The 57,001-nt window shown below is 45.6% G+C and carries 53 protein-coding genes (1 of these 53 running past the window's edge); 34 read left to right on the forward strand and 19 right to left on the reverse strand.

All coding sequences use genetic code 11. From position 1 onward, the window contains the following. Positions 1-80 precede the first annotated feature (80 nt). Positions 81-299, reverse strand: coding sequence for a translation initiation factor IF-1 (gene infA, locus SPIGRAPES_RS13595; protein WP_013607767.1), 219 nt, complete (start codon positions 297-299; stop codon positions 81-83). 70 nt (positions 300-369) lie between these two features. Continuing rightward, positions 370-1,746: a sodium-dependent transporter gene (locus tag SPIGRAPES_RS13600; RefSeq protein ID WP_014271324.1), complete on the reverse strand. Its 1,377-nt coding sequence runs from the start codon at positions 1,744-1,746 to the stop codon at positions 370-372. 167 nt (positions 1,747-1,913) lie between these two features. Between SPIGRAPES_RS13600 and SPIGRAPES_RS13605 the strand changes: the two genes are divergently transcribed. The 9 genes from SPIGRAPES_RS13605 (at position 1,914) to SPIGRAPES_RS13645 (ending at position 11,851) form a co-directional block, all read left to right on the forward strand. Continuing rightward, positions 1,914-3,437 (forward strand): glycine hydroxymethyltransferase, encoded by a 1,524-nt coding sequence (locus tag SPIGRAPES_RS13605; protein WP_014271325.1) that lies wholly within the window; start codon positions 1,914-1,916, stop codon positions 3,435-3,437. 37 nt (positions 3,438-3,474) lie between these two features. Next, the gene (gcvH, locus tag SPIGRAPES_RS13610; protein WP_014271326.1) at positions 3,475-3,858 is read left to right on the forward strand and encodes a glycine cleavage system protein GcvH; all 384 of its coding nucleotides are present in this window, start codon (positions 3,475-3,477) and stop codon (positions 3,856-3,858) included. A 65-nt stretch (positions 3,859-3,923) separates the two neighbouring features. Further along, positions 3,924-5,279: an aminomethyl-transferring glycine dehydrogenase subunit GcvPA gene (gcvPA, locus tag SPIGRAPES_RS13615; protein ID WP_014271327.1), complete on the forward strand. Its 1,356-nt coding sequence runs from the start codon at positions 3,924-3,926 to the stop codon at positions 5,277-5,279. After that, positions 5,276-6,727, forward strand: coding sequence for an aminomethyl-transferring glycine dehydrogenase subunit GcvPB (gcvPB, locus tag SPIGRAPES_RS13620; RefSeq protein WP_014271328.1), 1,452 nt, complete (start codon positions 5,276-5,278; stop codon positions 6,725-6,727). Before gcvPA ends, gcvPB begins: the two co-directional genes overlap by 4 nt. A gap of 53 nt (positions 6,728-6,780) precedes the next feature. After that, positions 6,781-8,181, forward strand: a complete 1,401-nt coding sequence (hydA, locus tag SPIGRAPES_RS13625) for a dihydropyrimidinase (RefSeq protein ID WP_014271329.1) — start codon at positions 6,781-6,783, stop codon at positions 8,179-8,181. Positions 8,182-8,322: 141 nt separating this feature from the next. Next, complete coding sequence (gene cdd / locus SPIGRAPES_RS16880) at positions 8,323-9,495, forward strand: cytidine deaminase (RefSeq protein ID WP_014271330.1); 1,173 nt, start codon at positions 8,323-8,325, stop codon at positions 9,493-9,495. Further along, entirely contained in the window at positions 9,495-10,772 is a 1,278-nt protein-coding gene (locus tag SPIGRAPES_RS13635; RefSeq protein ID WP_014271331.1) for a phospholipase D-like domain-containing protein, read from the forward strand. The genes cdd and SPIGRAPES_RS13635 overlap by 1 nt, the downstream gene beginning before the upstream one ends. Before the next feature lie 2 nt (positions 10,773-10,774). Beyond that, entirely contained in the window at positions 10,775-11,296 is a 522-nt protein-coding gene (locus SPIGRAPES_RS13640; RefSeq protein ID WP_014271332.1) for a hypothetical protein, read from the forward strand. 6 nt (positions 11,297-11,302) lie between these two features. Next, a complete protein-coding gene (locus tag SPIGRAPES_RS13645) occupies positions 11,303-11,851 on the forward strand; it encodes a hypothetical protein (protein ID WP_014271333.1) in 549 nt (182 codons plus the stop codon). Here SPIGRAPES_RS13645 and SPIGRAPES_RS13650 read toward each other — a convergent pair. Beyond that, entirely contained in the window at positions 11,848-12,294 is a 447-nt protein-coding gene (locus tag SPIGRAPES_RS13650; RefSeq protein WP_014271334.1) for an RpiB/LacA/LacB family sugar-phosphate isomerase, read from the reverse strand. The two genes, SPIGRAPES_RS13645 and SPIGRAPES_RS13650, sit on opposite strands and share 4 nt — an antisense overlap. Positions 12,295-12,407: 113 nt before the next feature. Here SPIGRAPES_RS13650 and SPIGRAPES_RS13655 point away from each other — a divergent pair, with 113 nt between their 5' ends. Then, entirely contained in the window at positions 12,408-14,042 is a 1,635-nt protein-coding gene (locus tag SPIGRAPES_RS13655; protein WP_014271335.1) for a putative manganese-dependent inorganic diphosphatase, read from the forward strand. Between the two features lie 3 nt (positions 14,043-14,045). Here SPIGRAPES_RS13655 and SPIGRAPES_RS13660 read toward each other — a convergent pair whose 3' ends face one another. The 5 genes from SPIGRAPES_RS13660 to SPIGRAPES_RS13680 form a co-directional block, all read right to left on the reverse strand. Beyond that, complete coding sequence (locus tag SPIGRAPES_RS13660; RefSeq protein ID WP_014271336.1) at positions 14,046-16,076, reverse strand: RelA/SpoT family protein; 2,031 nt, start codon at positions 16,074-16,076, stop codon at positions 14,046-14,048. Next, entirely contained in the window at positions 16,076-16,924 is an 849-nt protein-coding gene (prmC, locus tag SPIGRAPES_RS13665; RefSeq protein WP_014271337.1) for a peptide chain release factor N(5)-glutamine methyltransferase, read from the reverse strand. Before prmC ends, SPIGRAPES_RS13660 begins: the two co-directional genes overlap by 1 nt. Position 16,925: 1 nt before the next feature. After that, positions 16,926-17,990 (reverse strand): peptide chain release factor 1, encoded by a 1,065-nt coding sequence (gene prfA / locus SPIGRAPES_RS13670; protein ID WP_014271338.1) that lies wholly within the window; start codon positions 17,988-17,990, stop codon positions 16,926-16,928. 62 nt (positions 17,991-18,052) lie between these two features. Next, positions 18,053-19,423, reverse strand: a complete 1,371-nt coding sequence (locus SPIGRAPES_RS13675) for an MFS transporter (RefSeq protein ID WP_014271339.1) — start codon at positions 19,421-19,423, stop codon at positions 18,053-18,055. A 155-nt stretch (positions 19,424-19,578) separates the two neighbouring features. Then, positions 19,579-20,151 (reverse strand): helix-turn-helix domain-containing protein, encoded by a 573-nt coding sequence (locus SPIGRAPES_RS13680; protein ID WP_014271340.1) that lies wholly within the window; start codon positions 20,149-20,151, stop codon positions 19,579-19,581. Positions 20,152-20,265: 114 nt separating this feature from the next. Between SPIGRAPES_RS13680 and SPIGRAPES_RS13685 the strand changes: the two genes are divergently transcribed. The 3 genes from SPIGRAPES_RS13685 (at position 20,266) to SPIGRAPES_RS13695 (ending at position 23,182) form a co-directional block, all read left to right on the forward strand. Further along, positions 20,266-21,216: an NAD-dependent epimerase/dehydratase family protein gene (locus SPIGRAPES_RS13685; RefSeq protein WP_014271341.1), complete on the forward strand. Its 951-nt coding sequence runs from the start codon at positions 20,266-20,268 to the stop codon at positions 21,214-21,216. Then, positions 21,213-22,397, forward strand: a complete 1,185-nt coding sequence (locus tag SPIGRAPES_RS13690) for a glycine C-acetyltransferase (protein WP_014271342.1) — start codon at positions 21,213-21,215, stop codon at positions 22,395-22,397. The genes SPIGRAPES_RS13685 and SPIGRAPES_RS13690 overlap by 4 nt, the downstream gene beginning before the upstream one ends. Positions 22,398-22,636: 239 nt before the next feature. Further along, complete coding sequence (locus SPIGRAPES_RS13695) at positions 22,637-23,182, forward strand: GNAT family N-acetyltransferase (RefSeq protein ID WP_014271343.1); 546 nt, start codon at positions 22,637-22,639, stop codon at positions 23,180-23,182. Between the two features lie 101 nt (positions 23,183-23,283). Here SPIGRAPES_RS13695 and sbcB read toward each other — a convergent pair whose 3' ends face one another. Then, positions 23,284-24,699 carry an exodeoxyribonuclease I gene (gene sbcB / locus SPIGRAPES_RS13700; protein ID WP_014271344.1) on the reverse strand — a complete coding sequence of 472 codons (1,416 nt, stop codon included), beginning with the start codon at positions 24,697-24,699 and terminating at the stop codon, positions 23,284-23,286. A 95-nt stretch (positions 24,700-24,794) separates the two neighbouring features. Here sbcB and SPIGRAPES_RS13705 point away from each other — a divergent pair, with 95 nt between their 5' ends. The 10 genes from SPIGRAPES_RS13705 to SPIGRAPES_RS13750 all read left to right on the forward strand — a co-directional run bounded on the left by SPIGRAPES_RS13705 (position 24,795) and on the right by SPIGRAPES_RS13750 (position 35,480). After that, positions 24,795-25,409 carry a hypothetical protein gene (locus tag SPIGRAPES_RS13705; protein ID WP_014271345.1) on the forward strand — a complete coding sequence of 205 codons (615 nt, stop codon included), beginning with the start codon at positions 24,795-24,797 and terminating at the stop codon, positions 25,407-25,409. Positions 25,410-25,470: 61 nt separating this feature from the next. Then, positions 25,471-26,781, forward strand: coding sequence for a hexokinase family protein (locus SPIGRAPES_RS13710; RefSeq protein WP_014271346.1), 1,311 nt, complete (start codon positions 25,471-25,473; stop codon positions 26,779-26,781). A gap of 196 nt (positions 26,782-26,977) precedes the next feature. Further along, a complete protein-coding gene (locus tag SPIGRAPES_RS13715) occupies positions 26,978-27,967 on the forward strand; it encodes a LacI family DNA-binding transcriptional regulator (protein WP_014271347.1) in 990 nt (329 codons plus the stop codon). A gap of 325 nt (positions 27,968-28,292) precedes the next feature. Continuing rightward, complete coding sequence (locus tag SPIGRAPES_RS13720; RefSeq protein WP_281047891.1) at positions 28,293-28,922, forward strand: ABC transporter permease subunit; 630 nt, start codon at positions 28,293-28,295, stop codon at positions 28,920-28,922. A 401-nt stretch (positions 28,923-29,323) separates the two neighbouring features. After that, entirely contained in the window at positions 29,324-29,803 is a 480-nt protein-coding gene (locus SPIGRAPES_RS17380; protein ID WP_245535440.1) for an ABC transporter permease subunit, read from the forward strand. A gap of 37 nt (positions 29,804-29,840) precedes the next feature. Next, positions 29,841-31,553 (forward strand): ABC transporter substrate-binding protein, encoded by a 1,713-nt coding sequence (locus SPIGRAPES_RS13730; RefSeq protein ID WP_014271350.1) that lies wholly within the window; start codon positions 29,841-29,843, stop codon positions 31,551-31,553. A gap of 68 nt (positions 31,554-31,621) precedes the next feature. After that, a complete protein-coding gene (locus SPIGRAPES_RS13735) occupies positions 31,622-33,613 on the forward strand; it encodes an alpha-amylase family protein (protein ID WP_014271351.1) in 1,992 nt (663 codons plus the stop codon). 18 nt (positions 33,614-33,631) lie between these two features. After that, positions 33,632-34,372 (forward strand): copper homeostasis protein CutC, encoded by a 741-nt coding sequence (locus tag SPIGRAPES_RS13740; RefSeq protein WP_014271352.1) that lies wholly within the window; start codon positions 33,632-33,634, stop codon positions 34,370-34,372. Between the two features lie 18 nt (positions 34,373-34,390). Continuing rightward, the gene (locus tag SPIGRAPES_RS13745) at positions 34,391-34,951 is read left to right on the forward strand and encodes a thioredoxin family protein (protein ID WP_014271353.1); all 561 of its coding nucleotides are present in this window, start codon (positions 34,391-34,393) and stop codon (positions 34,949-34,951) included. Between the two features lie 103 nt (positions 34,952-35,054). Then, entirely contained in the window at positions 35,055-35,480 is a 426-nt protein-coding gene (locus SPIGRAPES_RS13750) for a very short patch repair endonuclease (protein WP_014271354.1), read from the forward strand. Here the strand turns inward: SPIGRAPES_RS13750 and SPIGRAPES_RS13755 are convergent. Continuing rightward, positions 35,477-37,399, reverse strand: coding sequence for a phosphoglucomutase (locus SPIGRAPES_RS13755; protein ID WP_014271355.1), 1,923 nt, complete (start codon positions 37,397-37,399; stop codon positions 35,477-35,479). The genes SPIGRAPES_RS13750 and SPIGRAPES_RS13755 overlap by 4 nt on opposite strands. Before the next feature lie 66 nt (positions 37,400-37,465). On the opposite strand from SPIGRAPES_RS13755, the gene SPIGRAPES_RS13760 reads away from it, so the two are divergent. Together SPIGRAPES_RS13760 and SPIGRAPES_RS13765 are read left to right on the forward strand one after the other, a co-directional pair. Further along, positions 37,466-38,308, forward strand: coding sequence for a pyridoxamine kinase (locus SPIGRAPES_RS13760; RefSeq protein ID WP_014271356.1), 843 nt, complete (start codon positions 37,466-37,468; stop codon positions 38,306-38,308). Next, positions 38,298-38,945, forward strand: coding sequence for a 5'-methylthioadenosine/S-adenosylhomocysteine nucleosidase family protein (locus SPIGRAPES_RS13765; RefSeq protein ID WP_014271357.1), 648 nt, complete (start codon positions 38,298-38,300; stop codon positions 38,943-38,945). The genes SPIGRAPES_RS13760 and SPIGRAPES_RS13765 overlap by 11 nt, the downstream gene beginning before the upstream one ends. On the opposite strand, the gene SPIGRAPES_RS13770 is transcribed toward SPIGRAPES_RS13765, so the two are convergent. Then, positions 38,928-39,329, reverse strand: a complete 402-nt coding sequence (locus SPIGRAPES_RS13770) for a hypothetical protein (RefSeq protein WP_014271358.1) — start codon at positions 39,327-39,329, stop codon at positions 38,928-38,930. The two genes, SPIGRAPES_RS13765 and SPIGRAPES_RS13770, sit on opposite strands and share 18 nt — an antisense overlap. After that, positions 39,326-40,618 (reverse strand): patatin-like phospholipase family protein, encoded by a 1,293-nt coding sequence (locus tag SPIGRAPES_RS13775; RefSeq protein ID WP_014271359.1) that lies wholly within the window; start codon positions 40,616-40,618, stop codon positions 39,326-39,328. Before SPIGRAPES_RS13775 ends, SPIGRAPES_RS13770 begins: the two co-directional genes overlap by 4 nt. 244 nt (positions 40,619-40,862) lie before the next feature. Here SPIGRAPES_RS13775 and SPIGRAPES_RS13780 point away from each other — a divergent pair, with 244 nt between their 5' ends. Both SPIGRAPES_RS13780 and SPIGRAPES_RS16670 read left to right on the forward strand, forming a co-directional pair. Further along, entirely contained in the window at positions 40,863-41,855 is a 993-nt protein-coding gene (locus SPIGRAPES_RS13780) for a radical SAM protein (protein WP_050805779.1), read from the forward strand. Between the two features lie 149 nt (positions 41,856-42,004). Beyond that, the gene (locus SPIGRAPES_RS16670) at positions 42,005-42,442 is read left to right on the forward strand and encodes an NADPH-dependent FMN reductase family protein (protein WP_014271361.1); all 438 of its coding nucleotides are present in this window, start codon (positions 42,005-42,007) and stop codon (positions 42,440-42,442) included. 48 nt (positions 42,443-42,490) lie between these two features. Here SPIGRAPES_RS16670 and pyrH read toward each other — a convergent pair whose 3' ends face one another. After that, positions 42,491-43,180, reverse strand: coding sequence for a UMP kinase (gene pyrH, locus SPIGRAPES_RS13790; RefSeq protein ID WP_014271362.1), 690 nt, complete (start codon positions 43,178-43,180; stop codon positions 42,491-42,493). Between the two features lie 442 nt (positions 43,181-43,622). Between pyrH and SPIGRAPES_RS13795 the strand changes: the two genes are divergently transcribed. Together SPIGRAPES_RS13795 and SPIGRAPES_RS13800 are read left to right on the forward strand one after the other, a co-directional pair. Then, positions 43,623-43,937, forward strand: a complete 315-nt coding sequence (locus SPIGRAPES_RS13795) for a PadR family transcriptional regulator (protein WP_014271363.1) — start codon at positions 43,623-43,625, stop codon at positions 43,935-43,937. Further along, positions 43,937-44,482 carry a DUF2812 domain-containing protein gene (locus SPIGRAPES_RS13800; protein ID WP_014271364.1) on the forward strand — a complete coding sequence of 182 codons (546 nt, stop codon included), beginning with the start codon at positions 43,937-43,939 and terminating at the stop codon, positions 44,480-44,482. The genes SPIGRAPES_RS13795 and SPIGRAPES_RS13800 overlap by 1 nt, the downstream gene beginning before the upstream one ends. Positions 44,483-45,563: 1,081 nt before the next feature. Here the strand turns inward: SPIGRAPES_RS13800 and SPIGRAPES_RS13815 are convergent. From SPIGRAPES_RS13815 to tyrS, 5 genes are all read right to left on the reverse strand, one after another. Beyond that, a complete protein-coding gene (locus SPIGRAPES_RS13815; protein ID WP_014271366.1) occupies positions 45,564-46,325 on the reverse strand; it encodes an MBL fold metallo-hydrolase in 762 nt (253 codons plus the stop codon). A gap of 121 nt (positions 46,326-46,446) precedes the next feature. Then, positions 46,447-47,070 (reverse strand): DUF6064 family protein, encoded by a 624-nt coding sequence (locus SPIGRAPES_RS13820; protein WP_014271367.1) that lies wholly within the window; start codon positions 47,068-47,070, stop codon positions 46,447-46,449. A gap of 331 nt (positions 47,071-47,401) precedes the next feature. After that, positions 47,402-48,805, reverse strand: coding sequence for an MATE family efflux transporter (locus SPIGRAPES_RS13825; protein WP_014271368.1), 1,404 nt, complete (start codon positions 48,803-48,805; stop codon positions 47,402-47,404). 6 nt (positions 48,806-48,811) lie between these two features. Continuing rightward, on the reverse strand, positions 48,812-49,609 hold the full coding sequence (locus SPIGRAPES_RS13830; protein ID WP_172635102.1) for a helix-turn-helix transcriptional regulator: 798 nt from the start codon (positions 49,607-49,609) through the stop codon (positions 48,812-48,814). 648 nt (positions 49,610-50,257) lie between these two features. Beyond that, on the reverse strand, positions 50,258-51,487 hold the full coding sequence (gene tyrS / locus SPIGRAPES_RS13835; RefSeq protein ID WP_014271370.1) for a tyrosine--tRNA ligase: 1,230 nt from the start codon (positions 51,485-51,487) through the stop codon (positions 50,258-50,260). 598 nt (positions 51,488-52,085) lie between these two features. Here tyrS and SPIGRAPES_RS13840 point away from each other — a divergent pair. Then, positions 52,086-52,358, forward strand: a complete 273-nt coding sequence (locus SPIGRAPES_RS13840) for a CD3324 family protein (RefSeq protein ID WP_014271371.1) — start codon at positions 52,086-52,088, stop codon at positions 52,356-52,358. A gap of 121 nt (positions 52,359-52,479) precedes the next feature. Next, complete coding sequence (locus tag SPIGRAPES_RS13845) at positions 52,480-53,190, forward strand: SAM-dependent methyltransferase (protein ID WP_014271372.1); 711 nt, start codon at positions 52,480-52,482, stop codon at positions 53,188-53,190. Positions 53,191-53,366: 176 nt separating this feature from the next. On the opposite strand, the gene SPIGRAPES_RS13850 is transcribed toward SPIGRAPES_RS13845, so the two are convergent. Next, positions 53,367-53,885: a YcxB family protein gene (locus SPIGRAPES_RS13850; protein ID WP_014271373.1), complete on the reverse strand. Its 519-nt coding sequence runs from the start codon at positions 53,883-53,885 to the stop codon at positions 53,367-53,369. Between the two features lie 77 nt (positions 53,886-53,962). Here SPIGRAPES_RS13850 and SPIGRAPES_RS13855 point away from each other — a divergent pair, with 77 nt between their 5' ends. The 3 genes in view from SPIGRAPES_RS13855 to SPIGRAPES_RS13865 are tightly spaced (each overlapping or abutting the next) and all read left to right on the forward strand, a layout consistent with a single transcriptional unit that may run on beyond the window. Beyond that, positions 53,963-55,495, forward strand: coding sequence for a sensor histidine kinase (locus SPIGRAPES_RS13855; protein ID WP_014271374.1), 1,533 nt, complete (start codon positions 53,963-53,965; stop codon positions 55,493-55,495). After that, complete coding sequence (locus SPIGRAPES_RS13860; RefSeq protein WP_014271375.1) at positions 55,473-56,243, forward strand: response regulator transcription factor; 771 nt, start codon at positions 55,473-55,475, stop codon at positions 56,241-56,243. Before SPIGRAPES_RS13855 ends, SPIGRAPES_RS13860 begins: the two co-directional genes overlap by 23 nt. Beyond that, on the forward strand, positions 56,240-57,001 hold the 5' portion of the coding sequence (locus SPIGRAPES_RS13865; RefSeq protein ID WP_014271376.1) for a TRAP transporter substrate-binding protein. The gene runs 228 nt beyond the window's last position; 762 of the gene's 990 nt are visible here — the first part of the coding sequence; the start codon lies at positions 56,240-56,242; its stop codon lies off the right edge, out of view. The genes SPIGRAPES_RS13860 and SPIGRAPES_RS13865 overlap by 4 nt, the downstream gene beginning before the upstream one ends.

The raw sequence follows: 57,001 nt of genomic DNA on the forward strand, positions 1-57,001 counted from the left end.
ACCCAGCGTGAATTCAATTGGAGAAATCCAGATAACATAAGAAAGGCCAACCCGGAAGGTTGGCCTTGTCTTCGTGGTGCTTACCGTTCCCTGTAAATGATACGGCCTTTGGTAAGATCGTACGGGGAAAGAGCTACACGCACGGTATCACCAGGGACAATCCTGATATAGTGTTTGCGCATTTTGCCCGAGAGATGGGCAAGGATTACATGTTGGTTCTGAAGTTCCACACGGAACATCGTATTGGGAAGGGCTTCGCGTACGACACCTTCCACTTCTATCGCTTCTTCTTTGGCCACAAAGCCCTCCAAATATCTGCTCGAAAGCTAACAAATTATATGAACTTGTTTCGTCTCTGTCAACACGAGCCTACCTTACAAATATATCCCAATATCCTTTGGTAAACAAGACAAGGATGAGTGCAGGCAAAATCCATTGGAAATAGAATTTCAAGACTTTCGGGAATTTCAACCCGCTTCCTGCGTCGGCTTCACTGATAAAATTATTCCAACCCCAACCATACCTGGTGCAACAAAAGATGGTGAAAATCAAAGAACCCAAGGGAAGCAGGGTTGAGCTCACGATGAAGTCCTCTAAGTCTAGGATTCCAGACCCAGGCCCAAAGGGCTGAAAGCCGGCTAGTACATTGAACCCAAGGATGCAGGGAAGTGATAGGGCTGCAATTACAATGCCGTTATATAAGCAAGCTTTTTTCCTTTCAACATGGTGTACATCTATCCAGTAACTGACAATGTTTTCAAATACCGCAATCAGAGTACTCAAAGCTGCAAAGCTCATGAAGGCAAAGAACAAGGATCCCCAGACCCTTCCCCCGGCCATCTGGTTGAAAATATTGGGCAAGGTTATGAATATCAAGGAGGGTCCTGCATTCGGTTCAACTGCAAAAGCAGAACAGGCGGGGAAAATGATGAGGCCGCTGCAGAGTGCCACAAAGGTGTCCAGTGCAATAACCCGAACAGATTCACCGGTGAGGGTTTTATCACGCCCAATGTATGAGCCGAAGATTGAAATGGAACCAATACCAATACTTAGGGTAAAGAAAGCCTGTCCCATGGCTGCATATATTGCAGAGAAGAGCCCTGTTTCCGTCATACGCTTGAAGTCGGGAAGCAGATAGAATCTCAACCCTTGTGAACCGCCTTTCAAGGTAAGGCTGTTGATGGCAAGCAGGAGTATCAAAGCCAGCAAACCTGACATTATCCACTTGGATATCTTTTCGACTCCGTTCTGCAATCCTTTGGCAACAGGAAGGAACCCAAGCAGCGTTGCCAAGACCATCCAGAAGATCATTTTCCAAGGGGACTGCAGCAACGTGGTGAAAACTTGTCCGACCCCTGCTGTATCAAGTCCTGAGAAATCGCCTCTGAGTGAGTAGAAGAAGTAGGAAATAAGCCACCCGGAGATAGTCGTATAGAATATCATCAAAACATAATTTCCGATAATAGCAATCGGACCATAGATATGCCATTTTGTATGCTTTGGTTCCAAGGTTTTGAGAGCCAAGCCGATATTCTGTTTGCTTGCCCTGCCGATTGAGAATTCCATGACCATAATCGGCAAACCCATAATGATAAGGAACAACAGATAGATCAAGACAAAAGCTGCTCCGCCGTAGCGTCCTGTTATGTAGGGAAATCTCCAGACATTTCCCAACCCAATCGCACATCCTGCTGACAACAGGATGAATCCGAGTCTGCTTTTCAGCGTTTCTCTTTTCCTTTCCATAAAACCACCGTTTCCTTTTTTCTTTCAGCCGAAGTATTCTAAGGTTGATAGATGTAAAATGCAACAATAAAGTTGCAAAAAAAGGTCCTCTCTGGCTTCTTGACGTTGACAGAGGTGGCCCAGAAAGGCAAGATATGCCTATCGATATATACAGCAAGGGGTGAATAATGGCCAAGAAATCTGCTCTGGAATCGTATTTGGAACAATCCAAAAAGATTGATGCAGGGATGGTAGCATATGTTGCTTCTCTCCAGGAAGTATCACAGGTTGCACCAGCGGTAGCAAGTCGAATCGTTCATGAACTGGCAGACCAGAGAACTCATTTGAAGTTGATTGCCAGTGAGAACTTTTCATCCTTGAATACTCAGCTGGCTATGGGAAATCTACTTACTGATAAATATAGTGAAGGGTATCCCTATCATAGGTTTTATGCAGGTTGCGATAACGTAGACTCCATCGAAGCCCTTGCTTGTGAGAAGGCATGTGAACTTTTTGGTGCGGATCATGCCTATGTACAACCCCATAGCGGAGCCGATGCGAACCTTTGTGCCTATTGGGCCATCCTCAACGCAAAGATTCAGGTTCCAGCTCTCGAGGAAATCGGAATTACCAACCCCAGCGACCTGAGTCGTGTCCAATGGGACTCTGTACGTGCAAAACTAGGCAACCAGAGGATTCTTGGCCTCGATTACTACAGCGGCGGACATCTTACCCATGGGTATCGCCAGAATGTATCGGCCCAGATGTTTGATGCCTATAGCTATTCGGTAGACAAAGAAACCGGCCTTCTTGACTATGATGCCATCGAAAAACAGGCTGAGGAAGTCAAACCCTTGATTCTCCTTGCCGGTTATAGCGCTTATCCACGAAAAATCAATTTCAAGAGAATGTCTGAAATCGCCCATAAAGTTGGGGCTGTCTTCATGGTGGATATGGCCCATTTTGCAGGCCTTGTTGCAGGTAAAGTATTTACCGGGGAGTTCGAGCCGGTATATTGGGCCGATGTCGTGACGACAACTACCCACAAAACCCTCCGCGGTCCACGTGGTGGCATGATTCTCTGTAAGGAAGCCTATAGCGAAAGTGTTGACAAGGGTTGTCCCTTGGTAATCGGAGGACCTCTTCCCCATGTAATGGCTGCAAAAGCCGTTGCCTTCTGCGAAGCCCTTGATGATTCTTTCAAACTGTATGCCCAGAAAATTGTAGAGAATTCCAAGGCTTTGGCTGAAGCCTGCCTTGCAGAAGGAATTCCTGTAGCAACCGGTGGGTCGGATAACCACCTGATGCTTCTCGATGTTACCAGTTTCGGCCTTAACGGAAGGCAGGCTGAGTCTGCTTTGCGGGAATGTGGTGTTACCCTCAACAGGAATGCCTTGCCCTTCGACCCCAACGGGCCTTGGTACACCAGTGGTTTGCGTATAGGGACCCCTGCGGTAACTACCTTGGGTATGGGCAAAGAGGAAATGAAGGAAATCGCTTCGATCATTGCTCTTGTACTGAAAAATACCCGGCCAGCCAGGATAACCAAGGGTGAAAAGGCTGGACAGGCAAGTAAGGCTAAGACTGTCACTGATCCTGCTGTGATCAAAGAAGCCGGGGAAAGGGTAGTTGCCCTCCTCGAGACCTTTAAGCTGTATCCCCAGTTGGATTTGGAATTCCTTCAGGAATTTTTTCCTCTCGACAACAAGTAATAGTGGTGTTAGCATGAACGGTGCCTGGAGGTACTAAATGAGTAAGATTCCTCAAGAATTACGTTACAGTAAAGACCATGAGTGGGTTCGCATTGAAGGCGAAAAGGCTTATGTCGGTATTACCGACCATGCCCAGGAAGCCTTGGGTGAGATAGTTTTTGTGGAGTTGCCTCCACTGCATGAACATTACGACCAAGGGGAAGAGATTTCCAACGTCGAGAGTGTAAAGGCGGCTTCGGCAATCATCAACCCCTTAGGTGGTGAGGTCATATCTGTCAATGACAGTCTTGACGGCTCCCCTGAACTGGTCAACGAAGACTGCTATACGCATTACCTGTATGTCCTTGGATCTTATTCCAAGGCCGATTACGATGGATTGCTGACAAGCAAAGAGTATGGTTCGTTTCTCGAATCACTGTAAGCAAAAAACTTTAGACGCCGCCTGAACCGGGCGGCGTTGTTTTGCCCACTCATAAGGAGGCAGGCATGATATATCCGTATATTCCACACACCGACGAAGATCGAAAGCAAATGCTCGATGCAATCGGGATGGATTCCTTTGATGATCTTTACAAAGATCTTAGTGAAGATTTGTTGCTAGGTGAATCAGTTCCGATCAGCCAGGGAAGGACAGAGGATGAAGTTATCAGGATGATAACTTCCATCGCACAGCGAAATGTGAAAGGAATTCCCTTTTTGGGTTGTGGTTGTTACGATCATATCATTCCTTCAACGGTTGAGGCGATTGCTAGTCTTCCTTCCTTTGTTACAGCCTATACTCCCTACCAGGCTGAGATGAGCCAGGGCATTCTGCAAGCCATTTATGAATTCCAGAGCATGGTATGTGAGATTACCGGTATGGATGTTTCCAATGCCTCACTCTATGACGGGGCAAATGCCATTGTCGAGGCAGCCTCGACTTCCCTGTCTGCGAAACGGCGTTCAACGACTATTCTCGTTTCACCGACCATTCACCCCTTTTCCTTGCAGGTCTTGCATACCTGGGCAATGGGAACCAATCGTACCATTACCTTGCTTCCCGAAAAAAACGGCTTGTGTGATTTCAGCTCCTTGGAAGACTATCTGAACGACGACGTTGGGTCCTTGATTGTCCAGACCCCCAATAGGTATGGGTTCCTTGAAGATTACACTGCAATTGCAGATCTTGTGCATGCCAAGGGTGCCTTGTTTGCCATCAGTAGTGATTTGCTTTCTTTGGGAATGCAGAAAAGCCCTGCTGAATGGGGAGCTGACATTGCAGTGGGGGACACCCAGTCACTGGGTCTTCCCCTTGCTTTCGGAGGCCCTGCCTGTGGCTATATGGCTGTTACCAAAGAGTTGATGCGCAAGATTCCAGGAAGGATTGTCGGGGCCTCTGTCGACGGACAGGGCAGAAGAGGCTATACCCTTACCCTCCAGGCACGGGAACAACATATCAAGCGTGAACATGCTACAAGCAATGTCTGCTCAAACCAAGCACTTTCCGCTCTTATGACTACAGTCCACCTTTCATCCCTCGGATGGTCTGGAATGGAAGAAGCTACGAAGCAGAGCTATATCAAGGCACATTACCTTGCCTATCATCTTGCCCAGTTGCCAGGGGTGACCCTGCTGTGGGATTCCCCCTTCTGGTGTGAATTCCCCTTGGTTTTCTCCGACCAGAAGAAAATGAGGAAATTTATCCAGGAACTCAGGAATGAGGGCATCTTTGCCGGGGTAAGGCTGGGGGCTCTTACAAGGGACAGCAAGGACGAAATGGTTCTTCTGGTTGCCGTGACTGAGAAAAGGAGCCGTGAGGAACTTGAACTGTATCTCGCTGCGGCAAGGAGGGTAATGAATTGAGTGAACCATTGTTGATTGAACTATCAAAAAAGGGACGTAAGGCATACTGTTTTCCAGCCTTGGACCTTCCCAGGGGCTTCGAGAGTGCGCTTCCCTCCTTACCTTCTTCCTTGCTCAGGCAAACGAAGGCCCGATTGCCCGAGGTTTCGGAACTCGATGTCGTGAGACATTTCACCAGGCTTTCCACCCTGTCTTTCGGGGTTGATAACGGGTGTTATCCACTCGGCTCCTGCACAATGAAATACAATCCGAAAATCAGCGAAAAACTAGCTATGCTGGAAGATTTTACGACTATTCATCCATTGCAGGATAGTTCAACTGTCCAGGGTTGCCTTTCTGTCATGTACAACCTTCTCGAAGATCTTTCCTCAATTACGGGGATGAGCTGGGGAACCCTCCAGCCCTGTGCGGGTGCCCATGGCGAATATACGGGCCTGAAAATGGTGCGGGCTTATTTTTTGAAAAAGGGAGAGGCCAGACGAAATAAGGTCTTAGTCCCTGTAAGTGCGCATGGGACCAACCCCGCCAGTGCTGCACTCAATGGATTTACCATTGTCACCGTCGCCTCTGACGATGAGGGCCTGGTTGATATTGATGACCTGAAATCGAAGCTTGACGATTCTGTAGCGGCTTTCATGTTAACCAATCCCAATACGCTCGGCCTGTTCGAAAAGAACATTCTCCTTATATCCTCTCTAGTGCATGAGGCCGGTGGGTTGCTGTACTATGATGGCGCCAACCTCAATGCCATCATGGGCAATGCCACTCCTTCGGATATGGGATTCGATTTGCTTCATTTGAATCTCCATAAAACCTTTGCAACCCCACATGGAGGTGGTGGCCCCGGTAGCGGACCTGTCATGGTCAAATCCTTTCTCCGACCGTTTTTGCCAGGTCCCGACATCGAGCTGACCGATAGCGGGTATACCTATAATTGGCTAGCTTCTGACTCTATCGGGAAGGTCAGCATGTTCTGGGGAAATTTCCTGGTTCTGGTCAAAGCCTATATCTACATCTTGAGAATGGGGTCGGAAGGCCTGCGTGCTGCTTCCTCCCATGCGGTTCTGAATGCGAATTATATGTTACACCGGCTGAAAGGGACCTTTGAAATCCCCTATGGTGATACCTGTATGCATGAGTTTGTCATCAGTTGCCAGAATTTCAAGCAAGAGTATGGCGTAAGTGCGGAGGATATCGCAAAAGGCCTGATCGACAGCGGTTATCACCCCCCTACGATGTATTTCCCCTCACTGGTCCATGAAGCCTTGATGATAGAGCCTACCGAGAGCGAGAGTAAAGAAACCCTGGATGAGTTCACCGATACACTGATCGGGATAGCCGAAAGAGCAAAGAAGGATCCCCAGTGGATTCACGGTTGCCCGTGGACAACCCCTGTCGGTCGACTTGATACTGCAAAGGCAGTGAAGGAACCTGATTTGCATTATTGAGCAGTTGCTATTTTTGCTTTGCATACACAAAAAAACTGAGGTATCCTAGAAGTATGAATACAATATTGATACAAAATGGCTTGCTTGTTGATACAGAGTGGGTCCGCCATGCAGATATTTTGGTGGAAGGATCAAAGATTGCACATATTGCAGCAAAAATCAGTGAGGATGAGGTTCCTGAGGGAACAGAGATCGTACATGCCGATGGTCTTTGTATTCTTCCGGGTCTTATTGATGCCCATACCCATTACCACCTTGTCAGCAGGGGGACTGTCACTGCCGACTCCTTTGCAGAGGGGAGTAGATGTGCAGCCCATGGCGGGGTGACTACCGTTGTCGATTTTGCAGATGATGACAAGAAAGGACATCTGTCTCTTTGCAGCGAAAACCGTATCAAAGAAATGGGCGAGGGGATGGCCATCGATTTTTCCCTGCATCAGGGCATCTACGGCTATCGTGATACCATCTCCCAAGAGTTGAAAGAACTCAAGGAAAAGGGAGTCAGGGTTGTGAAAATGTTCACCACCTACCGCAATGTCGGGTATCTGGTGGAGAAAAGGGAAGAACTGAAGGCTATTTTTGCAGAGTGCAAGAAACTCGATATAATGGTCTGTGTCCATTGTGAGGATGATTCCCTGATTGAAAAAATCAACAAGGAATACAAAGGTCCTTATACGCCAATGGCCCATGCAGACCTTCGTCCGAGTGAAGCGGAGGCCAGGGGGATCAGGACTGTCGGGGAAATCGCCGGTGAATTGGATATGAGCCTGTACGTAGTGCATCTTTCCAGTGCTGCCGGGTTGGAAACCGTCAGGGACCTACGGGCAAAGGGTGTGCATATCATCGTGGAGACTACCCCCCATTACCTGTTCCTTGACCGGTCGAAGCTTGAAGGCGATGACGGCCCCCTGTATGTGATGACTCCTCCCTTGCGAACGGCTACTGACAACAAGGCTTTGCAGGAAGCTGTGCTCAATGGGGAAATCCAGGTAGTGGCCACCGATCACTGTTCGTTTACAAGGGAGCAGAAACTTGCAAGTAACGATTGCAGGACTATATTCCCGGGAATCCCTGGAACCGAGGAGATGCTTCCTTTGCTGTATACTTTTGCAGTCAATAGCGGAAGAATTGGGGTACAGCAGATAGTAAATCTCATGAGTACCGGCCCCGCAAAGGCTTTTGGGCTGTATCCCCAGAAGGGTTCGATACGGGTTGGCAGTGATGCAGACCTGGTGCTTTTCGATACCGATGCTGCCTGGACCCTCACTAGTGAGACAACCCACTCCGGTAGTGGCTACACACCGTATGAAGGGTTTGAGGTAATCGGGAAGGCAAAGATGACCTATTTGAGGGGGCATCTGATAATGGGGGATGATATTTATCTTGGGATCGAAGGGCATGGCCAATTTGTCAAGCAAGGTGTTCCCGGAAAGGGAAAGACAATCATGCATTGATTTTCCTTGTATCGGTCTGTACGGCAGCAGAAATGCTGCCGTATTGCATTTTATACAACAATTTTTCTTTCTTGGTGTTCCTTTTACATATTTCTTGTCATTGAGAGATAAAAACAATACTATTACCTGTAAGGAGTATATATGATTACCGGAATTTTGTTCGATATGGATGGTGTCTTGATTGATTCCGAACCCATTATCCTACAGGCGGCGATTGCCTATTTCGATTCAATTGGTATCGTAGTCAAACCAGAGGATTTTACTCCTTTTATTGGTGCCGGAGAAAGGCAATTTCTCTGTGGTGTTGCTGAGAAATATCATGAAACCATTGACTTTGAAAAAGCCCGTAAGGCACTTTTTTCCCTCTACGGTGAGCTTGCAGCAGAGGCTGGACCCCTTGAAGGCGTTTCCAGATTTCTTCGCAACGGGCATAACGCCGGTTTGAAGATGGCAGTAGCCTCGAGTGCATCCAGGGAAAAGGTACTGATGAATCTTGTAAGCATTGGGTGCAAGGAAACCGATTTTGACCTGGTTGTAAGCGGCGATATGATCAGCAGAAATAAACCGGAACCGGATATATATCAGCTAGCCGCGCTCTCGATGGGACTTGCCACCCAAGATTGCCTGGTAATGGAAGATGCCTTAAATGGTATTGTCTCTGCAAAAAGGGCTAAATGCACAGTGTGTGGCCTTACCACAACGTTTACGGTGAACCAGTTGTTTGAAGCTGGGGCTGACCTCGTTGTCTCTTCCCTGGATAGTTTTGAAGACTTTTCTTCGATTGAGGAATTCAATGGGTTGTTGCAGTCCATGACTTCTCCGCAGGATGATGGAATCGTATATGGGGCAGTCAAAATCATACCGGCTGCAAGCCTGCAGGACAAAGATCAGTTGCTTTCCCTTGCAATGCGCGAAGCGTATGCAAAACGTAAAAAGGCTTATACCCCCTATTCCGGTTACAAGGTTGGGGCTTCGGTTATAAGTGCCGCTACCAACAGGGTATACAGTGGATGCAATGTAGAGAACTCCAGTTATGGTGCAACTATCTGTGCTGAACGCAATGCAATTTTGCAGGCAATTTCAAGTGAAGGAAAGGTGGGTGTTTCCCTCTTGGTTGTAGTTAGTGAAGATACCCCCCCTGCTCCTCCCTGTGCCCAGTGCCTGCAAGTCCTTGCCGAATTTTCCCGCCCTGAAACGGAAATCCATCTTGTGGATACTGCTTTTATCGAGAAGAATGGGAACGGAACCCATGTTATCTATTCCTTTAGCGATTTACTTCCCCACCCCTTTATTTTCCCATCTATGAGGCAATGATGAAACGTTCTTTTTTACGAGTATTGACCTGTTTTGTTCTCAGTTTTTTCTTGCTTGGTTGTTCAACTACAAAAAATATGGTCTCTGGTCCTTCGGTGGACCCTGCATTGAATTTTGAGCAAAAGATGGCAGCCTATGATGTGCCAAAAGTCTCTGTTACCATTCCTGTTGTCTATAATGATGGACAACAGTGGAGGGACCGGGTAATTGAATTGGTAAATAATGCTCAGGATTATGTAATTTTGGCATCCTTTCTTGCTTCAAGCTCCGAGGAACTTGAAGAACTCTATGCTACTATCACTCGTAAGGCAGAGGAAGGGGTTCGCATCTATTTCATCGTAGATGGTACCGGAACCTTCGATATGACAGAGACGCGTTATCATCTGATACCCCTCAATTTTCTTGTTGACAGCGGAGTACACCTGCTGGAATTCAGCCCGATGTCAGCTCCCCGGTTAGTCAGCGGCTTGAATCTTGCCTACAGGGACCACCGCAAATACGTTATCATCGATGGGAAAACCCTTGCAATAGGGGGCATGAACCTTAACTATATTTCTGTGGGTGCAGATAATGCCAATTTGCAGCGTGATAGTATGTACGAGTTTGCTTCCCCTTCGCTTTGCAAGGTTATGCTTGACGCTTTTGTTCCCTGGTGGAACGAACAGACCTGGGATACCATAAAGCGGGAAGATTTTTCGGTTGACGAATCTTTTGGGGCCGATGAACAACAGTATGATGCTTGGTTTGCCCAACAGTACCCGAAAACTGGCAAACTCAGCGGATTCTATGGTTCTTTGCTTAGCGAGGCAAAGCACTCTGTGAAGACCCTTCCGTTCCTCCCTTACATGGATAACAATATGCTTAAAGCTTTGAGCCAGACCGTAGACCGGGGTGTCCATGTTTCCATGATCATTCCCTTTGACCGCCGTGAGGCTAATCGAAGGGGTATCGAATATATGATTACCTATCTTTTGGATACCAATATCGATCTTCGCCATGAGCTTTCAAGCGAGGTCTCCCAGCAGTTCCTCCATGAAAAACTCATGATTGTCGATAGCCGGTATGTGGTAATCGGTTCCTCGAACTTGAATTACCGGACCATGAACCTCGCATATGATATTTCTTTGGTAATCGATAGTCCCGAATTTGCGAGTCAAATAGAAAAACACTACCAGATACTGTATGATCAGACGCTCCCTATTACCAAAGAAGAAGCCAAACAGTGGCATAGCTTGCTTCATTTCCCACAGTTTGTCTTTGGATTCTTTGGAGGTTGATGATGAAAAAAATTCCCTTGATAGTACTTCTTCTTTTCCTTTTTATGCCGCTTTCGGCCAGAACCCTAGCCTACGGCCTGGGATACTATGCCCAGACGGTTACAGAGGACGAACAGAGAACCAATAGCGGATTGGAAGTATCCTTTGTTTACGAACCCTTCCTGTTTACGGTCTGCAACCCAGCCTTGGTCGTTTCTGCTGCCTATGGAAAAAATATTAATGGCAATCGTGGCGTGCCTTATATTCAGGCAGCTCTTTCAATTGATATATTCAGGACCCTGCATCATCCGTTTTCTTTGATAGCCCATAATCCGATAGCCTGGGATCCTTCTGTGTCTGTCGGCTACCAGTGGGTTCCTGAAGCTGAACAGCAATTGCTGTATCTGTCGGCAAGCCCATTGAAAATGAGTCAGAAGGATTTTTGGTATGAGTTTTTCAGTCCTTTCGTTTCCTTGGATGTTTCGACGAAAAAAATCGAGAACTGGGGTTTTAATTTGATTCGCTATACATATTTTTTTAGGTAGGCTGGTATGAAAAAACGCATGGCAACCCTTTTGCTTTTGTTTATCTGCATTCCTGCCTTGTTTGCAGGTACTTTCGACCTAGGTTTCACCTTGGGTACAAATACACATTTCTATGAGCATAGCTATGACAATGATGCCGTCAAATTTGCATATGGCGCTACCATCGGTATGACCGATATCCTGGAGTTGGATTTGCAGGCAAACAGCCAGCTGGTCCCGCGCTTCTTTGCCGATACAAATGTCTTGGTAATGGTCCAGAGAACCTTGCAAGGACAACGGAATACCGGGAAAAAGATTGCAGGTATAGGGGTGAATACCCTTGTAGGAGCCGGGGTCATGTTCTCGGATTACCACGAGGGGGGGCAGTTTGTTCCTACCCATCTGCTATTCTCGGTGACCCCGATTACGATAGGGTCACCCTATGCAGGCAAACGTGAGAGGATTCTGTCCTTCACGCTTGCCTACAATATGTATAACAATCAGATCAGCTTGGTCATGGACCTGCTGAAAAATGATTTCTATGTTATCGGGACATACCGCGACTGGAGACCCTAGCAGGTCCCTTCGAGCGCCATCATCTTGTCTATGCGTCTTTGGTGTCTGTCACCTTCAAAATCAGCATCGATAAAGGCCTCCAGTATTTCGATAGGCTCCTGCGGATATTCGATTCTTCCACCGAAGGCAATGAAATTCGCATTGTTGTGTTTTTTTGCCATTGAGGCTGCATAGGAATTCTGGGGAAGGGCACATCTGATTCCCTCGATTTTGTTTGCACTGATCGAAATTCCGATTCCTGTACCGCAACAGACGATTCCGAATTCATATCCGCCTTTCTTGTATTCCTTGCAGGCCAATTCGGCCATATCTGGATAATCTACGGAGTCGTTGCTCGTAACTCCGAGATGATTTACTTCATACCCCTGTTTGTTCAGGTAGTCTACAAAAGACTGAGCCAATTCCACTGCACCGTGGTCGTTGGCTATCACTATTTTTGCCATAGGTTCCTCCGGGTTTGATGGTACATTATTTACCTTTTTCTTGCTAGCTTGGTTTCTCAGTTGTCACCGTAGGGGAAGTGCGGTAGAATACCCCATACCAGTAGGAGAAGCTTGTGGCAGAGATTTTTATTACCGGACATCGTAATCCTGACATGGATAGTGTCTGTGCAGCTTATAGCTATGCACAGTTGAAGAACAAGGTCGATCCTTCCAATACGTATATTCCGGTCCGATGTGGAAATCTCAATGACTCTACAAAAGCTCAGTTCGAACGGATTGGCGTTGTCCCACCTGTCTTTATCAAAGATGTAAAGACCAGGGTAAAGAGCGTAATGAGAACTGCAAAGCAAGTTTTGCAGGTGACAGACCCTGTGTACAATCTGGTTTCTTTGTACGGTCAATCAGTCCATTCTTCGGTTGTCCCCATCCTCGAGGGAGAAGTGTACAAAGGTCTTCTCAGCGTTGATGAAGTCAATAGCTTTGTCCTTCGGGAAAATAGCGGTAGCAGGCCGGTTTACCATTTTGTCGTGGAGAATTTCCCCAAGGTCCTGCGTGGTCGTTTCATGAAAATAGGCGAATTGAAGGAGTTTGATTCTGCAATCGTGGTAGGTGCTATGCGCTATGCGGTATTCTGCAAGCATATCGAAGCCCTGACAGAGAATAAACCGCTTTTGGTCGTTGGTGACCGCGAGGATCATATCCGCAGGGCAATTGAATTGCAGATACCTGCAATTGTGCTTACGGGACTGGAAAGCGGACTTACCTCAAAGGTTGATTTTGATTCTTACCAGGGAACGGTTTTTGTCAGTGAGGCAGATACCGCGGAGACTTTGCGTTTGCTCAGGCTCTCTATCCCCGTAACCCAGCTTATTAGCAAGTGTCCACCGATAATCCAAGATGATAGTTTTTTCGAAGAAGCCAAGGGAATCCTTGCAGACAGTGAATTCCGGGGACTCCCTGTTTTCAGCGGAGATGTCTGGAAGGGATTTGTTACCCGACGCTGTTTTCTGGAAAGGCCGAAGACCAAGGTAATCATGGTAGACCATAATGAGACAGAACAGAGTGTCCCGGGAATCGATGAGGCCGAAGTCGTGGAAATCGTTGACCATCACCGGCTCGGAGCCCCCAAGACGAGAAACCCCATCTATATCTGCTGTGAACCCCTAGGTTCTACCTGTACCATTGTTTACAACCTGTTTCTCCGGCATCATGTAACTGTTTCCGAGCAAATCGCGAAGGTTCTGCTCTCCGGTATTGTCAGTGATACGGTTATGCTTAAGAGCCCTACGACTACCTTCGAGGATTTTACCGCGGTACAGGACCTTTGCCTGATTGCAAAAGTGGATGATATGCGCGTCTTCGGGGAAACCATGTTCTCCAGCGGAGCCTCGCTGGCAAACGAAAATCCAAGAAGGATGATCGAGGCCGACTTCAAGAAGTATTCCGAGCTTGGGGTTTCCTTCGGGATAGGGCAGTGCGAAGTGACTACCCTCAGCGATGTGGACGATTACAAGGAACGGTATATTAGCCAGCTCGAAGAAGTCAGGAAAAACTACCGCCTCGATTGGGCTATGTTCCTGATCACCGATGTGGTCAAGGAAAACAGTATCTTGTTACTGACCTCTATGCCGATTTTGGAGCGAAAACTCTCCTATGTGAAAGAAAGTGACGGTAAATATTTCCTTCCCGGTGTGTTGTCGAGAAAGAAGCAGCTTCTCCCGGAAGTACTCCGGGTGCTCGAAGAATAGCGTTTATTTGATTTCGGTAATGGTGTTGATCGAGGGTATGGTCTTGAGGTTTTTTATGATCTTCTTGAAATCTTCCTCATGCTCGACTTCCATGGTGAATGTTCCGATCAAACGGCCTTCATCATCGTCGTGCAACCGGCCTTCGATAAGATGCCCCTTGTACTTGCGTAGCGCACCCTCGATTTCCCCGAAAAGGTCATAGGTCCGTTTACTGGTAACGCTGAAGCGCTTAGTCAGTTTCGGGGATTCGTTTTCCCATTCAACCTCTACCGACCTATCTACAATTTCACTCATGTTCTTGAGATTGTGGCAGTTCCGCTTATGTACGATTACTCCCCGGCCTCTGCTAATATACCCCACAATATCATCACCACGGACAGGGTTGCAGCACTGTGCGATGTGGATCATCATGTTCTTTTCATCACCGACACGGAATTTCATCTTGGACGTATCGACAACCTGCATGACGATATCATTCTCGTTGATAATGACATTGGGTTGCTGGATCTGGTCGGTCTTGTTTTGCTGCTCAACGGTTTTCCGTTTTGCAATAATATCCTTGTCGATAAGGATGTTTTCGTCGTACTTGTTCAGCCAAGCTTTTATTTTCTTTCTTGCGCTTGAAGTCTGGGCATATCGTAACCACTGCAGATGGGGCTTCGCATTCGGGGAGGTAAGAATCTCAATGACCTGTGTGTTTTTCAGAGGTTCATTGAGTGCTATGATCGACCCATCGGCTTTGGCCCCTGTGGTATGGTTTCCTACTTCAGTATGGATCTGGTAGGCGAAGTCCAAAGCAGTGGCTTTCTTCGGTAATTCTACGATATGTCCCTGTGGGGTAAATACATAGATGGTATCCTTGAGTAATTCGCCCTTGATATCATCCATGAAGGATTCGCTCATTTCGATCTCATTCGACCAGGATTTCAGTTTTGAAATGATTTTGGAAAACTGTTCGTTGTCGAGCTTGGACCAGGAACCGCTATCACTGCCGGTTTCTGCCTTGTAGGTCCAGTGGGCTGCAACACCATATTCGGCGGTGAAATGCATTTCCTTGGTCCTGATTTGGATCTCCAGAAGTTTTCCGTCCAGGGCCATGACGGTAGTGTGCAGGCTCTGGTAATTGTTTGCCTTCGGCATGGCAATATAATCCTTGAACCGCCCCTCGATAGGGGGCCAGATCCTATGGACTACCCCTAGGATTGTATAGCACTCGGTAACCGTGTTGCAAAGGATCCTTACGCCTAGGATATCGAAGATTTCATCGATTTCCTTCTTGCGTTTTTTCATTTTCATGTAGACTGAATAGGTATGTTTCGCCCTGCTGGTGACAATGACATCGCTCAGGCTGGCTTCCCCGCATGCCCGGTAGATACTTTTCTCAATCCGGTTGAGATAGGCTGTCTGTTCGCCTTTTTTGCTCAACAGATATTCCTGGATGTATTGGAAAGTGTCAGGTTTGAGGACTTTCAGCGAGAGGTCTTCCAGTTCGTCCTTCAACCACGAAATACCGAGCCGGTCTGCCAGCGGTGCAAAGATATCGAGGCATTCGCCTGCGATTTCCTTAGCCCGCTCAGGCTTGAGATGTTGCAGCGTCCTCATGTTATGGAGCTTGTCCGCAAGTTTTATGATTATGACGCGGATATCCTTGCTCATGGCAAAGAACATCTTGCGGATGGTTTCGGCCTCTTGGACGCTTTTGTTCATCGCCTTGAGAGCCCCGATCTTGGTTTCACCCTCGACCATGTCCGCTACAGCCTGTCCGAAAAGGGTTGCGATCTCCTCATAGGTCGTTGCAGTGTCTTCAATGGTATCGTGTAGCAGTCCGGCGCAGATGGTATCGGCATCCATTTTCAGCTGGATGAGGATTTCCCCAACGGCGAGGGGATGAATGATATAAGGTTCCCCGCTGGCCCTTTTCTGGTTTTCATGTTTCGAAGCAGAGAAGGTTGCCGCCGCTAGGATTTTCTCCTGGTCGCTCTTGGGGTATTTGAATGCTTTCTGTATGAATCGCTCAATCAGTTGCTCGTACATTAAAGAATCCCCCATATAACCCGTTCTCTGAGTGAGAGGTCTTTTTCCGACCTGATTTCGGTAAATCCCGATTCTCTGAACAATTCAGCTACTTTTGCAGTCTGTCGATAGTCACATTCAAGCATCAAAGAGCCACCTTTTTCAAGATGGGTAGTACTTTGCTTGATAAGCGTGCGAATGCAATCCAATCCATCGTTGCCAAATCCCTCCAAAGCAAGGCGCGGTTCTTTCTTTACATCCGCTGCGACTTCCTCACACCAAATTGCGGTAAGGTAAGGGGGGTTGCTGACGATGATATCATATTTTTCGTCTGAGGGGCAAAGAAGATTACCTTTTAGCAAAGGAAGGGGATGGCCAAGCAGGGAGCATGCATTCTCATTTGCGACAGAGAGGGCGTCCTCTGAGATATCGCTCAAAGTTACCGAAGCCGCCAGTTCTGCAGCCAAGGTTATGCCTACACAGCCGCTTCCTGTGCATACATCTATGATTTTGGGGTTCTTTTTCAGCGTTTTTGCGAACACAATTGCTGTATCCACAAGGGTTTCAGTATCTGGACGGGGAATGAGTACCCGCTTATCAACCTTGAATGTCCGCCCATAAAATTCCTTCTCCTGCAGGATATAGGCTATCGGCTCGTTATCGAGCCGAGCCTTCAGGTATCCTTCAAGTAAGGTTGCCTGTTCTTTACCCAAGGGAGAATCGTAATGGAGAATCAAATCAATCTGACTAAGTGAAGTCGCCTTTTCCAAAAGAAGTCTGGCATCAAGGTCCGCAGTGTCTGTAATGCCAGCTTCCAAGAGGGCCTTCCTGCACATTTCTTTTGCCTGGGCGAGGGAAAGGCCTTCCAAATTATGCTTCCTTCAAGGCTGCTTCGCCTGCTGCGACTTTCAGCCCTTCTACGACTTCTTCCATCTGGCCTGCCATAATAAGTTCAAGTTTATAGAGCGTCAAATTGATCCTGTGATCGGTCAAACGGTTCTGGGGATAGTTATAGGTGCGAATGCGTTCGCTCCTGTCCCCTGACCCAACCTGACTCTTGCGGGCTTCTGCCCGTTCTTTGTTTTTCTTATCTTCCTCAAGGTCAAAAAGGCGTGAACGCAAAACCCTCATGGCTTTTGCCTTGTTTTTGATCTGGCTCTTTTCATCCTGGCAGATGACAACGAGTCCTGTCGGTAGATGGGTCAATCGAACGGCACTGTCGGTTGTGTTGACACACTGGCCGCCTGGGCCTCCGGCTCGCATGACATCAATACGAAGATCTTCCTGCCGTATCTCGATATCGGTTTCCTCTGCCTCGGGAAGCACTGCGACAGTAACCGCGGAAGTATGGATTCTTCCCCCGTTTTCGGTCTCGGGAACACGCTGGACCCTGTGTACACCGCTTTCCCATCTGAGAGAGCCATATACGTCTTTTCCGCTAACTGAGAAGACAAGTTCCTTATACCCCCCGATACCGGTTTCATTCGAGCTGAGGATTTCAATTTTCCAGCCTTTTGTATCGGCAAAATGGCTGTACATCCTGAAGAGGTCGGCAGCAAACAAAGCCGCTTCATCGCCACCTGTGCCAGCCCTGATTTCCATGATGATGTTTTTCCCTTCCATGGGGTCTGGGGGAATGAGCAATACTTTGGTTTTCTGCTCGCTGACTGTGTAGGCTTTTTTTAAAGCAGAAAGTTCCTCTTTTGTCATTTCAAGCATTTCTGCGTCGGTTTCCTCATGCAGTAATTGCTCGGCATCGGCAATCTGGTCCTTCAGGCTCTGCATGGTTTTCAATTCATCTACGATCGGGGCGAGATGGGCACGCTCCATGTTCAGGTTTTTGAATAGTTTCATATCCTGCATGGTTTCTGGTTTGCTCAGGGTAGTATCTATATTTTCAAGCTGCTTTATATACTCGCTCAGTTTCTCAAGCATTGTCTTCTCCTGTAAAATCTATAGGGAATTATATAAAACTCGAACAGCTTTGCATAGCGTTGCTACACATCCATCTGCTTGAGCATTTTCCTGTTTGTCTCGATTGCCTCGGGAGTAAGCTTGTTGAGGGAAACGAATACCAACACACCGAGCAAAAAGAAGGCTGAAGGTATGGCCCCCATATGCAAACTGATGCCTTTTTTTGCAAGGGGAGTTACGGATTCTGGGTTGAATCCTGTCAGTTTGTGGGTCAACCAGAACACCACAGCCTGGCTTGCATAGCTGAAACGCATGAAGAAAGCACGGATTCCCATGAGAACCCCGTCGTCCCTTCTTTTTTGCTTGACCACGATACTGTCGATGACATCGGCCATCGCAGGGCTCATGAAAGTCCAAAACCCACCAAAACCAAGTCCCCAGAGAGTCATGCAGATAATAAATCCCAGTTGAGTGGATACAAAAGTAAGCGGGAGAGCAAAGGCAGCCATACACAAGGCACAGACAACCAGCATTTTCTGGTTGTTTTTCATTTTCTTTGCCACCTGGGTCCAGATCAAAATGGAGAGCAAAGCCCCGACGAGCATCCCCGCAAAGATTGGGGTTGACTGGGAGCTTTTTGCCTCCAGGATGTATTTGACCACATAGTTTATGCTACTGGTCATGCACATGCATCCACTCTGGTAGAGAAAAAGGAACAGTACGAAGGCCAGCAGGTTGTGGTCTTTCAAACCTTGCTTCATCTGGGTGAAGAACGAGGGGCTTTCATTGGACTCATCGCTCTGCTGTTTTGCAAAGCGATTGATCATTTCTTTCGTCTCATGGACCCCAGGGATTACCAACAGGGTGCAGGTTATACCGACAAGGGCAATTACCAAGGCACAGGTAGCATAACTGGCACGGTTCCCGTATTGGAAAAACAGGGGAGGAATGATAAAGCCCGAGGCGATTCCCAAAACCCCGATACCTGTGCTGATAGCGGCGGTTGTGGTTCGTTCCTTGTCCGTACGGAATTTATCCGGATAGACACTCTGGTAGTTTACTTCCCACAGGGAATAGAGCCCGTCAAAGAGGCAGATGCTCAAAACCATCCAAAGGAAGACTGGCAAGGGATTTGCCTTTGCATCCCAACCGGTAGGGACGGAAAAAATCAGAAGGAAGGCAAGGCTGCAGAGAACCAAGCCGATGACAATCCAAGGGAACCTTCTTCCGAATTTTTTGGAGAACGGGGCAAATGTATTGGTTGCATAGCCGATGATGGGATCGTTGAATGCATTCCAAAGGGAATAGATTACCGTCGCGGTCGCTGCATACCCTGCTGCCAGGCCAACCTCGGTCTCATAGAACATGAATACGATCGCCCCAAAGGCGCCGGTAAGGAACTCTGCGATGAACTTGCCGAAGCCATACGATGCCATGATTCTCTTTGAAAACATTTGAACCTTCCTTGATGCGATATTTCGTTATAACAGGGAACTATGGGTTTTGTCAAAAAGTCTTTGCCCGAGAGGGGGTTTTTCAGCTCTTTTCGGATATAAAAAAGCCAGGGAAACAATTACCCCGGCTTTTTTGCAATGGCTGGAAAGAAAATCTACCGTTTGTCCGGTGTAAACCGTACGACCATATGTACCACTGCCGGCTGGGCCGATTCATTGGTTATGGTGTGGTCGATATCGCAATGGTATACGAGGAAATCACCTTTTTTAAGCTCAGCGATATTATCCCCCGCCTGTACCTTGACCGTTCCCTTCACCACGGTAAGAAATTCCTGTGTCCCCGGGTAGTGGGGTTCGCTGGGAAGCGAGGTATGGGGTTCGAAGGTAAGGAGGTACATTTCAAGCTCCTCTACCATCGTGAGCGGAGAAAGGATACGAATGGAAACCCCATGTTCATGGGTCTCCAGTTTCGGGGCGTCATCGCCTGCAGGATTGACAGAAAATACCCGTTTGGGTTCCACTCCTGTCTCGAGCAGGTCATTGAGATCTACGTTCAGGCCACGCGCTATTTTCCATACGGTGGCTACAGTTGGGTTTACCTTGTCGGATTCAATCTGGCTGAGCATCGCTTTTGAAACACCTGACCGCTCGGAAAGCACGTTAAGGGTCAACTTTCTGCTGTTGCGGATCCGCTGGATATTTTTTCCAATCATAGGAGGGTTTTCCATGGGTATTCTCCTTGTATAAAGTTTGACATAGTGAATATTGTTTAATATAATAAACATGATAATTGTAAGCTTGCTTTTCTTGGTTGTCAAGGAATGACGCTTTCGGAGGTGTTCATGAAACATATTTTGATCATTGGCTCGCTTGGTCAACTGGGATCTGAGATCGCAATGGAATGCCGTAGGCGTTATGGCTCAGATAATGTTGTGCTTACCGATATTCGTGACGATACGAATCTGGAGCTTGTCCATGGGGGTCCCTTTTACAAGGTTGATTGCCGTGACGGAAAGACAATTGCGGAAATCGTGCAGAAACACCATATCGATACGATCTATCACCTTGCCGCTATCTTATCGGCAACCGCAGAGAAAAATCCGCTCAATGCCTGGAATATCAACATCGGGGGTCTGGTTACCACACTGGAGATTGCCAGGGAAAACGGTTGTGCTGTCTTTACCCCTTCTTCGATCGGGGCTTTCGGTCCTACCACTCCCAAAAAATTCACTCCCCAGGACACGATCCAGAGACCTACCTCCATCTATGGGGTCAGCAAGGTTGCAGGGGAGTTGCTGTGCGATTATTATAATCATAAGTATGATGTCGATACCCGTGGTGTCCGGTTCCCTGGGGTTATCAGCAATATGACTCCTCCGGGGGGAGGAACCACCGACTACGCGGTGGAAATTTATTATGAGGCTGTAAGGAAAGAGCATTATACCTGTTTCCTTCGGGGTGATACCTACCTTGATATGATTTACATGCCTGATGCGATCCAGGCTGCGATCCAGATAATGGAAGCAGACCCTGCCAGACTCAGGCATCGCAATGCCTTCAACATTGCCTCCATGAGTTTCTGTCCAGAGGAACAGGCAGCCTATATCAGAAAGCTTATCCCAGGGTTTACAATATCGTATGAGGTCGACCCTGTCAGGCAGGCAATTGCAGATTCCTGGCCAGATAGCCTTGAGGATTATGCAGCGAGGGTCGAATGGGACTGGAAACCAAAATATGATTTGTTTTCGATGACAAAGGATATGATCGATACGATCAAGAGGAGGGAGCTATGAACGAATATGTCCGTCATGAATTGCAGGAATTCCTCGATGAGCAGGAAAGACAGGGGTTGTCCAAGAAAGAGCGTATCCTTTCGAGCCCCCAGCGGGCAACCATTACGGTAAATGAAAAGCCGGTCATAAACTTCTGCGCAAACAACTATCTCGGTCTCGCCGATAACAAAGAGGTAATCCAGGCGGCTAAGGATGCCATGGACCGTTGGGGATTCGGCCTTTCCTCGGTGCGCTTTATCTGTGGTACACAGGAAATCCACAAGGAACTGGAAAAAAGGGTCAGTTCGTTTCTCAAGACAGATGATACCATACTGTTCACGTCTTGTTTTGACGCAAATGCAGCAGTGTTTGAACCCCTGTTGGGCCCTGACGGGGCTATTATCAGTGACGAATTGAACCATGCCTCGATAATTGACGGGGTTAGGCTCTGTAAGGCCCAGCGCTTCAGATACAAGCACAGCGACATGAACGAGCTGGAGAACTGTTTGATCGAGGCAAAGGATGCTGACCGCAAGCTCATTGCCACCGACGGGGTGTTCTCCATGGATGGTGATATTGCAAAGCTTGACAAAATCTGCGCCCTTGCAGAAAAGTACAATGCCTTGGTCATGGTAGATGATTCCCATGCGACTGGGTATATCGGTGATACCGGACGAGGGACTGCCGAATATCACCATGTACAGGACAAAGTCGATATCATTACCACTACCTTCGGAAAGGCCTGCGGGGGGGCAAGCGGTGGCTGTATCAGTGGAAGGAAAGAAATCATTGCCCTGTATCGACAGCGTGCAAGGCCCTACCTGTTCTCCAACACAGTCGCCCCTGCTATCTGCGGCGGGACCTTGAAGGTCTTTGACCTTTTGGAAAAAGGCAACCCTTACCGGGAAAAGACGCTGGAGAATGCGAAGTACTTCAGGGAAAAGATGGATAAGGCCGGTTTCGACCTGGTAAAGGGCGACACAGCCATTGTCCCTGTGATGATCTACGATGAGGTGAAGGCCGTAGCCATGGCCGATGCGCTCCTTGAAAAGGGTATCTACGTGATCGGCTTCTGCTACCCCGTAGTGCCGAAGGGTAAGGCCAGGATCAGGGTCCAGCTCTCTGCAGTCCACACAAAGAACGACCTCGATGCTGCAATCGAAGCCTTCACTGTGGTTGGAAAGGAAATGGAACTTATCTAAACAAAGATTTTTAATCTTCTCGTAGATTGCGTGGAGACAAAGGGAAAAACCCTAAGGATATATACCTGCTGATTGAGTCAAAAAGGTATATATCCTTTTTTTAATCTTTGGTCTGATGAATTTCATTGTCAGGTCCTTCTGCATCCTGGCAATAAAAACAGAAAATGTAAAACCAATACCTTGACGATACAACCCAGACTGCATATGGTCACACTATGCCAACCTAGAGGAATGCTAGTATGAATATCCAACTTGTACCGTTTACTGAACAGGACTTTGAGCAACTCATCGAATGGAGCGGAGACCAGGCTTTCCTTATGCAGTGGGCCGGTCCCCTGTTTCAATATCCCCTTTCGCCAGATCAACTATTTGCGTATAACAGGGATGCAAATAATGAGGAAACCTCGGTAAAACTGAATTACCGTGTTGTCCTTACCGAGACTCAACAAAGTATCGGCCATATCTCGATCGGGAGCATTGACCGGGAAAATGCCTCTGCGAGGATTACCAAAGTCATCATCGGCCTCCCTGATCTCAGAGGGAAGGGGATAGGGAAGGCCATGGTTGAAACTGCCCTCTCTATTTGCTTTGGCAAGTTGGGGTTGCACAAAGTTTCCCTCGGGGTCTACGATTTCAATATAACGGCAGTGAAAGCCTATGAACGCGTCGGTTTTTCAATTGATGGGGTACTCAGGGATGCCAGAAAAGTGGGTGATACCTACTGGAACCTTATCGAAATGAGTATCCTGGAGGATGAATGGAAGGCTTTGCAGTCAGATCTGTGAGGCTTTCGCCCAAAGAATCATCCAGGGCTTTGACAATCTGATTTCCCTATAGCAGAAGGCCTCGCTATTGCTAGCAAGGCCTTCTGCCATACTTATGGTATCTAACCGAAAATCACTTTTTCCAGTTCTGAGCCATACTCTTTCAACTTGGCAAGTACAAGCTTCTCTTCTGCTTTCGTTTCGTTGCTCGCAAGTTTTTCATCTACCTTGCGGCGGTAAAATTCCCAGTTCACCTTGATATTTCCCGGTGGATTGAGGATGCGGTTTGCACAGAAACTTCTCCACTTTTTCATAGTGGGTTCGTCCAAAACCTCCACCCAGTTTCGGCAGACATGCCTGAAAAGCAGTTGGGAACTCCTGGGGTCGTCAAAAGCAAGATTGAGGGAAAGCTTGTCTTTCGGTTCGGCCTTGCGGATAAGTTCGAAACGTTTGTGGTCGCTATCGGGGAAGAAACCGTCATAGAGCAAAAAATCAGCGTCTTTTACCGGTTCGAAGGTTTCTTTGTATTCTCGTCCGAGTAGCAGTAGTCTTGGTTGGCTGCAGATCTGGTTATAGCGGAACATTGCAAGCTCTTTGTCTATTCCCAGCTTGACAGCCAGTTTGTCAGTCAGTACCGACATTTTGCTTACAAACGGACATTTGTTTACGGCAAGGGTAAATATTCCATCGACTTGCATGATGTTTTCGCTGGTTGCCTGGAAAAGGGGAGCGACATCCTTGCTCAAATCAAAACAGAGTATGCTGTTTCCATTATCAGGTAGCGGGGTCAAGGGGACGATGAGGCGGGAACATCCTTCCTTCGTGCTGAAAAAAGATGCGGTATACAGTACCGGTTCGCCAAACGGGGTAGTTACGACTTCCTTTACCTTTGCTTTCTTGCGGAGTCCATAGTAATAGGCATAGAGTCTGGGTTGCTTTTCCTTGATCAGTCGTGCCATGGAAATGGTTGCCATGACATCGACCAGTGCGTCGTGGGCCCCTTCCTGTTCTATTGTATTGGCTTCGGTCAGGGAGGTTAGTTTAAACGTGGGGTTCCCATTCTCGGCTTTTCTGGGTGGCCAGGCGATGCCCTCCGGGCGCAAGTCGTAGGCAGCCCTGACCAAATCGATGATATCCCACCTGCTGCAATTGTTTTCCCATTCCCGTTTATAGGGGTCGAGGAAATTCCGGTACAGGGCATTTCTGATGAACTCATCATCGAAGCGGATATTATTAAACCCTGCCACCGTCGTGTTCGGGACAGAGAATTCATCGTTGATACGAAGAATCAAATCGCTTTCGCACATTCCCTTGCGGTTTACTTCCTGCGGGGTAATCCCGGTAATGAGGCAGGAAAGGGGATCGGGAAGGTAATCGTAGCTCAGCCGGCAATAATAGACGACTGGCTCTCCTATTGGATTCAGCTCAAGGTCTGTCCGTTGTCCTGCGAACTGGGCAATTCTATCATAGTGACTGTCCAGTCCGAAAGTTTCCAGATCATACCAGAAGATGGTGGCTTTTTTGTTTTGGTAATTCATGGCATTATAGTACCACAGAACTTCCTTTGTGTCTTTTTTAGCCTTTGGGTTGTTCTCTTTTCATACGTGTTTTACTATGGATAAGGGAGATATACATGAAGAAGATACTGGTCTTGCTATTGGCAGCCCTGCTCTGCAGTTCTTTGTTTGCAAAACCGACGGCGAATGACGTAACTGTAGCCCTGGCAGCGATTACCGATTCGTCGATCTGTGCTGTGGCTGCTTTTTTAAATAATCCGAAGCTTGAATTGCCTGGGTGTCAGCTTTTTCTCAGGGATGGGGAAACGCTTCCCTATGCCATTTCTTTTTCTGATTCTGATATCGGTACCTACCTCCCGCTTTTCCAGGCAGCAAAAAAACCTGCTGGTACTTCATTTCTCGATTCCCTGCTCAATTCTGCAAAAGGGCCTTTGAATGATATTGCCTTGCAATATCTGACCGTGCATGACTGGAAGCTGGGGCATGCTCATCTCGATGGTGTTGCTGTTCCATATTTTGGCGAATCGTCGTCGCTCAATGGCTTGATGAGTGCCGTGATGATGGGTGCTCCTCCGACGATAGCCGTGGCCACCGATGTCACGATTAAGGGGACAAGGGTTTCGGAACCTGTGAGGGTGGAAGGGGTTTTCCTTATTCATAACGATGAGGATGGCTATTTTGAAGTCAAACCTGTTCAATTGAAAATCAATGGGGTCCAGAAGGATGTTTGATTTTTTCCATGGCTACATGATAGGATGGTATTCTAAGAAAAGGGATGAATAGGAGGGTGTGATGGTGGTAATCGATTCTCGAACCGATGCGTTTCTTGCTAAGTGGGGTATGAGTAGCGATAGTGTCGATATGGAAGCCTTGCTCGGTAAGTTTCGCAGGGAAATGGAAAGCGGTTTGAAACAAGGTGGAAAAAGTTCCTTGAAGATGATCCCTACCTACACCCAGGTAGAAGATGAGGTGAAAAAGGGGGAACCGGTTATTGTCATCGATGCTGGCGGGACCAACCTCAGGACTTGTCTGGTAACCTTTGATGAAAAAGGAACTGCCCATATAGAGGATTTCAAAAAAACCTCGATGCCTGGAGTAAAGCAAGAGGTTACAGCCGAACAGTTCTTTGCTGTATTTGCCAATGAAGTCGAACGTCTCATCGATAAAAGCGATCGGATAGGTTTCTGCTTTTCCTATGCAGCCTCCATCACTTCTGATCATGATGGCATCCCCCTAGTGTTTTCAAAAGAGATTAAAGCTCCCGAGGTTATCGGAAAACCTGTCGGTGCCACGTTGTTAGCCGAGTTGGCCAAGCGTGGGCATGATGTTTCCAAGAAGCGGGTCTCTGTACTCAATGATACTGTGGCCACTTTGCTTGCCGGTAAGGCAGCTCCTTCCGATACTCCCTATTCTGGGTATATCGGGTTCATTCTGGGCACAGGCACCAACACAGCCTATGTCGAGTCCAATGCAAACATAGGAACAGTCCCTTCCCTGCATGAAGGTTCCCAGATCATAAACATCGAATCGGGAAACTTTGACTACTGTCCGGGACGACTCGACGAAGAATTCTTTGCCTCTACCAAGCAACCTGGCCAGTATCATCTGGAAAAGATGATCAGCGGGGCCTATCTGGGACCCATGAGCAATCTGGTTATCAACAAGGCAATCGAGGAAGGGTTGCTCAGTAAGACTTTTTCCGAGCGCTTTGCCAAGGTACAACCGATTAATACGACGGTGATGAGCAATTACCTGGAAATGCCTTTCAACAAAGACTATGCCCTGGTTGCCTGTGTCGATGGTAATGAAGACGATGCAAAGGCACTGTGGATCATCCTCGATTCCATCATTGCCCGGGCAGCCAAGCTTACCGCTGCCAATCTGGCTGCAACAGTGTTGAAGAGTGGAAAAGGTGATGATCCCAGAAGACCGGTCTGTATCAACGCGGATGGTACTACCTACTACAAGACCGAATACCTAAAAAAATATACCGAATATTACCTGCATACATACCTGCAACTAGGCAAGAAGCGCTATGTAGAGTTTGTCAGGATTGACGACTCCCCCACAATAGGGGCTGCCATTGCAGGCTTGGGGCTGTAGGAAGATTGGATAAGGGATCAAGAAGCAAGAAACCTCTGGGTAGCCAGACGTTGGACTTCTTGATCCTTTGGGTATACTGGATATCTTGTATGGAAATCTGTTCGAAAAAAATGAAATTATTTTATTGACAGTACAAGAAAAGTGACCTAGGATAAAGTGAAAAGAAACTGGAAACGTTTCAACTATGGAGGTACCTTTGCCAACAATTAAGGATGTAGCAAAAGATTCTGGGTTAGGTGTAGGTACTATTTCCCGGTATTTAAATGATAAGCCTGTAACGGCTGTTAATAAACGAAAAATTGCCCTATCCATAAAGAAACTTGGGTACGAAAGAAATGAATTGGCTCGAGGTCTAAAAACTAGTAGAACCCATGTTATCGGTGTCCTTATCCCTGATCTTACTGACATATTTGCCACTATGTTGGTGCAAGCTATTGAGCAGTACGCCTACGAAAACGGCTTTAATACCATTACCTGTGATTCTCGCGGAGATGATAATTTGGAGCGGGAAAAGATAAGCCTTCTAGTTAGACGGGACGTCGATGGACTGATTGTGTTTCCGGTCAATGAGAAAACAACCTCCGAAGCCTATGGCCATTTAAACGTACCTTTGATAATGATCAACAGTTCCATTTCAGATTCTCCCTTCGATAGCATCCGAAGTGATGATTTTGATGCAGGAAAACAAGCTGGACAATTTTTTTACAACCATGGGCATAAAAAAGTTGCAGTCATTTCGCAGATGTGCAACAGACCTGGCCAATTGAGGGCTGAAGGTTTTTTTTCAGTATTCGGTCCTTCCCCTGATAGATCATTGCTTTTTGATGGAGATTTCGAAATCGAGGATGGCTATCGTTCGATGCAAGAAATTATGAAAATGCAAGACCGCCCAACCGGCGTGTTTACCACAAACTATTATACTACGATAGGTGTCTTACGATATTGCCGGGAGAACCATCTGGAATTTCCGAGAGATATGTCATTTATTGGGTTTGACAATATTGGGGCAATCCCTGTCCTGGGACCTCCCTTGACCATTATTGAACAACCAATAATTCAAATCGGAAGGCAGGCAGTCCATCTCTTGTTGCAACGGATTGAACATGCTCTGGTGGAAGGCGAAAACCCTGTGGAAATGTTGCTGAAGACCCGATTGCTTACCGCAGATTCAGTAAAAAATGTTTAATTGATTAAGTGGAAACGTTTCAACTATTAGGATGGTGTGCATGGCCGATTTAAGGAAAAAGAACCGTTTGATACTTCAGCACTGGCAGTTATATTTGTTATTGGTTTTTCCTCTGGTGAACCTGATTATTTTCAAATATTTACCTATTTTGGGACTCCAGATGGCTTTTAAAGATTTTCGTGTAAGCAAGGGTCTCTGGGGTAGCCCTTGGGTTGGGCTGAAACATTTTCGAAATTTCTTTGTTTCACCCAGTTTCTGGGCGATTATAGGAAATACAATTATTATAAGCCTTTATTCCATTATTGCATCGTTTCCCTTAGCAATCATGCTTGCGATTGGAATGAATGAATTATCAAGTGTTTTTGCCCGTAAGACTGTTCAGTTTTTTACGTATGCTCCTTATTTTATTTCAACGGTTGTTCTCGTATCTATGATGATGCAGCTTTTTGATCCTAGGATTGGACTGCTCATGAAATTGTTGAAGACGCTTGGGTATAGTGGCGACAATATATTCGGTTCCCCGACGGCTTTCCGCCATCTGTATGTATGGTCGGGAATTTGGCAGCAGACAGGCTACAATGCCATCATGTACCTAGCAGCGCTTTCTGCAATAGATATCCAACTATATGATGCAGCCAAGGTGGACGGCTGTTCCAAATGGCAACGCATCTGGCATATCGATCTGCCAGGTATTCAACCTACCATTATAATTTTATTGATTCTCAACATGGGTTACATCATGAGTGTTGGTTTTGAGAAAGTCTACCTGATGCAGAACCCTATGAACCTAGGAACGTCTGAGATAATTGCAACCTATGTGTATCGAGTGGGATTGATCAACAGTAATTTTGGTTTTTCTACAGCTGTCGGTTTTTTTAATTCGGTGGTCAATTTGATTCTGATGCTATCAGTTAACAAGGTTGCCCAGAAAGTAGGGGAGACCAGTCTATGGTAAATCATGATTCCTTTTCAGACAGAGTATTTGATATAGTCAATAAACTATGTATGCTTTTCTGCACAATCATTGTCGTATACCCGGTAATCTATATTGTCAGTAGTTCTTTCAGTAGTAGCAGTGCAATTATCTCAGGGCGTGTATGGTTTTTCCCAGTTGAGCCCAACCTTCAAGCATATAGTGCAGTACTAAGAAATAAACAAGTAGCTTCAGGGTATATGAATTCAATTTTTTATACAGCTGGAGGGACTTGTATAAGTGTTTTTTTAACTATAGCCGCCGCATATCCGCTTTCAAGAAAAATATTTATTGGACGTAGATTCTTTACCAGTATGTTTGTCTTCACGATGCTGTTTTCCGGTGGTCTTATACCGACTTATTTTGTAGTGCGGAACATGCATATGATTGATACTCGCTGGGCGATAGTTCTTCCGAATGCTTTGAGTGTATGGAACCTTATGGTAACTCTAACCTTCTTTAAAACTTCCCTGTCAGAGGAATTGTTTGAAGCTGCTGAATTGGAAGGAGCTAGCGACCTTCGGATTCTCTGGTCAGTGGTACTTCCCCTCTCTCAGGCAATTATTGCAGTCATCGCGCTCTACTATGCAATAGGGATCTGGAATTCCTATTTTGATGCCCTTATTTATCTTAAAACAAGTAGTAAGTTTCCCTTACAGATTATTCTTCGAAACATTCTAATTAGCAACCAGATGGATCTTTCAATGGGTGGCGATTTAGTTGCTATGGCCAGGAGACAAGGAATGGCAGATGTTATGAAATATGCACTTATTGTCGTTTCCTCAGCTCCCTTGTTACTGATTTATCCCTTTGTCCAGAAGTTCTTCATAAAGGGAGTAATGCTCGGTTCCATCAAAGGATAACTGTAGTTATCCTCGAAATAAAGTTAGGAGGAACTGTATGAACAGAATGAAAAAAGGTGGTGTTTGGATTCTATGCCTGATTGTCTTAGCCTCGGCAAGTCTCTGGGCACAAGGAAAAACTGAGGCTGCGGCAGGCCAGGGTACGGTGGTTGTTACACCTGTAGGTACCTATCCCGTTGTCACCAAGCCTGTATCATTGTCATTTTTAACAATGCAACCGGTTTATATCGAGGATTTCACCACGAACCGGTTTGCTCAGTACTTGGAAGATAAGACTGGTGTTGATATCAAGTGGGAAACCATTCCTCGTGATGCAGTAAAGGAAAAACTCAATATCATTCTTGCATCCGGTGATTATCCTGATGTTTTTTTTGGCCTCGGCCGTCAGGAACAGGGGATTGGAGCGTCTCAGGAAATGACCTATGGAGTGCAGGAAGGCATGTTTCTCCCTCTCAATGATCTCATCGATACCTATATGCCCAATCTTTCAAAGTTGCTCGATGAACGTCCCGGAATCAGACAATTTCTTACATCTCCCGATGGAAATATCTATAGTCTTCCAGATTTCAATGAATGTTATCATTGTACGGTTTCCCAGAAAGTCTGGGTTTATCAACCTTGGTTGGATGCCCTTGGGTTAAAGATGCCGACAACAACTGATGAATTTTACCAGATGTTGGTTGCTTTCAGAGACAAGGATCCTAACGGAAACGGAAAAAAAGATGAGATTCCGTACGCTGGGGCAATCTCGGGTTGGAATAATACCCCTGAAACCTTTTTACTCAATTCCTTTATTTATTCCAACTTGGTAGCTTCTTTGGATGCTAGCCCTTCAAGTGCCATTGGGTTCTATCGGGATGGTAATACCATTAGGACAATGGTCAATACTCCTGAATATCGTGATTCCTTGAGTTATATGGCAAAGTTATATAGGGAAGGATTGATTTATGCTGCTTCTTACACACAGAACTCGGATCAATTGACCCAACTTGTCGAAGGACCAAAAGAGCCAATCGTTGGTGTTGTTGCCGGTGGGTATGGTGGTATGTTCTCTATTGTCGGAGGGGAACGCTATCAAAATTTCCGCCTCCTTGCTCCACTCAAAGGACCAAGCGGTGCTCAATATGCACGTTTTTTCACTCAGGAACCGGTAATCGGAAATGTTGTTATTTCAAAGACCTGTAAAAATCCCGAAGTCGTCGCTCGTTTGGTTGATTATCTTTATTCCGATGAAGGTACTTTGATGTCAAACTATGGATTTGAAGGTGAAGGTTGGGAATGGGCAAAAGATGGCGATGTCGGTTTGGATGGGAAAAAAGCTATCTATAAGTTGCTAAAAGCCTGGAATGATATGGATCCCCAGAATGATTGTTTTGTAATGCTCGGTGTCCGTGAAAATACCTCAACAATCAGAAATGGAGAGGCTGTCAATCCCGATGTCAATCTGTATAGCTCCGAGGGTCTTGAGGCTTTGCTGTATCAGAAATCAGCTGAACTGTATAGTCCTTATGCACATCCAGAATTGGAAATTCCGACACTTAGGTTTCTTGATGACGAAGAAACTGCTTTTGCTTCCAAGAAAGTTGCTTATGCGAATTATGTACGGCAGTCCCTTGTGAAATTTGTCACAGGAGCATGGTCGGTCGATTCAGATTGGAATCAGTATATCCAGGGATTGGATAAACTTGATCTGAATGGGATTCTTGGAATAAACCAAAAGGCGTATAATCGCCAGAATGGTAGCAATTAGTCTACGTAATGCACAAACTCTCTAGGAAGGGGTTTACACCCCTTCCTAATACTCATTAGGAATATTACATGTATACAATTCCCTATAGACATATTCATCTGGATTTCCATACATCAGGGGTAATTGATGGAATTGGAAAAGATTTTTCTAGATTAGAGTTCCAACAGGCTCTTATTGACGGATGTGTCGACTCAATAACCATTTGTGCCAAGTGCCATCATGGTTGGATGTATTATCCTTCACGAACATTTTCTGCCCATCCCCATCTCACCTGTGATTTATTTGGTGAGATGCTCTCTGCTGCCCACGAAATTGGCTTGACAGTTGAAGCCTATATTTCTGTTGGGTACGATGAAGACATTGCATTGCTCCATAGTGATTGGCTCATAAGGAATGCAGACCAGAGTCTTGATTCTACTGCTGACTTCCTTTCTCCCGGATATCATCAATTTTGTCTTAACAGTCCCTATCTTGATAGGGTATGTGCCCAAGTGGATGATTTGCTTTCTTCTTACAAGGTAGACGGAATTTTTCTTGATATCGTCGGGGAACGGGAATGTTATTGTGCATATTGTATGCGAGAATCACAGATATTAGGTATTGATCCCAAGGATACAAAGGCCATGGGAAAAATCTGGAAAAGAACCTATGCTGAGTATGTTAGACGAATACAGGAAGTTGTTGATAGGGTTCAACCGGGAATTGAAGTATTTCATAACAGTGGGCATGTAAACCGTGGGAGGATTGACCTGATGAAAGTTAATTCCCATCTGGAACTTGAGTCGCTTCCCACTGGTGGTTGGGGGTATGACCATTTTCTTTTGTCTTCAAGGTTTGTGCAACCTCTAGGTATACCCTTTCTCGGGATGACCGGACGATTCCAATATGGATGGGGTGATTTCGGTGGTTTCAAGCATCCCAATGGGTTGCGATATGAGACTTCCCGTTTTCTTGCCAATGGCGCAGGATGTTCTATTGGAGATCAGATGCACCCGTACGGGAAACTTGATCCTTTTCTGTATCAAATGATAGGAAATGTCTATAGGGAAGTTAAGCAAGTTCAAAAATGGTGTGAGGATGTAGTTCCTGTCTCAGAAATCGGCATTTTATCGACTGAAATATCTGGAAACTATGTTGTTCAGGGTGTCGAAGATTCTCTGCGGAAGGGGAGTTCAGATATTGGCGTTGTGAGGATATTGCAAGAAGGGCATTATCTTTTCGATGTAATTGGCCCGGATACCGAATTCTCGTGTTACAAGGTAATCATCCTACCTGATTGTATTGTTGGGGATGCTGAGTTACAGGAAAAAATACTGACTTTTATCACCAATGGGGGAAAGGTCCTTGCTACAGGGACCAGCGGTATTGGAATAAACGGTGGAATGGACTTGCAGCTCGGAGTGACTTGGACAGGCAAGGATCCCTACCAGCCAAACTATATCCATCCTTCATTCACTCTTGGTGATTTAAAAAGTGACTCCTTTGTCATGTATCTGGGTTGCCAGCTATGTGAAGTCTCCCCTGAGAGTAAAACACTTGCCCGGATACAAGAACCATTTTTCAATCGTAGTCTTGAACACTTTTCTTCGCATTATCATACTGCCAGTACACTAATTGATTCTGGTGCTGGGGTAGTTGCTTCAAATCGAGGGATTTACTGTACCTGGAACCTTTTTGCAGAATATGCACTGAAGGCAAATCTTGCAGCAAAGTATATAGTCTTGAATCTGCTTGAGATGTTGCTTCCTTTGCGTCTCGTGAGATGTGAGTATCCTTCACAGGTTGAGATTTCATTGATGCACCAGGTATCGTTTAAGCGCTTGGTTCTTCATGTAGTCAATGGCTCCCGTGTTAATCATGGATTGCAAATGGAAGTTGTGGAAGATTTTATTCCACTTCTTCCTACGCCTGTGCATTTGAGGATTTCTCAAAAAATTATCAGAATATACCTTGTTCCCCAGGAAAGTGACCTGACTTTTACCCAAACAGATGGTTTGATTGACTTTACCGTTCCGACTTTTTCATGTCATCAACTGGTGGCAATCGAGTACGAAAACTGAAAAGGAGTGCAATTATTCATGAGTAAAATCCAAATAGAAATCTGTCTTGAGGACGTACAATCAGTTATCAATGCTGAAAAAGGCGGTGCTGACAGAGTTGAGCTGTGTAGTGATTTGTTCGAAGGAGGGCTTACGCCCACTCTGGGAACGTTCCTTGTAGCTCAGCAGAATTCAAAAATTCCTATGCAGGTTATGATTCGTCCCCGCGGGGGTGATTTCTGTTATAGTGATATCGAATTCAGTGTTATGTTAAAAGATATTGATATATTTAAATCCCATGGGGCCACGGGAATTGTCTTTGGTATTTTGAAAGCCGATGGTGAAATTGATATGGAACGTTCTCGAGAGGTTGTTGAAAGAGCGAAACCTCTTTCCATAACATTTCACCGTGCTTTTGATATGACTAAGGATGGATCTTCTTCTTTGGAAAAACTCATTGAACTTGGTATCGATAGAGTTCTTACCTCAGGATTGGAACCTACTGTCCCAGAGGGTGTAGATATGCTCAGCCTTTTAGTCGAGCAGGCAGGGAATCGAATCATTGTTATGCCGGGTTGTGGGTTACATGAGCGGAATTTTACAAAGATGCACCAAAAAATTGGAGCCAAGGAATATCATCTCATGCTTCCTGAGTATCAAAATTCTTTAATGCAACATCGAAGTGATGATATTCTCATGGGTGGAGTACTCAGACAAAGCGAATATTTGATTGCCCATACAGGGTTGGATAGGGTGAAAGGTGTCTGCAAAATGGTTTAGAAAGGGGAAGCTTGGTAAATGAAAAGATTTGCTTATATTTGTATTTTGATTCTGCTTGTATCAGTAAGCTCTTGTTCCAAAATCTATGCGTTGCAATCAAAGAATTATTTCTCCACTGTGCTGGATGGGGCTTGCTATGATATTTCAGGTAGTCCAGTGAAGGTCTCCTGTGATTATTACCTGATTTATTATGCTGCAGATTGGTGCCCTTATTGCAAAGAATATTCCGAAGATTTGAAACAGACTTATTCCAGACTGAAACGGATGTATGGAAATGTTGAGATTATATTTGCAGGTCACGAACGGGATACCTCAAACACTGATTTGGAATCATTTCTTCGACAGGGGAACTATTCATTCCCCTATGTTAAATATGAGTATCGGGAGAAGACTAATATTATGCATCTGGTTGATGTACCCAAATTCTGGATCCCCGGATTTGTTCTACTGGACAACTCCGGTCAGGTTCTAGCCTCTTCGAATGGACAGGATAAGGATGCGTATTGCCGTGATGCCCCGCTTACGTATTATGAAGCAATTCAGCAATGTGATTGCATACTTGACCTACCAAAATTGTAATAGTAGATGATCCTTTGTATCTGAAAAGGCGCAAGTTCCTGGATGCTTATCGGACTCATTTGCTTGGCTTTCCAGCTTGTCTTCCGTGTGCTATCTTTTACCTATGAGTGATTTCTGCCTTCCTGCAAAGAGAAGCAAGATAATGGCCTCTATCAGGGGCAAGGACACCAAGGGGGAACTTTTGGTGCGCCGCTATCTTTTCAGGAAGGGGTTCCGGTTCCGGGTGAATGACAAACGCCTGATAGGGAAACCTGATATTGTCCTTGCCAAATACCGGACCGTAGTCTTTGTAAATGGCTGTTTCTGGCATGGTCATGAGCTCTGTCCCGATTTTGTCAGGCCAAAGACAAATACTGCTTTCTGGGATACTAAGATCGAGACAAACAGAAAACGTGATGAGCGGGTAATAAAGGCCCTTACCGAACAAGGCTGGCATGTAATCGTAGTCTGGGAATGTGAACTCAAAGGCAAGGAAAAGCGTGAGGCCACGCTTTTGGGCCTTGCCAATGAAATCTGGGATGTGCTTTAGTTTCTTGTCCTTGCCAGCTGGTCGGCCTTGGCAATCATATCCCGCTGCCATGCAAGCAAATAATCATGCCGCTTTTGGCTAGAGCCTTCGCAGTCTGCCATCACCCTGAACACCGGCTCTGTCCCACTTCCCCGCATCCAGATAAAATCGGTACATAAACCATCTTTATCAAGGAAAACGATTTTGTGTCCGCCTTTGTAAGGCGGAGTACGGAACGTTTCGCCGAGACCTTCTGTACATACCGTCCCTTCCATTTGGTAGGCCACATAGTCTTCGATACCCATGGCAAGCAACTCGCTCTTTCGTTCTTCCCATTGGAGGAGGAAGATCTCTTCATAGGCATTTTTCAGGTCTTTTTGTGAAACCGTTACCTGCATCTTTGCCTGGGTTGAAAAAGCTCCAGTCGAGGTAAAGGAGGGAAGGCTGTTTATAATATTCTCATAGGTCATGCTTTTTGGCAGGTCTTTGCCGTTGGTCCGACACCAGCATCTGAAGATGTTTTTGTCTGAAATCAATTTAATAAGACTCATGAGGGTATTCATGGGATCCCTAACCTTTGCAGGATAGGTAATATTCCCTCCGTTTGAACCTTCTCCGAAAATATTTACTATATAGCCATCGCTTCTCAGCCTTGTTGCCAATTCCACCACATTTGCCTCGCCGACTTCAGAGCGAAAGACTTCGACATTGAGTTTTTTGGCAATCCTGTCAATTCTCATCGAAGTCGGGCCATTTACGGCAATGGCAATCTTTGCCTTGGGGTTGTCCAGTCTTGCCTGACAGAGTTCGACCAGCACTACCAGGGCAAACACCTCCTGGGCTTCCATGATTACTGCTTTCTGGTTGCTATCCTTGATGTAGACAAGGTTTCCCCGGTCCCCGTCATTATCGGGGACATAGCCGAGTTTATAGCAGGAGTCTCTCTTGTATTGGTCTTCAAGGGTTCTCCTGCAAAGTTCCAGGTTTTCGCCTTCAGGCACGATTGCATGTACGATTTTCCCAGGTTGGTTGTTCAGCATATATACCCTGATGCCAAGGGAATTGAACAGGGAATAATCGATACTCACCGAACGGGCACTTCCGTTCAGTTCCGCTACGATACCGATTGGGTTGGTTTCGGTTCCCTCAAGGATAGCGCGGGAGAATGTCCTGATTTTATCATTTACAAAGCTTTTGCAGGCGGTGCCGAGCACGAAGGTCTCATACCGTTCCAAGCTCTGTTGTTTTTGGTAGCGGGTATCGGAAAGTACCTGATGGTAGGTTTCTTCATCTAATAGAGAGGAGAGCTTCTGTACATAGCGTGCCGCTTCAGGATTGGCTACCAGGGAACGGAATGTATTTGCCAACAGCGCCGACTCTTGCCCTGTATAGACACCACCTTGTTTTCCGAATTTAATCCCGTTGTGTCCTACTGGGTTATGACTCGCTGAAATATATAGGAATGCGTCGGCTTCTTCACTGAAGAGGTTGCAGTCGGCCATAATCTCTGGGGCTGCACAGATAAACAGGTACCTGACTTTTACCCCAAGGGCGGTAAGGGTCCTGCAGACTATATCGCCGAGTATCTGGCCGGTAGGTCTGGAGTCGAGTCCGACCAACACGGTTTTTTGCGCATCGCCGATTTCGGGAAGCCTTGTGATGGTACTGTCTATGGATGATTCTTGAGCCTTCTTGACTCCCAGATGCCTAGCCAATGAGAGTGCGGCAAAAGCAGCGAGGATGGAATCGGGATCAGATATGGAAGAGGTATTGTCTTCTTCATTGCCGCTGACAGCGAATACTTTTCTCCAGCCGGAAGCTGAGAGAATCATCCCCTCAAGGGCCTTGTTGAGTTGTTCTTGTGAAGGGGTCGTGAAATCCAAGGGATCAAGCTGGTCATCAGCTATTGGCAGGTGACTGAGATAATCATAGATGAGCATAAGGCCTCCTTGGTGCGAGTATATCATATATTGCGTAGTTTGAAGATGTACTGTAGTGTAGAATGTATGGTACCTTCCTGTGTTGCAATCCACGACCTTTGCTGCTATGCAAAGAGCTCCCTTACTGTTGTTATTCCTACGCTGGAAGCGCTTCTTGTTGAGGCTTGCCCGCTTCCGACCGCTTTGTTGTCTTCCCAGACCGATGGTTTCGATTCCTACTACTGTGAGGACAAAACAGAGGCCATGGAGAAGGTGCTTGCTGCCTGGGATTCCCTGGGGCTTTCTTTCGATGCAATCTATTCAGGGTTTCTGGGTTCTTTTAGACAAGTAAGGCTTGTGAAAAACCTTATTGCCAGGGAAAAACTGAGACACAAGACGCTTGTGGTGGTAGATCCCGTGCTGGGGGATGACGGTATTCTCTATGGTCCTGTCGATACCGAGCTGGTAGACCAGATGCGTTCCCTCATTTGCCATGGTGATGTAATTACCCCCAATACCACAGAAGCCTCCCTGTTGCTCGACAAACCCTATCAAACAATATTTACCGAAGAGGAAATTTTCAGCTGGGCACAGGCCTTGCATCATCTCGGTCCCGAGTACGTAGTCATTACCAGTGTAAGGCTTCACGACACAATGGCTGTTGCCTATTGTGACAGGGGCCGCTGTGCCTTGGTCCCCTACCAGAGCGTGGAGGCAACCTACCCGGGTAGCGGCGATTTGTTTGCAAGCATCCTTACCGCTTTACTGCTTCATAAGGTTGGCTTGCAAACTGCCGTTGAAGATGCTGTTTCCCTGTGTACGCTCGCCTTGCAACGCACTTTGCAAGCTGGGTATCAGCGCAGGCATGGAGTAGCACCGCTTCTTATAATTGATGAGCTGGTAAAGAAAAGGAAACAGCATGAGTGTTGATTATCTGGTTGTTGCCTCCAGTCAGTTGGAATTGGAAGGATTCCAAACAAACCTCGATGAGGTCCAACAAAGGAATGGGGGCACCTTTGTCCTGGTCTGTGTTGGGGTTGGCAAGGTGCAGAGTGCGGTCCTGACACTCAAGGCAATCGTGCAATATCAACCAAAAGCTGTCCTTTGCATTGGGTATGCCGGAGCTGTCGATCCTTTCTATAAAATCGGAGACTGTGTCCTGGCTTCCTCTGTGGTGCAGTACGATATCGACCTGCGCTCTTTTCATCTTGGCCGGGGCGAGGTTCCCTCCGCTTTACAAGGGGAAACAGTAGGGGCTTTGCAATTGGACTGTCCCTCGATCGAGGGAACTTTTGCGGGTGTCTGTGGTACTGCCGACAGGTTCCTGTTACGCCCTTACAGGGAAGCGAACCCGTGGCTTTCAAATGAATTGCACCTGGGCTTTGCCGATATGGAAAGCTATGCCGTTGCGTTTGCCTGTTCTGCCATGCAATGCCGTTGCACTGTCTGCAGGGTAATCAGTGATGACGAACAGGGCCATAGGCCCAAACATTTCAAAGAATTCAGTAACCAGGCAAACAGGCAGTTTGTAAGGGTGCTCGGTATACTGTTAGACAGAACCGAGTGAAAAATCACCGATCAACTTATAGACCTCGCCATCTTTCACCACTGAGATTTTCCGGTCTGGAAACCTGGCAGGGATACGTGTCTTGAGGTGCTCGATAGCAGCTTCCTCAATTTCTGCCATACTGTCAGAAGGAACCTTTTCCAAGGTTCTCACTTCAATACTAATCACATAGCCCCTGCCATAGATACTTCCATAGCCGAGAGTGAATTGAGTCCCTGTCGAGAACAACCCGTCATAAGCTACGCTTGCCGCTTTTCCCCTTTCTAGCCGGTTCGGGTGCCGTTTGAATCTGGAGCCAAACCGGTCTTCGAGAAATGTATCAAGGTCATCACAAAGCAAGCGGAGACTATTCTCCAGTTTTTCCTGCTTGGGATGCGTACTCATACCGTTGCCCCTTCATTGGAATCATCTGTTATTCCATAGCGATTCAGGAAGGAATAGTAGGGGGAAAGAGAAGGGGAAACCTCCTCGTTCAAAGAGACTTCTTCGATGATTGGCTCAACCTTTGTCATGATTGGCTCAACTTCCTTGGGGCCTAATTTCAACTGGTCGAATTCGACCCGTTTTGTCAGCAATGTTGCGAACGAACGGATCTTATCTTCATTTTCCCTGTAGATTCCCAAGGCCCCCTCCCTCATCATAGCGATTGCATTGGGAGAGGTTGCATCGAGTTTGACTTGTTCCCCGAGGGTGCCGTGGATACGGGTATAGAGAAGGCCGGGAATATCCTGGGCCAACACATCGGTTGTCTGTACCTGTGCGTTTGCATAGATTTTTTGGATCGGGGCCCCTTTTGCTGGGTCAATCCATCCGATGACCCCTGTTCCTGAGCCGCTTATCTTGAAATTAAAGTCACTGGAGGCTGTCGAGAGCGAAAGAATATGAAACTTTTTTGCATTCGGATAGAGTTTTTTTGCCTCACTGTAGGCAAAGAGGGCTGGGTTGTTGGCGACCATTCCCCCATCTATCAAGGTTTGCATTGTTTGCTCGCTCCGGTCGAACAGAAAAGCCGGTTTGAAGTAAGTTGGGGCAGCACTGGTAGCCCTTCCGGCTTCCCAGAAAAGGAATCCATGGCTATCGCGGCTGGAGATAGGAAATGGTCTCCCGTTTGCAGCATCATAGGTCATAACCATGACAGGTACTTGTGCTTCGCTGAGGGGAATTTCCCTAAATACCCTTTTTAAATACTTCTCAAGAGGTTCGGAGTCATATTTATCGGTAAAAATCTGCGAAAAGATTCTTCCCTGGCTTTTGGGGAAGATGTCCTTTCCATGGATTGCATACAACGATTCCAATTCGTTTGTCTTGACCCCGAATGGCAGGGTTCCCGACAATTGTTCTGAACCGCGGATCCTTTTCAGTTTCTGACTAAGGGTCTGGGGGAGTTGTTCATAGATGTAACTGACATATCGCGTATCAGCGGGAAGTTCGGATTTCTGCACGGGGACAGTAAGCGCAAGTGCAAGCAAACCTCCGGTTGAGGTTCCACTGATCAGATCAAAGTGAGAATAAAAAGGTCTGTTGTCTCCCATTTCTTCCATGAGAGTAGCCATTTTGTCAAGGATGATAGCTGGAATGATACCTCTCATCCCCCCTCCGTCTATAGAGAGGATATATCGTTCTTCTTCGATATCTCCTTGTTTGTTTCGTTTGAAAAAATCCTTGATTGCCATAATTCTTAGAGTGGTATATTTACTTCGAAGGGTCAAGCACTCCTTGAACGGTACCAAAAAAAACAGCGTGGCCAAAAATAAAAGCCGAGGGAAATTTTATATAAAACCTTTATACTATTCCTACTTAGGAATAAAAGAAGTTACTATTAAAGAACTAGCATCGAGATTTATGTTCTTCATGGATTCTCGCTACTGGAGGAGAACAGGGTCTTTGACTACACTGAACTTGGAGGAAGTGCATACGATGAGTGAATTTCAAAAAGGTCTGGAGGCATATACCTATTGTACCTTATGCCCCAATTACTGCAGGGTAGACAGGACTGCAGGTGATATAGGCAGATGTGGTGAAACCGATTCGGTACGTGTAGCTTGGTCAGGCCTCCATAGGGGGGAAGAACCACCGGTAACAGGGGAAAAAGGATCAGGAATGATCTTTTTCTGCGGTTGTCCTCTCCATTGTGCCTTTTGCCAGAATCATCAGATTTCCGCTGGGCTTACAGGTGGTGACAGTTCTGTGGGCATTACTGTTTCGATTGAAGAACTAGCCTCTATGATGATTGCACTGCAAAAGATGGGGGCAACCAACATTAATCTGGTAACAGGGACGCATTTCATTCCCTCCATAATCGAAGCTATAAAAAGAGCCCGCAATCAAGGCTTGGTCTTACAGATTGTTTGGAATAGTTCAGGCTATGAATCCATCGAAGGCCTTACCCTGATAGATCCCTATGTAGATTTGTACCTGATAGATGTGAAGACCTTGGATGCAGAGGTAGCGCAACGTTTCTGTGCACTTGCCAAGTATAGTGAAATTATTCGACCTGTGATGGATTTTCTGGTTGCAAGGCACAGCGAGGTAACCTTCGACGAGAAAGGAAACATGCAGGGGTTGTTGGTCCGTCACCTTTTGTTTCCGCTTACGTTGCCTGCAACAAAAGAGTTTTTGCACTATTTTGCAAAAACACTGAAAAATCATGCCTGGCTTTCCTTGATGGTTCAGTTTGTTCCTCCCAAAGGTGACGTTACCTTTCCCGAAATTACTGAAAAGGAATATGACAGCCTCATAGACCTGATGGAAGAACTGGAGATCGAAGAAGGTTTCGTACAGGAATTGGCAGATAATATTCCCTGGATCCCAGACTTCAACAGGGATGTTCCGTTTCCCTCTTCCTTTGCGGAGGTGTCACCATATTTTCTTGCATTGAAGCAGAAGGCAATGCACCAAGAAACCAGGTAAGAATAGTTTTACATGATTGTTTGGTTTCCTAACAAACAGTATTTTCCCAAGATGCATAATCTATGATAGACTATATAGGTTATTCTTTTATAAAGAGTTGCAAGTTAGTTAGGAGTGCTGTCTCAGAACAGAAACCGGAGATTGAAAATATGAGTACATTGTTTGTAAGTGCAAAAGAGGATGGTAATACATTCAAGGTTCTTTCTGCCGTTTCCCTTGCCTTGGGTTCAGATTTTGTCACGGCTGCCGACCCGATATTTCCCCAATTAAAAAAGTATGACACAATTGTGTTGGGTTCGGGGGTCTACGCCAACAGAGTCCACAGGAACCTGCTTTCCTGGCTGGATATTCTTTGTGCGGAGGATTTCAAAGAAGGTAGCAAGGTATACCTGTTTATGACCTGGATAGGCAGGGGCAGTTCCAATAAGGCTACCTTCAATTCACTCGCGTCCTACCTTGCAGAAAAGAACATCGATTTGCAACCATCCTGGATGGAGTGCTATGGCAATATGAAGAAACTGATCTGGCCTAGCCATCCTAACGAACAGGATATTCTCAAAGTCATTGACTGGGCAAAAGGATTATAAAAAACTCCCAGGAATGTGAAATCTGGGAGTTTGGTACTAAAAACGAACTTAGCCGATGACTGTCCCTACGAACTCTTCCCCGCGGAGAATGGCCATGGTGTTTTCGATATTCCGTCCATCTGCACATACGACTTTCATTTTCAGGTCGCTTGCACGTTTTGACGCAATGGGGTCGAAAGGTGTGTTTTTACCAGGAGTCCAAGTGTTGCCAACCATTGCCTTGAATTGATCCCAGCTGATGGTATCCAGCGGTTTTGCATCAGGGTTTTTCTTTGGGTCGTCGGTATAGACTTTGGCTATGTTCGAAAGGTTGATAATCAATTTTCCTCCGAACCGTTCCGAAAGGATTACTGCATCATTATCAGTTGAGAATCCTGGTTTCCACCCGGCGGCTACCAAAATCTGTCCCTTGAAATTGATATGCCCGGTAGGGTCGGTGATCAGGTTGTCAGTACACAGGTCGCTGAAAATTGCTTTAAGCAATTGCCCATTGAGGTGGGTTGCACGGATGCCGAGCCAATCCTGTTCCTCGCTGTCCGCATTCTCGACAATGTTTCGCAAAGCTTCTTGGTAGACTCTGGCAGGTGCTCCACCGCCACAGACCAATATAATTTTCCTTGTCTTGTCTTCTTTAAGATATTTCCTCAGGTTTTCGTTCAACTGCTTGAGAAAGGTATAATCTACCTTATCAGGAGCGATGATCGAGCCCCCTAGTGATAAAACTGCCAACTTGTTCATAAAGTCCTCCTTGAGCATGGTACCAAATATAATGTCCTATCTCAATCGTTGAAGCGATAGAAGCGCTTCATTCCCTTAGGAATTTGTAAAGTCATGGTGAAGCTGGTAAAAGGGAAGCTTTGCTGCTGCGGTAAAACGACCTTGCGGCACAAAAAATCATGCATATTCTCAATTCGGTTTTACGTGAGGGCAATCAGCTACATAAGCGAAAAAGGTTCTTGTAAGGGGAAACGGAAGTGTACTGGTACGGTTTTCCATTAGGGTGAACTGTTTTTTAAAGAAAGCTAACGTTTTTACAGTTGAGAAAGTTAGCTGTGCTGTCTGCAAAAGGATAGGGGTTGGATGTAAAAACATTACCCTCTGAGTAGCACTTGACGAAGAAACATGCTTTAGCCTATTATAACGCAGTGCGATGTATTGCATCTCGATATAAGGTGGTTGTATGGATGCCCATATCAGGAAAGTCTATGTCCCGATGACTGAGACCGGTTTCTACATTCTTTTGTGCCTGCAGCAAGAAATGCACGGCTACAGCATAGTACAAAAGGTGAAGGAGTTGACCGGTTCAGAGATTCTGCTCAGCCCAGGGACCATGTATGGCAGCCTTTCCAAAATGGAAAAGGATGGATTGATCCGCTTTGTGAGGGAAGAGGAAAAGCGAAAAATCTACCACATCACCAGTCTTGGGCTCGAAGTACTCAACAAGGAACAAGAGCGCATTGCTCGCCTGTATCGGACGATGAAGGAGGCTCTGTAATGTCAAGTCAGAAGCGGGAATTCAAGATTTTTACTATTGTCGAGTATGAAAGGGAGCAGGAGTACCTGCGTTCCCAGCACAAGAAAGGGTGGAAACTGGTACATCTTACCTTTCCAGGCATCTACCTCTTCGAAGCCTGTGAAAGCGAGGACGTGGTCTACCAACTTGATTACCACAAGGAGGGTTTGGGATCCCAAGACTCTTACGTGCAAATATTCAAGGACTGTGGATGGGAGTATCTATTCGACTTTATGGGCTACAGCTATGTCAGGAAAAGTATTGCACACATGCAGGGCAATGAGGAGATTTTTTGTGATGAGGCTTCCCGTATAGACTTCATCGAGCGGGTCTTCAAAGGCCGTATGCTTCCTCTGGTATTCCTGTTTTTCTTGACTATTATCCCTCAAACCATTCTGCAGGCCAGCTATCTGCAATCGGAACCGCACCGGACGTTGTTTTATATCTATCTGATGCTCTTTGTCTTCTACCTGTATATTTTCATCCGGTTTGCACTGCAATACCGAAAACTGAAGCAACGTCACTAGCATAGAGACTCTTTGAAGAGCGAATAGCATTGAATTCTTGTTGTTGTTTGCAGGGAAATAATGCGTTGCGTACAGGAAGTCTTGCAAAATGTCCGAGGATCCAGAATGATGAAAGCAAGCTGGTTATCAGCATAGTCGTCAATTTTCAAGATGCACCAATAGGAGTTGGAAATGAGACAGGCTCTTGGATCTACAACGCTCAAGCATAGATACCATTTCATTGGGTATTCCTTGTACTGTCTGGTTGCTTCCTATTTCTTTTTCGTCTCATTCCATCATACGGATAGCAGTATATTGGGAAGTCTCCTTGGGATATTTATCTCAATTGGCACAGCTATATTGATTTCATCAAAACTACACTACAAGACGAATAGGATAGCCTGTATTTTCGAAATTTTGGGATTCTTAATGCTCCCGTTTATTGACGTTTTTCAGATTGCCATTTTTCAAATCCGGTTTTCTCTTGAAGCAATCCTATTCTATTGTTTGTTCATCAAGCTGTTGAGTCTTTCGGTTGAGAAAAGTCACACTGCTCAGTAGTTCCAATCGATTGCAGAGAAAATCTGGAACCATTAAAAAATAATGGAGGACAGGCAGGTCTTGGTGTCATCTGGCTTTTTTTCTGATTTGCTTGGACACAAAAAATCCCCCCAACCCTTGGTATGAACCAATAAGTCGGGGGATTTCAAATAAGTTACCATTCGTGAATCTCAAATTTTTCACAGTAGAAGGACTTTTTGAAGGATTCAAATTGTCTATCAATTCAATCCCCTGCCAGGTTCCCTTCTCTCGGGTTTCGGCAACCAAATTGATCATCGGCACCAGCCCTTCAAAGCGATTGATCTCATCCCAATACCGCATACAGACATTGCTATTTGTTATCGGTAAAAACCTGCAATTTATCGCCTGGAAAAGAAATGATTTAGAGGTTTTTGTTGGCTAACGTTTTTTCGGCCTATATTACAGGCGTTGTTGCAAAGGGTTGCATTCGGCTTTCAATGAATTTTGGATGCTGAAATAATTTCGGCATACATTTTCTATTTAATAGTAACCACAGTAAGTTTGAGTAATTTTTTTTCATTTACAACCACACAGCCCAGTCTCCATATTCACAAATACCGGTACCATGCTTTAGCTTTCCCTCTTCATTCAGTTCTTGGAACGCATTACGCATCCTTATCAGGATTTCAGGCCGGATATCGAGTGAATGGTGAGCTGGGAATACTCGCGCGACCGGTAAAACAGCAATCCTCTCAAGGGAGGAAAGATAGGCTTGGGGGTCGGTAGAAGGATAGTATGCAAAGAGGGTATCCTTATAGACTAGGTCGCCAGTGAACAGATATCTACGATTCTTTTCCCAGAAACACATGTGCCCAGGAGAGTGTCCGGGGGTATGCAATACCTTGATAATTCGACCACCTAGGTCGATTTCATCATTATCGTCAAGAATCCGTGTAGGGGTACCCTGGAAGAACTCATACGTATTAACATCATAACCGACAGGAATGTCACAGCGGTCGATTACCATTGCTTTGATTTGGTCAAGGGAGAGGGGGAATTCGCCGTTTAGCCAGTGCAATTCATCCTTGTGGGCATAGAAGTCTGGGAAAAACCTATGCCCACCGATATGGTCCCAATGAATATGTGTAGCGGCTGCGATTACTGGCTTTTGGGTGAATTTCAAAACCTGTTCCCGTATATCGCAAATGCCCAGCCCGGTATCGATGAGCAGGTTGGTTTTAGATCCCAGCAAGAGGTAAGCATGGGTTTCTTCCCAATGCCGGTACTCACTGAGTATGAAAGTATCTTCATCAATCCTGTCTATTGTAAACCATTCGTTCATGGAAAGCCTCCAATAGGGAAAGCAATAGTGGAGTGTAACGTTACAGCCTGGCGAAATTAATTTTGTAAAATCAGTAGGAACGGTACAGGACCATCAAACGTTGTGAAGCAAAGGAAATCACTCAGGCTGTTTCTTTGTCTCTTACAGATATCCTAGGTAACAGTAATTCCTTCCGAAGTAGCAACACTCCATAAATACCACATACCAGGAGGATCATATCTTCATAAGCGTCAAAGAATATTGCCTTCACTCCTGTCAAACCCCAGACAGTAAGGAGCAAGAGGAGAACCTTATTTTTTCTAGGATACAGAGCGTAGGCGGATAGTCCCAAACAGACCACAGGACAAGGCATGCTGTAGGTAACAATGTGTGGGAATCTATGGCCGAGCATGTAGGAACAGGCTGGGTAGAGGGCGTAAAGACTGAGGAGTACAATCTGGAAGAAGTTTGGTTTTCTGGGTTTATCATCGTGATTGCTTATTGCCTCATAGAAAAACAATATACCACAAGAGATGAAAAGTGGGAGAGCAAAGAATTTCTGAATAGGTTCTGTTCCAAAGATCCCAAAAAATACAATACCGATAAAGAGATGGAAAAGCCCCAGAGCGCATTTTATCGCAAAATGTATTTTCGTTGTATAGGAAATCAACAGAGCTGCAAGAAGGAGCGTGAGAAAAGCAAAAGAGGCCCACCATGTCGCACTATTGTAGGCTCCAATTACTTCCCAAAATGCTTGTGCTTCCATGCATTGCTCCCCGTTTGATTTCTCGTTGCCAAGGGTAGAAACTTGAGATGGTAAGACTGACAGTCAGCGTATTGTAAAGACATTTGAATGTATGGTCTAGTTGATAGATCTTCAATTCGAGTGATCAGATTCTCATGCATCTGGGAAACCTGTTGCGCTTTGCAAACGAATGTCTTAAGGGTTTGTTACAGTTACAGCTCTCATCAATCAATCTGACCTTTTTCTTGCTGTAAAGGAGCTGGAACGATGTTCGCAAGTATAGGTTCGTCCTGTTCCTTCCCCCAATGTGAGAAATTTGGTCTGAACTTTTTTTATGAATGATGTCCTTGTCTCACGATTTGATTTCATGAGGACAAGGTGAGGCAAATGGCTTTGAATGTCTAGACTGGCAATAATTATATACATGTCGGAATTTATGAAGCAAGATAAGCGAGGCTAGAAGGGAAGCAAACTCTGAGAATGGTACTGCCAGCCAGACTCCTGTTTCCTGCCAGATCCGAGGAAATAGCATCAATGCGATTACCAAACAAATGAAAGAGCGTAGACACGATATGATTGCTGATCGCTTCCAGTCAGAAAATGCTGTAAATGTTGCTGAAGCAAAGATGGTAAAACCACTGCAAAGAAAGCTGGAGGAGAATATGCGGAACCCGGTAGAAGCCAAGTGATATACGGGTGAGGTAGTATCGGTGAAGAATGAAACCAATACTGGTCCATACAGCTGGGAGCAGATGAATAGGATTCCCGAAAAGATACCGATAATCCAAAATGAATAGCTGAAAATACGTGTAAGCCGGGGTGAATTGTGGCTTCCATAATTAAAACTCAATATTGGCGAGACGCCCATTGAGAATCCAATATAGATTGATGTAACCAAAAATTGGGCATAGATCATGATTGTTATTGCCGCGACTCCTGTTTCACCTGCCAATTTCATCATAGTTATGTTGAATAGAAAAGTAGTTACTGCCATTGCACTTTGACTGACCAGCTCCGAAAAACCATTTTTACAGCTCTTAATTATCACGTGAAAGTCAATAATAGGCCGGCAAAATGTTAAAACAGCATCCTTTTGAATGAAAACAGCGATTCCAACAAGTGAGGGAAATGTATAAGCAAGTCCAGTTCCGAGAGCTGCTCCTGCTATTCCCATTTTGTATTCTACGATGAAAAGGATATCTAGCAGAATGTTCAGAATTCCAGCACCTACTGATACCATCAGGCCTACTCCAGGCTTACCTGCAGTCACCAACAGGTGTTGGAAAAGTATTTGCATGATGGCTGCGGGGGTGAAAAACAGTAGTACTGATAGATATGAATTGCAATAGGGGAACAATACCTTGTTTGATCCAAGTGTTTGGATGAGTGAGGTTTTCCATAGAGTGCCGGCTATTGCAATGCCTATACCGGCCACTATCGCTGTAATTACGAGCAGAGAAAAGTCTTGTGAAGCCCTATTGGTATTTCCTTCTCCTAATTCTCTAGCAACTATTGCATTTGTGCCTGTGGCAAACATCCCCCCAAATCCTACAATCAAATTGATGACCGGTGTTATGATATTGAGCGCTGACAATCCGTCCGTGCCAATAAAACGGGATATGAGTATTGAATCTACCATGGTATAGAGCCCCATAAACAGCATCATGGTTACCGTAGGCAGAGTAAAGCGTAGCAAGGATTTCAAAGTAAAGTTTGCAGCGATTGTGTTATGTATTGTATTGATATGTGTTTCCATGGAAGGTTATTGTCCTAATAGCTGGATTTTTGGAATCTCAAATGACTGGGTAGGGTATCCGTATTCAACGAGGAATCTGGATTCTTTGAATCCTAGGTTCTTCAGCATAGTTCTGTAACCAGTATCTGCTTTGTCTCTATCTCGATAGGTTGTGAGGCTTAGCTTCTCTGCCCTAGGACTTTCTTGTGCAGCCCAGATAAAAAAGGCTTTATAGACACCTTTCTGTTTGAATTGGGGGTGTATTCCTAGAAAAGGAATTTTACCAGTCTCTGGATCCAAGATTATCGCACCGATTATTACATCCTCCTCCTGGATACTAAATAACTGGTCATTATCAATTGCCTTTTTAAGTTCGAATAAACAATTTTCTTCTTCTAAATATGGGAACCCATCAATGATCAAAGGAAGGAAGGATCTCCAACAAGACATTTCCTGCATAGTTGCCGATGTGATCTCTTGTACCCAATTGATGCCTGAAAAGGTGTTTTTTGAGAATGCATGGAGGCTGTATGGCAATTGCAAAGGATAAAATTGCTGATCCTGACGAAATGTATTTGGTGTTTTCTTGTATAAAGCCTTGAACATAGTTGAGAATGCTTGTTGGCTTTCATATCCGATCATCAAAGCGATGTCCAGGATCGGGATTTCTGATTGTGTGAGCATGCTGGCCGCCTCGGTGAGTTGGCGACGTTTCAAATAGGTGAAAAGTGGCATCCCAACGGTTTCACTGAAAACTCTGTGGATATGGAACTTTGAATAGGATACTTCTTTGGCAATCGACTCAAGATTCATTTTCTCATCCAAATGATTCTCGATGTAGTCAATGATGGTTGTTGCCAGTGATATCTGATTATCCATATCTAAGCTCCAGATCGAAGAAGATGATACTAAGCGTATAGTAAAACTTGTATTCTTGTTTAATCAATCTTGGCATTTTTCATATGATTTTGGAGAAATCCTGTATCTTCAGAAAGTTTCTATTTCACGTAAGAATTACTTCCACAAAGAATCTGTCGTAACACTTCGATACCCACTGGTCAAGAAACCCTCGCACCATAGCCATTCACGAACGTCGCTTCAAGCGGGTACAGAGACGGAAGGCGAAGCGCTCCAACATCAAGATCGGCGAACGCGGGAACCAGGTTCGTAAAACCCCGGCACTGTACGAAAAAGACTGTGAAATGGGTGAAGAAGGTCCCAAAACCCCGAACCTGTTAGGTATAAAATCCAACGCAGAAACCGTAAGAGTTGCTGTACGGAAATAGAGTAGCTTTTAAAGAAATTGCATAGTCAAAATTATCGGAAAAATTTGAACAGTTCTTACATAAATTTTATGAAAATGTAACTCATTCGGCTATCTTGTCGATAATGATGAAATCGTGCTTGATATGGTCTAGCCAAAGAAGCTGGCTCAATTTGTCACAGTACCCTGAAATATTTGGATTCTTATTTTCATCTGTCATCTTTTGCGAGTACTACCAAGAAGAATCTCCCTTTTCCAATCTTTATAATATTGTTTCCGGTAGACAATGAAATTGTTTTTACATCAAAAACTTTCTCATTATTGATGGACACAGCACCTTGAGAAAATAATCTGCGTAGCTCACTTTTTGAAGTATACTTACCCGCAATCATTAGCTCTTCAAGTAAGGTGTTTTGTACGTTCTCACAAACATCGGGTGAAATAGCAATTACAGGTGCATCATCAGGGAGTCTCCCCTGTTGAAATGCGGATCTGAAATAATTTTCAGCACTGGCTGTTTCCTCATGAGAATGATAAAGAGAGACTATTTCTCGGGCTAGCTCAATTTTGATATCCCGTGGATTTTCGCCCCCAGCCAGTCTGTTTCTAATTGTCTCAACCTCATTTGGATGCATGTCAGTACAGAGGTTGAAATACTTGAGTATCAATCCATCAGGTATTTTCATAATCTTCTCAAACATGATGTTCGCATCCTCATCAATGCCTATGTAATTTCCTAGGCTCTTGCTCATTTTTTCAACTCCGTCTACACCTTCCAACAAAGGCATGAACAAAGTGATCTGAGGGTCTTGGGAATAATCTTTTTGAATGTTTCTCCCCATTAAGATATTAAAAATCTGATCTGTCCCTCCCAGTTCAACATCTGCCTCGATCGCAACAGAATCATAAGCTTGCATCAACGGGTAGAAAAACTCGTGAACGGCTATCGGTTCATGCTTGGTAAACCGTTTCGTAAAATCATCTCTTTCAAGCATCCTGGCTACCGTACATTTTGAAGCTAATGTAATTACATCGGAGAATGTAAGTTTGTTGAGCCATGAACTATTGAAATGGATTTCGGTCTGTTCTTTTACTAAGATTCTAAATATCTGTTTTTCATAGGTCCTAGCATTAACCAGGACTTCGTCTTTCGTTAACGGTTTTCGAGTTTTTGACTTTCCGGTAGGATCACCGATCATTCCTGTGAAATCACCGATTATGATTATCGCCGTATGGCCTTGTTCTTGAAGCTGCCGCAGTTTTCTTAAAACCACGGCATGTCCAAGATGTATATCTGGAGCTGAAGGATCAAGTCCTAATTTAACCCTGAGGGGACGATTCTCTTTTTTGACCTTATCAAGTTTGGTTTTAATTTCCTCTTCCGCGGAATGCTCCACGACACCCTTGATCATAATCTGGATCGTATCCCTGTCACTCATACTAGCAAACCCCTTAATCTAAAACCTTAAATACCAGAATTTTATTCTAACTATCATATTTTATGGAGGACCGAAAGTCAAACTTTCAATCGGAAATATTCAATTCTAAAACTCGATCCATACGGTGGAAACAGACTTGTAGGTTGGAACTTTCAAACCTCTACAATACAATCTGTGATATAAGTGACAATTCATGTCCGAGAATAGACCAGAACCATTTGGACACATCGTCCTTTTAAAGCTCAAACGGATAGCTTTGTTTTTTCGTGTGAGCCCTGAAGCTACGTTCTCAAGAGTTCCCATTGCAGTGAAAGAAAACCTCTTGACGAGTTGGTGTACAATCAAGTCGCATCAAGGTTCTTTGGTGTAGATGTTATCAATTTTGTAAACAGCATATTGACCGGGTTACCTTGTCAGCCTATCATTCACTAATGAGGTGCATGCATTATTAAGAATAATGACTAATTTTTAACAAGGAGCTTGGATGTTCAGTACATTGGATTCGGTTCGTTATGCATAGCAAGGGCTATTGCATACTACAATAAGGCATAGGCAATAGCTCTTGCTCAATCCTGACACAAACGTAGGGGGGAGCATAATGGGCTACAAAAAAGCAAACGATGTATTACCGCAGCATTTATTGAGTGCGGTTCAACAGTATATAGACGGCGAGTATATGTACATTCCACGTAAAGAGGACAGCAAGTTGCCGTGGGGTGCAAACACAGATACTAGGAATATTGTAAAGGCCAGGAACAGGGAAATTCTGGACAAACGTCTGGCAGGTTGTTCTGTTGGCGACTTGGCTGAAGAATATTTCTTGTCAGAAAAAGCTATATACAAAATTATCAACGCCTGTAAAAATGGCTGAAATCAAAGCGCCCCGACTTCGCTTGGGGCGCTTTTTCCTTTCTGAAACAAGAAGTGGGATGCATTTGGAAGCTGCATAACGTAGAATGTTGATAAACATTTTAGATATAAGGAAAATGACAATGAGAACTTCTTTTACTGATAAGTATGACAGAGCTTTTCTTCTGGATACCATGATGGGTCCGAATGCCATGCGCATTACAGAAGAAATGGCGAGTTTTCTCCCGATTTCTCCAGGTATGCGTATTCTTGACCTAGGTTGCGGAACGGGAATTTCTTCGATTCTGCTTGCCAAAAAATATGATGTGACCGTGTTTGCAGCCGATTTGTGGATTTCCCCCAGTGAAAACGCAAAACGCTTCACAAGCCTGGGCCTTGATTCGAAGATATTTCCCTTCCTGGTTGATGCAACCAAAGAGATACCGTTTGCCCATGAGTATTTCGACATGATCATAAGCGTGGATTCCTATCAGTACTTTGGAAATAATGAGAGCATGTTGCCAAAGCTACTGCCTTTTGTGAAAAAAGGGGGTTATGTGGCTGTTGCCGTACCTGGATTCATACAAGATTTCCCTGAAGGGCAGTTGCCAAAGGAAGTGCAACCCTTCTGGACACCTGAATGGTATTTTTATTCCTGTTCTTGGTGGCGGGCGTTATGGGAAAAAGAATCGGGCATCACCATTACCATGCAGCGAGAAATGGACTCATGCAAACAGGCCTGGGATGAATGGCTGCAATCTCCCAACCCCTATGCACAGCAAGATCTCGTGATGATGGAAGCAGGAGCCGGTAAGTATTTCAATATCATCCAAATGGTAGGTAGAAAAATATAACCGGGATTCGAAGGGGAAGCATGTTCGCTTTATATCCAAATTGCTTTGTACTGTGTCCCAAAGAGGAACCATCTGTTCGTTTCCTCTTTGGTGAAACTGCAAAGCCCTTTCAAATGGCATTGCGTTGTGCATATTCCCCCAACCGAGGTTCTTTCCCCGGTAGCCTAATCGATGCATCAATGATGTCTGCTACAACGATCAACCGGGAGTTTTGCTGTGATGGATTTCCACACCTTGTCTCTGTCTTCAAGCAACGCACAAGGGAGCAAAAATGCCCTGTCCTTCGTGATGAACAGGTAGATGCTTTCATCTTCGTAATATGCATGAAATACATCCTGCCATCGGTAGCTTGCCAGTTCTTTGTCGTTGGAAATTTTCAGTACTTCCGAATCCTCTGAGAACTGCAAGGTATAGACGAGGCGAGGAGGGTCTAGGTTTTGCAACCGAACCTGTTTTTTCAACGAGAAGAAGACGGACGCAAAATAAACCATCGGCATTCCCAGGCCTGTCACAAGCAGTATGGTGCCCAGTAGGACTGCACCCTCAACCTGGTACATCAGAAAGCAAATAATCGCAGATACGGTGAGGATGGACGCAAAGATAACTGGACGAATATACAGCTTCAGGTGCTTGAGGAAGTTGAAGATGAGAAACTGCCAAAAGTGGCTTTCGTTCAAATACACTTGAATGGTCATAGGGCGACTATATCATATATGTGATTTCATTTCATTCTCATTTTGCATATTGAATGCTAATATGGATGCAAATACCCATGGAAACACATAAGGAAAAAGGCCTGCGCCTGAATCTTTTTCGCAGAATATTTCTCTTTCTCATTGTCTTCTCCCTCTTCATATTCCTCCAGCTGGGAATGTCGATGTATCGGGAACGATTCATCATGTATCCGATACAGAAGAGTTCCGGCAATGTCCAGAAAATCAGCCTGCTGCTCAACTCTTTGGGGCAGACACGGGAGGAGCTCTCCTCCTATCGTTGGGATTTCGGGGATATTGCATCCCTTCTTTCCGAATTGAGGCGGGAAAATGAACTCTCTGAGAAAATTCTCGGAACCATTGATGCAAATATGGAGAACATTGGGATTGAGCAATATCTTCTTGTGCAGGCAGTGGCTACTACCTACAAAAATTATCGTGGTTATCTTGATTATATGCAGGACTTGCTTATCAACAATTCCGTAAATGAAGCCTCCGAAGTGTATTACTCCGATCTCGAACCTTGCCTCCACTACCTCCATCTCTATGTCCAGCAGCTTATCGAGCGGGCAATCATGGATAACCAATCTACCTACGACCGGTTGATGGGGCTTAACGATGATTTGGATTTCCTATACTCCCTGACGATTTTGGTTATGATCCTATTCGGGTTCGCCGCCCTCAGGGAAGTCATACGGATCCTTTCCATTGTGCAGGAGATGGCAAGGTCTTCCAAAGCAATTGCGGCAGGAGACTATGACAGGCCTGAGATTTCTGTGCATCGAAAGGATGAAATTGGTGACATGGCGCACGCGTTCAATGAAATGAAGCAGGCGATGAGGAATCAGGTGAGGTTGCTCACTGCGAACAATGAGATGGAGAAAGAGATTCATAGAAAGAATACGGAGGCCTTGGCAATGCAGAACCTGCTCGAACGCGAGAAACTACAGTTGCTTCGAAGCCAGATAAATCCTCATTTTCTCTTCAATACCATCAATGTGATTAAATACACGGCACAGGAGGAGCATGCAGCAGAAACCGATGCCCTGCTTTCTTCTCTTGCTCGTTTGTTCCGCTATGTTTTGGCTGATAATGAGGTGATGGTTCCTCTCTCCCGTGAGATTCGGATTGTGGATGAGTACTACAGCCTCTACAAGGCACGATTCAAGGAAAAAGTATCACTTTTCTGGGATGTCTCGCCTTCTCTTATATTGACCGAGACATTGGTTCCTTCCTTCTTTCTCCAGCCATTGGTGGAAAATGCATTCAAGCATGGACTTGGACCGAAAGAACTTTCGGGGAGTGTCTGGCTCACTTTGAAGGAGCTGGACGGATTGCTGTGTATTCGGGTCGAGGACGATGGGGTGGGAATGGAGGTTCAACAGCTTCAGATACTGCAGAGCCGGCTACTCAATCCACCGGTTACCGGAGAGCATATAGGACTCTATTCTGTAGCAGCACGATTGAAGTTGCTCGATTCCCGTTGCCGCTTGGAGGTGGATTCAAGGAAGAGCGAAGGCACGGTAATTCGAGTTGAAATGCCATTGTTGGAAAAGAAAGGAGAAGAAGATGATCAAACTGTTGATAGCTGATGATGAGAGCATTGAACGAGAGATTTTATGCACATTCCTCTCCCCCAATCCTCTTTTGGAAATCTATCAAGCGGAAAATGGGCGGTTGGCCGTTACCTATGCATCGTTGTATGATGTGGATGTGGTGCTCATGGATATCGAGATGCCCTCACTCAATGGATTGGAAGCTTCCCAGAGGATCCTGAAGGATAAACCTTCCACCCGAATAATTTTCATTACTGCCTATAGTGTATTCTCCTATGCCCGTGAAGCTGTCAAACTAGGAGTTCTCGATTACATCCTGAAGCCGGTGGATAAGGAGGATGTTTTGAGGACCGTCAAGCGCGCGGTCAGTCAGGTCGAGGCTGAACGACAGCTGTTGGCTGTGCAATCATCGGACGGCGAGTGCCTCGAGGAGGTGACCGACAAAGCAACTTTGATGATGGCCAAAGTGAAGAAATATCTTGAATACAGCTACATGAACTACGATCTCTCCCTGGATTCGGTAAGTAGCCTGTTGAATATCAATTCATCCTATCTCAGCTGTATTTTCAAGCGATGCACTGGGATCAATTTTCTCGATTATATTACAAATCTCAGGATCAAGGCGGCAAAGGAACACCTTGCCGATCCTTTCAAGTCCGCCTCCGAAATAGCCACAATGGTGGGTTACGACAGTTCAAGCTATTTCACTCGTGCCTTTAAGAAAAACACCGGGCTTACTCCTACTGAATACCGAAACCAAGTGGGAAGGGGCCTGCGAAGATGAAAAGATTCCTGCTTGTCGCTCTGACTTTGGTCCTCGTGTGCTTCTCGTGTCGAAAAGATCAGCCGAGCCATCCAGAATTGGTACTCCGGTATGCAGATAATCAGAGCTCTGGGTACCCGACGGTTGAGGCGGCAAAGTATCTTGCAGAACTGGTGAAAGAGCGGACTGGAGGAAGAATAGAGCTCAGGGTGTATCCCGATAGTGTGCTGGGGTCCGAAACCAGCGTAATGCAGCAGATGTCCTACGGGGGTATCGATATGTCCCGTTTCTCGCTGGGGACTCTCTATCGTTTCTTCCCCGAGCTTTGGACGCTTCAGTTGCCTTACCTTTACACCGATAACGAGCATATGTGGAGGGTCCTTGATGGGGAGATTGGAGACATGTACCTGCGCAATATGTCAGGTGAACGTATTGTCGGCTTGGCCTGGTATGATGCAGGGGCCAGGAGTTTCTACACCAGAAACCCCATCGCAAATATCTCTTCACTGAAAGGCTTGACCATCCGGGTTCAAGAGAATGACATGATGAGCAGAACAATTGAATTGCTAGGTGCTGAGGCGGTGCAGATTCCTTATCAAGATATCTATTCCGCACTTCAGAAACTGCGTATCGATGGAGCGGAGAACAATCTCCCTAGTTACGTGTTCATGGACCACAACCAGGCCGCTCCCTATTTCTACCAAGATGAACACTTCCGATTGCCGGAGGTGGTGATGATCAGTGTAGATGCCCAAGAAAAGGTGGCGGCTGTCGATCCT

Source organism: Sphaerochaeta pleomorpha str. Grapes, assembly GCF_000236685.1.
In the GTDB taxonomy this organism is placed as follows: Bacteria; Spirochaetota; Spirochaetia; order Sphaerochaetales; family Sphaerochaetaceae; genus Sphaerochaeta; species Sphaerochaeta pleomorpha.

What these genes read in the sequence shown, in the direction of transcription:
- SPIGRAPES_RS13600 (WP_014271324.1), bottom strand. Translation starts at nt 1,746, where the DNA reads ATGGAAAGGAAAAGAGAAACGCTGAAAAGCAGACTCGGATTCATCCTG.
- SPIGRAPES_RS13605 (WP_014271325.1), top strand. Translation starts at nt 1,914, where the DNA reads ATGGCCAAGAAATCTGCTCTGGAATCGTATTTGGAACAATCCAAAAAG.
- gcvH (WP_014271326.1), top strand. Translation starts at nt 3,475, where the DNA reads ATGAGTAAGATTCCTCAAGAATTACGTTACAGTAAAGACCATGAGTGG.
- gcvPA (WP_014271327.1), top strand. Translation starts at nt 3,924, where the DNA reads ATGATATATCCGTATATTCCACACACCGACGAAGATCGAAAGCAAATG.
- hydA (WP_014271329.1), top strand. Translation starts at nt 6,781, where the DNA reads ATGAATACAATATTGATACAAAATGGCTTGCTTGTTGATACAGAGTGG.
- cdd (WP_014271330.1), top strand. Translation starts at nt 8,323, where the DNA reads ATGATTACCGGAATTTTGTTCGATATGGATGGTGTCTTGATTGATTCC.
- SPIGRAPES_RS13635 (WP_014271331.1), top strand. Translation starts at nt 9,495, where the DNA reads ATGAAACGTTCTTTTTTACGAGTATTGACCTGTTTTGTTCTCAGTTTT.
- SPIGRAPES_RS13640 (WP_014271332.1), top strand. Translation starts at nt 10,775, where the DNA reads ATGAAAAAAATTCCCTTGATAGTACTTCTTCTTTTCCTTTTTATGCCG.
- SPIGRAPES_RS13645 (WP_014271333.1), top strand. Translation starts at nt 11,303, where the DNA reads ATGAAAAAACGCATGGCAACCCTTTTGCTTTTGTTTATCTGCATTCCT.
- SPIGRAPES_RS13650 (WP_014271334.1), bottom strand. Translation starts at nt 12,294, where the DNA reads ATGGCAAAAATAGTGATAGCCAACGACCACGGTGCAGTGGAATTGGCT.
- SPIGRAPES_RS13660 (WP_014271336.1), bottom strand. Translation starts at nt 16,076, where the DNA reads ATGTACGAGCAACTGATTGAGCGATTCATACAGAAAGCATTCAAATAC.
- prfA (WP_014271338.1), bottom strand. Translation starts at nt 17,990, where the DNA reads ATGCTTGAGAAACTGAGCGAGTATATAAAGCAGCTTGAAAATATAGAT.
- SPIGRAPES_RS13675 (WP_014271339.1), bottom strand. Translation starts at nt 19,423, where the DNA reads ATGTTTTCAAAGAGAATCATGGCATCGTATGGCTTCGGCAAGTTCATC.
- SPIGRAPES_RS13680 (WP_014271340.1), bottom strand. Translation starts at nt 20,151, where the DNA reads ATGGAAAACCCTCCTATGATTGGAAAAAATATCCAGCGGATCCGCAAC.
- SPIGRAPES_RS13685 (WP_014271341.1), top strand. Translation starts at nt 20,266, where the DNA reads ATGAAACATATTTTGATCATTGGCTCGCTTGGTCAACTGGGATCTGAG.
- SPIGRAPES_RS13690 (WP_014271342.1), top strand. Translation starts at nt 21,213, where the DNA reads ATGAACGAATATGTCCGTCATGAATTGCAGGAATTCCTCGATGAGCAG.
- SPIGRAPES_RS13695 (WP_014271343.1), top strand. Translation starts at nt 22,637, where the DNA reads ATGAATATCCAACTTGTACCGTTTACTGAACAGGACTTTGAGCAACTC.
- sbcB (WP_014271344.1), bottom strand. Translation starts at nt 24,699, where the DNA reads ATGAATTACCAAAACAAAAAAGCCACCATCTTCTGGTATGATCTGGAA.
- SPIGRAPES_RS13705 (WP_014271345.1), top strand. Translation starts at nt 24,795, where the DNA reads ATGAAGAAGATACTGGTCTTGCTATTGGCAGCCCTGCTCTGCAGTTCT.
- SPIGRAPES_RS13710 (WP_014271346.1), top strand. Translation starts at nt 25,471, where the DNA reads ATGGTGGTAATCGATTCTCGAACCGATGCGTTTCTTGCTAAGTGGGGT.
- SPIGRAPES_RS13720 (WP_281047891.1), top strand. Translation starts at nt 28,293, where the DNA reads ATGCTTGCGATTGGAATGAATGAATTATCAAGTGTTTTTGCCCGTAAG.
- SPIGRAPES_RS17380 (WP_245535440.1), top strand. Translation starts at nt 29,324, where the DNA reads ATGATTGATACTCGCTGGGCGATAGTTCTTCCGAATGCTTTGAGTGTA.
- SPIGRAPES_RS13730 (WP_014271350.1), top strand. Translation starts at nt 29,841, where the DNA reads ATGAACAGAATGAAAAAAGGTGGTGTTTGGATTCTATGCCTGATTGTC.
- SPIGRAPES_RS13735 (WP_014271351.1), top strand. Translation starts at nt 31,622, where the DNA reads ATGTATACAATTCCCTATAGACATATTCATCTGGATTTCCATACATCA.
- SPIGRAPES_RS13740 (WP_014271352.1), top strand. Translation starts at nt 33,632, where the DNA reads ATGAGTAAAATCCAAATAGAAATCTGTCTTGAGGACGTACAATCAGTT.
- SPIGRAPES_RS13745 (WP_014271353.1), top strand. Translation starts at nt 34,391, where the DNA reads ATGAAAAGATTTGCTTATATTTGTATTTTGATTCTGCTTGTATCAGTA.
- SPIGRAPES_RS13750 (WP_014271354.1), top strand. Translation starts at nt 35,055, where the DNA reads ATGAGTGATTTCTGCCTTCCTGCAAAGAGAAGCAAGATAATGGCCTCT.
- SPIGRAPES_RS13755 (WP_014271355.1), bottom strand. Translation starts at nt 37,399, where the DNA reads ATGCTCATCTATGATTATCTCAGTCACCTGCCAATAGCTGATGACCAG.
- SPIGRAPES_RS13760 (WP_014271356.1), top strand. Translation starts at nt 37,466, where the DNA reads ATGGTACCTTCCTGTGTTGCAATCCACGACCTTTGCTGCTATGCAAAG.
- SPIGRAPES_RS13765 (WP_014271357.1), top strand. Translation starts at nt 38,298, where the DNA reads ATGAGTGTTGATTATCTGGTTGTTGCCTCCAGTCAGTTGGAATTGGAA.
- SPIGRAPES_RS13770 (WP_014271358.1), bottom strand. Translation starts at nt 39,329, where the DNA reads ATGAGTACGCATCCCAAGCAGGAAAAACTGGAGAATAGTCTCCGCTTG.
- SPIGRAPES_RS13775 (WP_014271359.1), bottom strand. Translation starts at nt 40,618, where the DNA reads ATGGCAATCAAGGATTTTTTCAAACGAAACAAACAAGGAGATATCGAA.
- SPIGRAPES_RS13780 (WP_050805779.1), top strand. Translation starts at nt 40,863, where the DNA reads ATGAGTGAATTTCAAAAAGGTCTGGAGGCATATACCTATTGTACCTTA.
- SPIGRAPES_RS16670 (WP_014271361.1), top strand. Translation starts at nt 42,005, where the DNA reads ATGAGTACATTGTTTGTAAGTGCAAAAGAGGATGGTAATACATTCAAG.
- pyrH (WP_014271362.1), bottom strand. Translation starts at nt 43,180, where the DNA reads ATGAACAAGTTGGCAGTTTTATCACTAGGGGGCTCGATCATCGCTCCT.
- SPIGRAPES_RS13795 (WP_014271363.1), top strand. Translation starts at nt 43,623, where the DNA reads ATGGATGCCCATATCAGGAAAGTCTATGTCCCGATGACTGAGACCGGT.
- SPIGRAPES_RS13800 (WP_014271364.1), top strand. Translation starts at nt 43,937, where the DNA reads ATGTCAAGTCAGAAGCGGGAATTCAAGATTTTTACTATTGTCGAGTAT.
- SPIGRAPES_RS13815 (WP_014271366.1), bottom strand. Translation starts at nt 46,325, where the DNA reads ATGAACGAATGGTTTACAATAGACAGGATTGATGAAGATACTTTCATA.
- SPIGRAPES_RS13820 (WP_014271367.1), bottom strand. Translation starts at nt 47,070, where the DNA reads ATGGAAGCACAAGCATTTTGGGAAGTAATTGGAGCCTACAATAGTGCG.
- SPIGRAPES_RS13825 (WP_014271368.1), bottom strand. Translation starts at nt 48,805, where the DNA reads ATGGAAACACATATCAATACAATACATAACACAATCGCTGCAAACTTT.
- tyrS (WP_014271370.1), bottom strand. Translation starts at nt 51,487, where the DNA reads ATGAGTGACAGGGATACGATCCAGATTATGATCAAGGGTGTCGTGGAG.
- SPIGRAPES_RS13840 (WP_014271371.1), top strand. Translation starts at nt 52,086, where the DNA reads ATGGGCTACAAAAAAGCAAACGATGTATTACCGCAGCATTTATTGAGT.
- SPIGRAPES_RS13845 (WP_014271372.1), top strand. Translation starts at nt 52,480, where the DNA reads ATGAGAACTTCTTTTACTGATAAGTATGACAGAGCTTTTCTTCTGGAT.
- SPIGRAPES_RS13850 (WP_014271373.1), bottom strand. Translation starts at nt 53,885, where the DNA reads ATGACCATTCAAGTGTATTTGAACGAAAGCCACTTTTGGCAGTTTCTC.
- SPIGRAPES_RS13855 (WP_014271374.1), top strand. Translation starts at nt 53,963, where the DNA reads ATGGAAACACATAAGGAAAAAGGCCTGCGCCTGAATCTTTTTCGCAGA.
- SPIGRAPES_RS13860 (WP_014271375.1), top strand. Translation starts at nt 55,473, where the DNA reads ATGATCAAACTGTTGATAGCTGATGATGAGAGCATTGAACGAGAGATT.